At 41.7% G+C, this 47,517-nt stretch carries 49 protein-coding genes (1 of these 49 cut by a window edge); 6 read left to right on the forward strand and 43 right to left on the reverse strand.

The features are described 5' to 3' along the window. From G4D54_22850 to G4D54_22895, 10 genes are all read right to left on the reverse strand, one after another. Positions 1-2,698: the 5' portion of an amidohydrolase family protein gene (locus tag G4D54_22850; GenBank protein ID QJA05077.1), read on the reverse strand. Its footprint begins 464 nt before the window's first position; the window shows 2,698 of its 3,162 coding nt (coding positions 1-2,698); the start codon lies at positions 2,696-2,698; the stop codon falls past the left edge of the window. A 2-nt stretch (positions 2,699-2,700) separates the two neighbouring features. Further along, the gene (locus G4D54_22855) at positions 2,701-3,996 is read right to left on the reverse strand and encodes a PTS sugar transporter subunit IIC (protein QJA05078.1); all 1,296 of its coding nucleotides are present in this window, start codon (positions 3,994-3,996) and stop codon (positions 2,701-2,703) included. 2 nt (positions 3,997-3,998) lie between these two features. After that, a complete protein-coding gene (locus G4D54_22860) occupies positions 3,999-4,301 on the reverse strand; it encodes a PTS sugar transporter subunit IIB (protein QJA05079.1) in 303 nt (100 codons plus the stop codon). Positions 4,302-4,307: 6 nt separating this feature from the next. Continuing rightward, the gene (locus G4D54_22865; protein ID QJA05080.1) at positions 4,308-4,619 is read right to left on the reverse strand and encodes a PTS lactose/cellobiose transporter subunit IIA; all 312 of its coding nucleotides are present in this window, start codon (positions 4,617-4,619) and stop codon (positions 4,308-4,310) included. Between the two features lie 240 nt (positions 4,620-4,859). Then, complete coding sequence (locus G4D54_22870) at positions 4,860-5,507, reverse strand: HAD family phosphatase (protein ID QJA05081.1); 648 nt, start codon at positions 5,505-5,507, stop codon at positions 4,860-4,862. 45 nt (positions 5,508-5,552) lie between these two features. Next, the gene (locus G4D54_22875; protein QJA05082.1) at positions 5,553-5,867 is read right to left on the reverse strand and encodes a septum formation initiator family protein; all 315 of its coding nucleotides are present in this window, start codon (positions 5,865-5,867) and stop codon (positions 5,553-5,555) included. A 397-nt stretch (positions 5,868-6,264) separates the two neighbouring features. Then, on the reverse strand, positions 6,265-6,858 hold the full coding sequence (locus G4D54_22880) for an SIS domain-containing protein (protein QJA05083.1): 594 nt from the start codon (positions 6,856-6,858) through the stop codon (positions 6,265-6,267). Next, on the reverse strand, positions 6,855-8,030 hold the full coding sequence (locus tag G4D54_22885; protein QJA05084.1) for a pyridoxal phosphate-dependent aminotransferase: 1,176 nt from the start codon (positions 8,028-8,030) through the stop codon (positions 6,855-6,857). Before G4D54_22885 ends, G4D54_22880 begins: the two co-directional genes overlap by 4 nt. Continuing rightward, positions 8,027-9,601, reverse strand: coding sequence for a PTS transporter subunit EIIC (locus G4D54_22890; protein QJA05085.1), 1,575 nt, complete (start codon positions 9,599-9,601; stop codon positions 8,027-8,029). Before G4D54_22890 ends, G4D54_22885 begins: the two co-directional genes overlap by 4 nt. A gap of 157 nt (positions 9,602-9,758) precedes the next feature. After that, entirely contained in the window at positions 9,759-10,592 is an 834-nt protein-coding gene (locus tag G4D54_22895) for a PRD domain-containing protein (GenBank protein QJA05086.1), read from the reverse strand. Positions 10,593-11,093: 501 nt separating this feature from the next. Between G4D54_22895 and G4D54_22900 the strand changes: the two genes are divergently transcribed. Beyond that, a complete protein-coding gene (locus G4D54_22900) occupies positions 11,094-11,564 on the forward strand; it encodes a PTS glucose transporter subunit IIA (protein ID QJA05087.1) in 471 nt (156 codons plus the stop codon). A 79-nt stretch (positions 11,565-11,643) separates the two neighbouring features. Here G4D54_22900 and G4D54_22905 read toward each other — a convergent pair whose 3' ends face one another. The 5 genes from G4D54_22905 to G4D54_22925 form a co-directional block, all read right to left on the reverse strand. Then, positions 11,644-11,931 (reverse strand): septum formation initiator family protein, encoded by a 288-nt coding sequence (locus tag G4D54_22905; protein QJA05088.1) that lies wholly within the window; start codon positions 11,929-11,931, stop codon positions 11,644-11,646. Further along, the gene (locus G4D54_22910; protein QJA05089.1) at positions 11,915-12,379 is read right to left on the reverse strand and encodes a spore cortex biosynthesis protein YabQ; all 465 of its coding nucleotides are present in this window, start codon (positions 12,377-12,379) and stop codon (positions 11,915-11,917) included. The genes G4D54_22905 and G4D54_22910 overlap by 17 nt, the downstream gene beginning before the upstream one ends. Then, positions 12,379-12,681 (reverse strand): sporulation protein YabP, encoded by a 303-nt coding sequence (yabP, locus tag G4D54_22915; protein QJA05090.1) that lies wholly within the window; start codon positions 12,679-12,681, stop codon positions 12,379-12,381. The genes G4D54_22910 and yabP overlap by 1 nt, the downstream gene beginning before the upstream one ends. 89 nt (positions 12,682-12,770) lie before the next feature. Further along, positions 12,771-13,061 (reverse strand): RNA-binding S4 domain-containing protein, encoded by a 291-nt coding sequence (locus G4D54_22920; protein QJA05091.1) that lies wholly within the window; start codon positions 13,059-13,061, stop codon positions 12,771-12,773. A gap of 29 nt (positions 13,062-13,090) precedes the next feature. After that, the gene (locus G4D54_22925; GenBank protein QJA05092.1) at positions 13,091-13,585 is read right to left on the reverse strand and encodes an AbrB/MazE/SpoVT family DNA-binding domain-containing protein; all 495 of its coding nucleotides are present in this window, start codon (positions 13,583-13,585) and stop codon (positions 13,091-13,093) included. A 252-nt stretch (positions 13,586-13,837) separates the two neighbouring features. Here G4D54_22925 and G4D54_22930 point away from each other — a divergent pair, with 252 nt between their 5' ends. Further along, a complete protein-coding gene (locus G4D54_22930) occupies positions 13,838-14,080 on the forward strand; it encodes a helix-turn-helix transcriptional regulator (protein ID QJA05093.1) in 243 nt (80 codons plus the stop codon). Between the two features lie 77 nt (positions 14,081-14,157). Here G4D54_22930 and G4D54_22935 read toward each other — a convergent pair whose 3' ends face one another. The 18 genes from G4D54_22935 to G4D54_23020 form a co-directional block, all read right to left on the reverse strand. Continuing rightward, the gene (locus G4D54_22935) at positions 14,158-15,333 is read right to left on the reverse strand and encodes a methionine adenosyltransferase (protein QJA05094.1); all 1,176 of its coding nucleotides are present in this window, start codon (positions 15,331-15,333) and stop codon (positions 14,158-14,160) included. Positions 15,334-15,536: 203 nt separating this feature from the next. Further along, positions 15,537-15,920: a hypothetical protein gene (locus tag G4D54_22940; GenBank protein QJA05095.1), complete on the reverse strand. Its 384-nt coding sequence runs from the start codon at positions 15,918-15,920 to the stop codon at positions 15,537-15,539. Positions 15,921-15,929: 9 nt separating this feature from the next. After that, positions 15,930-16,331: a hypothetical protein gene (locus G4D54_22945; GenBank protein ID QJA05096.1), complete on the reverse strand. Its 402-nt coding sequence runs from the start codon at positions 16,329-16,331 to the stop codon at positions 15,930-15,932. A 14-nt stretch (positions 16,332-16,345) separates the two neighbouring features. Further along, a complete protein-coding gene (gene mfd, locus G4D54_22950) occupies positions 16,346-19,801 on the reverse strand; it encodes a transcription-repair coupling factor (GenBank protein QJA05097.1) in 3,456 nt (1,151 codons plus the stop codon). 10 nt (positions 19,802-19,811) lie between these two features. Next, complete coding sequence (locus tag G4D54_22955) at positions 19,812-20,372, reverse strand: aminoacyl-tRNA hydrolase (GenBank protein ID QJA05098.1); 561 nt, start codon at positions 20,370-20,372, stop codon at positions 19,812-19,814. Positions 20,373-20,567: 195 nt separating this feature from the next. After that, positions 20,568-20,732, reverse strand: a complete 165-nt coding sequence (locus tag G4D54_22960) for a hypothetical protein (protein ID QJA05099.1) — start codon at positions 20,730-20,732, stop codon at positions 20,568-20,570. Between the two features lie 40 nt (positions 20,733-20,772). Next, complete coding sequence (locus G4D54_22965) at positions 20,773-22,128, reverse strand: hypothetical protein (GenBank protein QJA05100.1); 1,356 nt, start codon at positions 22,126-22,128, stop codon at positions 20,773-20,775. 404 nt (positions 22,129-22,532) lie between these two features. Next, a complete protein-coding gene (locus G4D54_22970) occupies positions 22,533-23,339 on the reverse strand; it encodes an HAD-IIA family hydrolase (GenBank protein ID QJA05101.1) in 807 nt (268 codons plus the stop codon). Between the two features lie 16 nt (positions 23,340-23,355). Beyond that, positions 23,356-24,717 (reverse strand): sn-glycerol-1-phosphate dehydrogenase, encoded by a 1,362-nt coding sequence (locus G4D54_22975; GenBank protein QJA05102.1) that lies wholly within the window; start codon positions 24,715-24,717, stop codon positions 23,356-23,358. Positions 24,718-24,726: 9 nt separating this feature from the next. Further along, positions 24,727-25,581: a class II fructose-bisphosphate aldolase gene (locus G4D54_22980; GenBank protein QJA05103.1), complete on the reverse strand. Its 855-nt coding sequence runs from the start codon at positions 25,579-25,581 to the stop codon at positions 24,727-24,729. Between the two features lie 102 nt (positions 25,582-25,683). Continuing rightward, positions 25,684-26,727 carry an alcohol dehydrogenase catalytic domain-containing protein gene (locus G4D54_22985; GenBank protein ID QJA05104.1) on the reverse strand — a complete coding sequence of 348 codons (1,044 nt, stop codon included), beginning with the start codon at positions 26,725-26,727 and terminating at the stop codon, positions 25,684-25,686. Between the two features lie 127 nt (positions 26,728-26,854). Further along, entirely contained in the window at positions 26,855-27,694 is an 840-nt protein-coding gene (locus G4D54_22990) for a PTS system mannose/fructose/sorbose family transporter subunit IID (GenBank protein ID QJA05105.1), read from the reverse strand. A gap of 1 nt (position 27,695) precedes the next feature. Then, positions 27,696-28,481: a PTS sugar transporter subunit IIC gene (locus tag G4D54_22995; protein ID QJA05106.1), complete on the reverse strand. Its 786-nt coding sequence runs from the start codon at positions 28,479-28,481 to the stop codon at positions 27,696-27,698. Between the two features lie 46 nt (positions 28,482-28,527). Continuing rightward, positions 28,528-29,007: a PTS sugar transporter subunit IIB gene (locus G4D54_23000; protein ID QJA05107.1), complete on the reverse strand. Its 480-nt coding sequence runs from the start codon at positions 29,005-29,007 to the stop codon at positions 28,528-28,530. Next, positions 28,989-29,429 carry a PTS sugar transporter subunit IIA gene (locus G4D54_23005; protein QJA05108.1) on the reverse strand — a complete coding sequence of 147 codons (441 nt, stop codon included), beginning with the start codon at positions 29,427-29,429 and terminating at the stop codon, positions 28,989-28,991. Before G4D54_23005 ends, G4D54_23000 begins: the two co-directional genes overlap by 19 nt. Positions 29,430-29,610: 181 nt before the next feature. Beyond that, the gene (locus G4D54_23010; protein ID QJA05109.1) at positions 29,611-31,068 is read right to left on the reverse strand and encodes a carbohydrate kinase; all 1,458 of its coding nucleotides are present in this window, start codon (positions 31,066-31,068) and stop codon (positions 29,611-29,613) included. A 15-nt stretch (positions 31,069-31,083) separates the two neighbouring features. Further along, positions 31,084-31,929 (reverse strand): class II aldolase, encoded by an 846-nt coding sequence (locus tag G4D54_23015; protein ID QJA05110.1) that lies wholly within the window; start codon positions 31,927-31,929, stop codon positions 31,084-31,086. A 13-nt stretch (positions 31,930-31,942) separates the two neighbouring features. Beyond that, positions 31,943-32,986 carry a zinc-binding dehydrogenase gene (locus G4D54_23020; protein ID QJA05111.1) on the reverse strand — a complete coding sequence of 348 codons (1,044 nt, stop codon included), beginning with the start codon at positions 32,984-32,986 and terminating at the stop codon, positions 31,943-31,945. Between the two features lie 300 nt (positions 32,987-33,286). On the opposite strand from G4D54_23020, the gene G4D54_23025 reads away from it, so the two are divergent. The 4 genes from G4D54_23025 to G4D54_23040 are packed head-to-tail and all read left to right on the forward strand — an operon-like array spanning position 33,287 to position 37,048. Next, positions 33,287-35,203, forward strand: coding sequence for a PRD domain-containing protein (locus G4D54_23025; GenBank protein ID QJA05112.1), 1,917 nt, complete (start codon positions 33,287-33,289; stop codon positions 35,201-35,203). Positions 35,204-35,215: 12 nt separating this feature from the next. Continuing rightward, complete coding sequence (locus G4D54_23030; protein ID QJA05113.1) at positions 35,216-35,884, forward strand: hypothetical protein; 669 nt, start codon at positions 35,216-35,218, stop codon at positions 35,882-35,884. Then, positions 35,881-36,600 carry a ribulose-phosphate 3-epimerase gene (locus G4D54_23035; protein QJA05114.1) on the forward strand — a complete coding sequence of 240 codons (720 nt, stop codon included), beginning with the start codon at positions 35,881-35,883 and terminating at the stop codon, positions 36,598-36,600. The genes G4D54_23030 and G4D54_23035 overlap by 4 nt, the downstream gene beginning before the upstream one ends. Further along, entirely contained in the window at positions 36,581-37,048 is a 468-nt protein-coding gene (locus tag G4D54_23040; protein ID QJA05115.1) for a hypothetical protein, read from the forward strand. The genes G4D54_23035 and G4D54_23040 overlap by 20 nt, the downstream gene beginning before the upstream one ends. A 451-nt stretch (positions 37,049-37,499) precedes the next feature. Here G4D54_23040 and hydF read toward each other — a convergent pair whose 3' ends face one another. From hydF to G4D54_23090, 10 genes are all read right to left on the reverse strand, one after another. Next, positions 37,500-38,690, reverse strand: coding sequence for a [FeFe] hydrogenase H-cluster maturation GTPase HydF (hydF, locus tag G4D54_23045; GenBank protein QJA05116.1), 1,191 nt, complete (start codon positions 38,688-38,690; stop codon positions 37,500-37,502). Position 38,691: 1 nt separating this feature from the next. Continuing rightward, on the reverse strand, positions 38,692-40,110 hold the full coding sequence (gene hydG, locus G4D54_23050) for a [FeFe] hydrogenase H-cluster radical SAM maturase HydG (protein ID QJA05117.1): 1,419 nt from the start codon (positions 40,108-40,110) through the stop codon (positions 38,692-38,694). Beyond that, entirely contained in the window at positions 40,089-41,177 is a 1,089-nt protein-coding gene (hydE, locus tag G4D54_23055) for a [FeFe] hydrogenase H-cluster radical SAM maturase HydE (GenBank protein QJA05118.1), read from the reverse strand. The genes hydG and hydE overlap by 22 nt, the downstream gene beginning before the upstream one ends. Next, positions 41,170-41,433, reverse strand: a complete 264-nt coding sequence (locus G4D54_23060; GenBank protein ID QJA05119.1) for an iron-only hydrogenase system regulator — start codon at positions 41,431-41,433, stop codon at positions 41,170-41,172. The genes hydE and G4D54_23060 overlap by 8 nt, the downstream gene beginning before the upstream one ends. Before the next feature lie 386 nt (positions 41,434-41,819). Then, positions 41,820-43,922, reverse strand: a complete 2,103-nt coding sequence (locus G4D54_23065; protein QJA05120.1) for a diguanylate cyclase — start codon at positions 43,920-43,922, stop codon at positions 41,820-41,822. A 93-nt stretch (positions 43,923-44,015) separates the two neighbouring features. Further along, complete coding sequence (locus G4D54_23070; protein QJA05121.1) at positions 44,016-44,630, reverse strand: KH domain-containing protein; 615 nt, start codon at positions 44,628-44,630, stop codon at positions 44,016-44,018. 12 nt (positions 44,631-44,642) lie between these two features. Further along, positions 44,643-45,638: a YidC/Oxa1 family membrane protein insertase gene (locus G4D54_23075; protein QJA05122.1), complete on the reverse strand. Its 996-nt coding sequence runs from the start codon at positions 45,636-45,638 to the stop codon at positions 44,643-44,645. A 31-nt stretch (positions 45,639-45,669) separates the two neighbouring features. Continuing rightward, complete coding sequence (gene rnpA, locus G4D54_23080) at positions 45,670-45,996, reverse strand: ribonuclease P protein component (protein QJA05123.1); 327 nt, start codon at positions 45,994-45,996, stop codon at positions 45,670-45,672. 188 nt (positions 45,997-46,184) lie between these two features. Further along, positions 46,185-46,319 (reverse strand): 50S ribosomal protein L34, encoded by a 135-nt coding sequence (gene rpmH / locus G4D54_23085; protein ID QJA05124.1) that lies wholly within the window; start codon positions 46,317-46,319, stop codon positions 46,185-46,187. 114 nt (positions 46,320-46,433) lie between these two features. Then, positions 46,434-46,817, reverse strand: coding sequence for a hypothetical protein (locus G4D54_23090; protein QJA05125.1), 384 nt, complete (start codon positions 46,815-46,817; stop codon positions 46,434-46,436). Positions 46,818-47,517: the final 700 nt, after the last annotated feature.

Consider the following 47,517-nt stretch of genomic DNA (forward strand, 5'->3'; position numbering starts at 1 on the left):
ATGGTTTTGCGATTTTCTCTTCATAATCTCTTACTGCGGAATCAAGGTCTTCTCTTTCATAAGCGGCAAATGCTGCTCTGCTGGCAAGACCGCCCTTGTACCCGACGGTTAGTGATATTCTCTCTCCTGTCTGTATCGGCTTGTTCATAGGATACAGATTGGCTTTTTCAAAGCGTGTCCCGCTGGAACAGATGGTCACAACATTGTGTATCTGACCTTCGGATTCCAGCAATCCTCCGATTTCAGCTTCTGTTTTTCCCGGCTCCAGAGCAAGCATCGCCCGCTGAAGACCTCTTGCTGCAAGGATTTGTCCATACTCATAATGTGCAATTTCATTTGCATTATTGACCGTTCTTGCACCATCCTTTGGAGAGATGAATATATCCGTTGCATTGCTTATCTTCACTTCACAAGCTTTCAATGCTTCAAGAATGTAATAGGGTATGTCAAACAGCTCTTTCTGTAAACGGTAGAAGCCTTTCCATCCAACCACACCGAGATGCATACCGTTCTTAACGCCTGCCTTAGCTAACACACTTTTTAGATCCTCTTCCTCCTGAAGCGGCTGGTCAGGCAGTGAGAAATAAGACATATGCAGACCCTTTGCAGGTATTCTTGCATGCTTGGATAATGAAAGGACCTCATTCCCCAGTAGAAGATATGCATCTTCATTTTTATGAAGAATCAGTAAGGCTTCTTCAAAACGCGGTATAAAACCAGTAAGGTATTCAAAATTGCCACCGTGCTCCACATCTGCATATACGGCAATACAGTCCAGTTTTTTCTCCTGCATTCGGTGAAGAATCTTTTGCCGTCTTTCCTGCATGGTTTCATCACTGAGCAATACCGGTTCTCCTGTCTCCTCCTTCGGAAACGGAATTTTATCTAAAACTACGTTTTCATAACGCTGATCCATGGTGATTCCCTCCTTTTTCACGACTGGTATTATTTTTTTCTCTTCTGTCATAACAAGTCCGTGGTCAGAAAGCTTCACGTACGGACATACAAGCAAATTCAATATTGTGATTCTGGATACCGGATTTTCCAAATAGCTGTTCCCCAGCTTATGAAAGGCCTCTGCCATTAGATCCACGTTTTGTGATACTGTTTCCATGCATTCCGTGCTCATCAGTCCGGCAACAGAAAGAGCCAGAGATGCAAGAATATTTCCCTGTGAAACTGCACAGAAGCCTCCATGCATATTCATAACCTCCTGTACGGCCAGATACCCGTTTTCAGGTGTATCATAAACCACACATACATTATGACTGTCATGAGAGATACTACTGGCAACAGCACCATGATCAATACCGAAATTCTCGACGATACAAACCTTCCTTTGTGCGCGTCCATAGCGGTTGAATACTGCGGCATACATTTGTTTTTTATCCTTTTGAAGCAAAACCCTTCCATCCTGTATCGGGCATATACGTGTTTTCAGATGGGATGTAGCTATATATTCAGATGCAAAGCTTAGGATATTCAGCTGTGCATACGGACCCTTTGCTTTGATAAGGAAATCCTCCTGCTTCAGGACCTGCATTTGGATAGTATTTCTGCTGTTCAACTCGCGGGTATAAGAGGATAAAACAATTGGCGATGTCAGCTGTTCCTTCTTGCTGACAAGCTTCCCTTCAAAGAATACTGCATGCACCTGCAGATCCTCCACATTATTCAACAGCACCAGATCGGCTGCATATCCCGGAGCAATCGCACCGAGATGCTTACATCCGCTTTCCTGTGCCACACGGTAGCTCGTTGATAACAGGGCTTCCTCCACAGGCATTCCAAGAGATACGGCTTTTCTTACCACATGATCCAGATGTCCGTATTTTCCGGTGACATTACAGCGTCGGTCATCCGTACAGAAGCATATGCGGCTGTAATCATTAAATTCTTTGCAGACATCCAGAATCTCTTTCATACGCCCCTGTGTGTTAGCCTCTCTGATATCGATCCACATACCCTTTCTGTATTTATCAAGAGCCTCCTGTTTCGTTTTCACCTCATGATCGGATTGCGGTCCTGCATTTACATACGCACTGAGACGGTTCCCCTCCATAAGAGGTGCATGTCCCTGCAGATAGCCTGCATGCTTTTTAGCAGCAAGCAGCAAATCATGTATACGCTGTTCTCCCTGCAAAACTCCCTCATAATCCATCACCTCACCCAGTCCGGCTACACGCGGATGCTGAAAGAGTGCTGTATAATCCTTTGCGAACAGTTCAGCATTAGAAGATTCAAACCCCGGAAGGCTTGGAACACAGGATGGAAGTGTCAGCAGCATACGCATAGGGAGATCCTGTGAAGCAGCAAGCATATACTGAATACCTTCCACTCCCATTACATTTGCTATTTCATGGGCATCCTCCAGTACAGTCGTTGTCCCGTGCGGCAGAACCATAGCAGCATAATGTTCCGGTACAAGGAGCGAGCTTTCAATATGTGTATGTGCATCAATGAAACCCGGGCACAAAATTCCGTTCAGCTGTAATCGCTGCTTTGAAGGCAGTGCCAAATTCTTTTTGTTATATTCCACATGGGATATAAACCCGTCGCAGATGTAGACAGTTGCTTCCAGGAATTCTTTTGTAAATACGTTGAAGATGCGGCACCCCTCAATAGCCAGATCATTCTCTACATTTCCCAAAGCCGCTGCAATAAGCCGTTTTGTATCCTTTGGTTGAAACGCAAGCATGGTTATTCCTGCATTTCGTCCTGCTGTTCAATCAGCAGCTGCTGTTTTTCATACATTTTCATAAACGGAAAATATAACAGCATATCTATGACAATCAGAACAGCTACAAGAAAGACAGCCTTGAAATCCCCGGTGGAGAAATAGGCGCCGAAGATACTTGGCATATTGAAAGAAAGCATCGCATAGGTTTTTCCAATCAATCCTGTATTCAGACAAAGGAATGCTATAACTGCATTAACAACAGATACCAGAGAACATGGTATGAAGAAGATAGGATTCAGCATAATCGGAAGACCAAATGTAATTGGCTCAGATATTCCAAAGAATGCCGGTATGATTCCCACCTTACCAACGACTTTTAAAAGCTTCGATTTGGAGAAACACAGGATAATAGCAAGCGAGAGACAGGAACCGACACCTCCAATGCAGATGAAATATACCCAGAAGGCTTCGGTCAATATTGCTGTAGGCGCTATTCCTGCCGCAAGCTGTGCAGCATTCTCTGATATGTTCATCATCATAATCGGTCCCATCAGTCCCCAGAAGGTTGCATTATGGATTCCAAAGAACCATGCTGCATTGATAATAAAGGTCATAAGGAGAATAAACCACAAGCTGTCAGTCGCTTTGATTTGCGGCGCTATAACAGAGCTGAGCCACATGGCAAAGGTGGTATCCATGTTATGGAAGATGATAAACATTACCAGAAACAACGACATGATCAGGATTGCGATGGATAAGGAGGCAAAGGTTTCGGATAGGGATGCAGGAACACTGTCCGGCAGCTTGATGCGCCCAAAGTTTTTTGATTTAAGAAATCTGTAAATTTCAACCGTCACAATGGAAACAAAGATTCCTACCAGAAGACCTTTTCCATCCAGAAAGTTCAAATCGGTAAGAGATAGCCCATACTGCAGTTTTTCAATTCTCACTGCCAGCATGAATACTCCGAATACAGTGATAAAGTTTGGAATCAATTCCTCAATTTTATAATTCTTACACAGATAATGTGTAATACCAAGTGCAACATACAGTGTGATAAAACCAAGACTTAAAACTGAAATCCATGAGAACACATAGCTGTAATCTGCCACAAAGCCAGCCCATGCGAGCAGAAAACCGTTCGTTGTCTCTTTTGTGACAGGTGCTGCGGAAATAACAGCTGACAAGCCGCCGAACACCATGATTGGAAGGATTGTCATAAACGTATTACGCAATGCAAGCAAATGTATCTGTGTGCTTAGCTTACCAGAGAATTCAAGTACTTTCGCCTCTATTCTGTCCTTCATACTTTCCATTTTTATTTTCTCTCTTTCATAATTTTTTTAACATCATCAATTACACCCTTTGCATTCATCAATCCGTAATGTGACGGATTCATGCTTACAACCGGAACCGACGCATCAACAAACTTTTTGATTCGCGGGATTTCATGACGTATTTGCGGTCCAACCAGAATCAGATCACACCCCTCCAGGTAGTTCATGAAATCGCCATCACCGTATGCCTCAACATAACAGTAACCATCGGATTTCTCATTCATTTTTTTTGCCATCATTGCTGTGGACATGCCATTGTTACAAACCAGAATAATCTTTAACATGAAGTATCATCCTTTCGTTTCACTCATACAGTGAAATAACTCTCTTGTCATCTGATAAATGATTTCACTCGCCATCATCTGATCCTCCGCATGAACCATTAACAGACTGATCTGATCGAATTCCCCATTTGCAGATTGCTTCAGAATCCTGCTGTGTGCCCGCTTTGCTGTATAGAGATTTTCCTCGGCATCCTTGTACTGCTTTCTGCCAGCTTCTTTATCACCATCACGATAGCTTTGCAATGCTTCAAAGCACAGCGATCTTGCTTCCCCGCTATAGGAAATGATCTGCATCAGGGAAATTTCCAATTCTTCCATTGCTATGCCTCCTTTCATGTTCAGTATAGCACCGCCGGAATTTCTTTGTTTTCTTTTACTTCAGCTGCAAGAGGAAATAATGTAAAACTATGTATAATTATGCATAGAAGGCTGCGACTGCATGCTGATAATCAATACACAGAAAGAAACAAAAAAGCAGCCCGCCCCTGTATATCGGCTGCCGCTGCTTCTTCCCTGTCCGTATTCGTTTTTATTGCGTTTCTCTGTACATCTTTATATTTATACGATTTCTTTCAAATCGTCAAGACTTTTCAGTATATAATTGCACATTGCCTTTATTTCCTTAGTAGGCTGTACTTTATCCGGAATCATAACCACTGTGGTACCTGCACCAAACGCTGCCCGAACACCGTTTAGGCTGTCCTCCACTACAAGGCATTCCTGCGGTGAAAGATTCAGCTGCTGTGCAGTCTTTAGATATACATCAGGAGCCGGTTTTCCGTGTGTAATCATTTCATCACTGATGATAGCTTCAAAATAATGCTGAATATCCGCATTGTTCAAATTAAATTCCACATCCTCCGCTGAAGCACTGGTTGCCATTGCAATCGTATAGCCTTTTGCCTTCACGGTATCCAGAAGTCCCTTTACATCCCCCATGAGTGGTACACCATTTTTCAGCTTCTCTTCTTTTTTGAACTGTGTATGAAGACTACATGCTTCTTCCTGCGGCCAGTCCTTTGGCATATAGGAATCAAATACAACCTGCTGATCCTTTCTTGTTCTTCCAATTAGAGATAAAATAAATTCATCGCTTGTAGGAAGCTGAAGGGTTTCTCCCACCCTTTTCCATGCCTTCATGGAAATAGTTTCTGTATCAAAGAGTGTACCATCCATATCAAAAATTATCGCTTTCCAGTGTCTCATAGCTTTTCCTCCACATCAAAAAGCCCTATAGCTGTCTATAGGGACTTAATCATCATCGTCATTATTTTTAGCCGGCAGCTTAAACACCTGTTCTCCAGGCTTGCTGACCATGTACTTACCTCTGGCAAACCGCTTCACATATTCAGGATTTTCCAGATTCTGCTTTTCCTTGGAAAGATCATCCTTTTGATTTTCCAGAGAGTTAATCATCTCTTCAGAAGAAGTGATTTCATCCTTCAGCTTCATTGTCATCATCAAATCGGAGCTTGCGGCATAAATCAGGAAGCATGCAATGAAGATGGCAGCAAGACTCAAAAACGTCTTAAGCTTATTTCTTTTTTTCTTTTTATCCTTTGCCATGCACATCCTCCTTATTCGCTGTAACCATATTATAAGCAGAGAACAGAATTTTGACAAGGCTTTTTTCCTGCTTTATAATCTGGGTTTAAATAGTTTTATATAAAGTTTCATAAAGACTGCATTTTGAGATATACTATCTGCAGCAGATGGCTTTCATACCTTATTCAGCATGATTTTTTGCATAAGCTTTAGATGAGCAGAAATTTACCCCTTTCATGCGGAAAGCTTATCTATTTGTTCACCCTTATTTTTAACAAGAAATTTACCCCTTTCATAACGTTTTACATACTCCTGGTCCTTCAGCTTTCCTTTTTTTCGACAGCTCTTTTTCCGATGCTGCTCGTCTTGATTTACCATTGCTTATCAGGGTATCCTGATGTAAATCCATATGTATAGTTTATATGCAAGATTTGTCATCAAGCCGTTTTCCAAGACTTCCGCCGGGATGAAATTTATGAAAATCCGATGGATTGAATCCGCGTTTTTTGGAAATGGCACAGGCAATTGCATCACCAAGTACCAAAACCAGAGTTGTGGATGAAGTTGGTGCAAGATTGTATGCATCTGCCTCCGTCACCTTTGGATAAATCAGAGTTAGGTCACATGCTTTTGCCAGTATAGAATCCCTATTCGCACAGCAGGCCACTGTCATACAGCCTATGCTGTGCAGCGGCGTTAAAACCTGTATGACCTCCTGTGTAGTTCCACTGTTAGATATGAGAATTACGATATCCTTTTCCTCTATCATTCCAAGATCCCCATGAACACTCTCTGTAGCATGAACAAAGAATGAAGGTATACCAAGCGAAGCAAATGTTGCGGCAAGTTTTGCCCCTATATGTGCTGATTTTCCAACACCGCAGAATACCACCTTTCCCTTACATTCCTCTATTGCGTCCATTACTCTTTCACATTCCTGCAGAGACATAGCTGATAATGCATCCAGTGCTGTTTTTTCCTTTTCTATTGCTTCTATAAGATATTTTTTCATTTTAACCTCTCAATAGCGTCATATGTCTTTTTCAAACGACACAGACCATCCTCTACCTTGCTTCTCGAACAACCTACATGAAATCGAAGATGCTGTTTAGCTCCGTAGACAGTCCCGGACATGATAGCAACTTTCCCTTCATGAATGAGAAACTGCTGCATTTGAGCATCCGAAATACCAAGTTCATGAAAATCAATCCATGCGAAATAGCAGCCTTCGGGTATCTGAAATTTCAGCTTCGGCATATGCTTCTGTATATAGCTCTCTGTGTACTTAAGATTATCATATAAATAAGAGCATAAATCATCTACCCATTCCGCACAGTGTCGATATGCTTCTATGGTAGAAAGCACCCCCAGTATAGCTGGGGAATTAACAAACTCCGTATACCTCGTCATTGTTTCAAATGCCTCATAAATTTTGAAATCCGGAAGTATCACATAGGAACCTTGCAGGGAAGGTATATTGAATGTCTTGGATGGAGAGGAACAAATGAAACAACGACAGTCAGAAGCAAGCTTCAGTACAGGAATCCCTTTTTCCTTATACGTGATATCCATATGAATATCATCGCTGATTACTGTAATATCATATTTCTCGCAAAGCTGTAAAAGCTTTTGCAGTTCCTGTTTTTTCCATACTCTGCCTACAGGATTATGCGGGTTGCAAAGCAATAGAATGCGTGCTTCCTTGCATTTTTCTTCCACATCCTCAAAATCAATTTGATAATACCCTGCATTCTCCAGCAGTTCACTGCTGATCAGTCTGCGCTGATTATTTTCAATAACCTTATAGAAGGAATCATAGGCCGGTGTGAATACTAAAACACCGTCCCGAGGCTCACTGCATAGCTGTAGCAGCTTTGCTATGGAATACATAACGCTGGGACTGTAACAAATCCAGTCCTTGCTAATCATACAGTCATAGCGGCTCGCATACCAGTGAACAATTGCGGATAGATAGTCCTCATTTTTCCAGCGGCTGTAGCCGTATATCGGATGCTCAATCCGCTTTTTCAACGTATATACAAGGCTCTTTGGACATGCAATATCCATATCCGATATGGTGAACGGGAGAAGATTGTCTGTTCCGAAACGATCTTCGATATAATCCCATTGTGTACAAAAGGTTCCTCTTCGATCTATGACCGTATCAAATTCTGAGCCGCTCATGCCTGCTGCATCTCCATCGCTTTGTTTATTTGCTTACGTAAAGCATAAACCTGTGTACCCACAATCACCTGAATTGTATGCTCATCCAAATGCACAACAGCAATACCGCCTGCATTCTTAATTGCATCTTCATCAATCAGATTAACATCGTTTAATTCCAGACGCAGTCTTGTAACACAGTTATCAATGGAAACAATATTGTCCTTTCCACCCAGTGCTTTCAGCATCTGAATACCTTTATAGGATGAAAGTGCCGCAAAGTCATCCATATCCTTTGTATCCTCTTCACTGATAGCCATAACCTCTTCTCTCCCGGGTGTTTTGATATCGAATCGCTGGATAGACCATTTGAATATAAAGTAATACAGTGCAAAATAGAATGCCGCAAACGCAATAGCAATCGGCCAGCCAGTTCTGGTTCCACGCAAGACACCAAATGTTATAAACTGAATCAAATCACCGGTATAACCCATGAGCACGCCAAGATACGGCAGAACCATATTGGCAATACCATTTAATACAGTATGAACAAAAAATAGCGGAGGACACGCGAACAGGAATAAGAATTCAATAGGCTCTGAGATACCGCCAATCACGACAGTTAAAGCACCGGTTATCAGCAGACCTTTGATTTTCTTTCTATTCTGCGGCTTTGCGCAGCGATACATTGCCAACGCCGCACCACACAGTCCGTATTGAATCATCAGCTTGCCTTGTTCCATTTTGCCTGCCAAATCTAATGGAATATCCATATTATTAGCTACATAAGCAAGAAACATATTAACCGTTCCCATATATTCCTGACCATTGATAATAGCAGTTCCGCCAATTGGTGTAAAGCGGAAGGTACTCGTTACCAGATGATTCAAACCAAACGGAATTGTTACACGTTCAGCTACCGCATAGGAGAAATAACCAATCGGTCCGGAGGTGGATATCCATTCCCCAATCATCTTAAAGAAATTGTAAAACGGTTGCCAGAATAAAGGTACCGCTACCATGCCGAAAATTCCCATGATCACCAACATGGCAATCGGTGCCAGACGTGGCCCGCTGTAAAAACCTAGCGCCTCCGGTATTTTTACCTTTGATATTTTCGGATATAGCCAGAATACCATAAGTCCAGCAATAATACCGCCAAGAACGCTTGTATTATACGTCTGAATTCCCAGAATCATCCCCTGCCCTGCTTCTGTCATTTTATCTGCAGCAGCCAGTTGATCCGTAATTATCAGATAGAAGTTTGTACCGATATGCATAGCCATAAAACTAACAAGACCGGTAAATGCACCAAACTCTTTTTCCTCCTTGAGTAGTCCTAAAGGAATCGCCATCGCAAACAATACCCCCAGATTATTAAAGGCAAACAAGCCCATTGTTGTCATAAAGCTGAAAATTTTCTGCAGCACAGGATTACCTAGCAATGGAACCGCCTCTATCAGACTTGAATTTGTGAATGCCGATCCGATTCCCAGCAGCATACCGCACACACTCAGTAAAGCAATTGGAAACATAAAGGTTTTTCCCAGCATTTGAAAGAACTGCCAAAGACTTTTTTTCTTATTTTCCATACATTTTCTCCTTTTTATACATAACTATTTTTCTAATTCGTGTAGCTGATTCGCCTATATCATAAGTAGGATTTTATTCTTCCTGCTTACTGCACGAAAAAAAGACCCATATCTGCACCCTCGTCCAGATGATCAGGTCTTGCCTTTCGTAACAATCCTAATTTAATATTTTCAGTATATGTACCATGATGTAGAACAACTCCTGTCTGCCCAGCTCATAGTCATAATTATGCTTCACAAAACTTTTTATTCTTTCTAAACATGATTTCATTTCAGGATTCATTTCCAGCATCATACGATACATTTTATCATTGAAATCCTGTTTTATATGCGTGCGGTCAACTGTAAAAATCCGCTGTCCCAGATACTTCAGATGCATTGCAAGACGTGTTTGATCGAAGTCCTTCTCCTTCCAGTCAATATGCATCGTAACCTCAATAATATGTAGAATCTGTTTACTGAAGGTCAATATTTCTTCCGCACTGTTTTTGTGATCCTGACTTCTGGAATTGATGATATGCATGGCGATGAAGCCTGCTTCATCGAGAGGAAGGTGAACCCCCGTCTTCAAGGCGATATATTTCAATGCCCACACACCGATCTGATACTCCTTATGATACAGTGTTTTGATTTCCGGCAGCAACAGATTAGGAAGATGTATCCCCTGTTTTTCACGTTCAATAGCAAATGCTATATGATCCGTCAATAACAGCACCATCTGATTGTTTAAACCACCCTTGAATTCCTTAGATGCTTTTTTGAAGATGATTTCAGAAAATTCGAAGTATTCAACCGGTATATTTTCCAGCATCTGATAAAATCTTGTTCTTTGTGTATTCTCAATCAGATACCTCTTTTCGATTTTTCTTTCATCAATCTGATCTCCAACCGCCTTGTGAAATCCGATACCCGGACCGGTTACTATCATTTCAGTTTTATCCTGGGAAATCGTGGCCACGGTGTTGTTATTAAAAATTTTTGCAATTTTCATACTACTCTCCCTTTCGATAAAAAAAGGCCATCCCTGTCAGTCCCCCGACATCAATGGTCTTGCCTTTGCAGTAACAATCCTGTATCTGTCTTCATTATAAAGCGTTTTCAATATTTGTCAATACGTATTTTTTATTTCCATATTTTTCTATATACTCGACTATATGAATAAGCAGTTTGCTATTGCAACGCAGAAAGCATAGGAAAACAAGCTTAATTTATAAAGTGTTACTTCGTGTATTACAGTATATTTTTAGTATCATGATGACTATATGTGCTTACAGAAGAATAAGAAGTTTTTACATAGCAAGCATAAGGTTACTTATCCCTTGATTAAACAAGTGTCACATATACTATTTAAGATACCTTTTTCAAAAGATAGTTGACAAAAGGGCTGCTTGCTTTTATGATGAATATGTATTATTTAACATGTGACTGTTAAATCAGGCATGGGTCTCTGCGTGAGCTCATGTCTTTTTTTAGCAGCAGGAGGTAAATGAAAATGTTCACATTTAGAAGAAAAAAACAAAGGGAGCTTTACGCTCCTTTAAATGGATGCGGTATTGCTCTGGATGATGTCAGGGATGAAGTGTTTTCAAAAAGACTTATGGGGGATGGCTGTGCATTCCTTCCAGAGACAACGAGCGTATGTTCACCGATAGACGGTGATTTAATTCTTGTCGCAGATACGCTTCATGCTTTTGGTGTGAGAAGCAGAGAAGGAATTGAACTGCTGATTCATATCGGTCTGGATACCGTGAAGCTTCAGGGAAAAGGATTTCAGGCATTACAGTCTGTCGGTACAAGCATAAAGGCAGGTACACCGGTGATATCATTTGATTCTTCCTATCTTCATGATGCTACCCTCGATATGACAACGATGCTGATAGTTACGGATTGTGCAAATCTGAAAATCAAAGAGATTACAAAGGGGTATGTCAATACAACTGATCCCGTAATCATTATGGAATGATAATCATATATCGTTTTACCGATTCTTTTCTACTGGCATAAAAAAACTCTGCTTGTTCTTCAGAAAGAATTAAGCAGAGTTATTCGCCATTTGTATCTTCGCTGCTGCCACCGGGAAGTTTAAAAACCTGTTCACCCTTTTTTATGACAAGAAATTTACCCCTTGCATAACGTTTTACATACTCCGGGTCCTTCAGCTTTTCCTTCTGTGCAGACAGCTCTTTTTTCTGTGAAGACAGCTTATTGATTTCACTGTTGTTTGCCGAGATTTCCTGCTTCAGATTCAGCATGACAATAACATCCGTGCTTGCTGCATAAATCAGATAACATGAAACCCCTATTGCGAGAAGACTAATCAGGATTTTCATCGGATGCTTTTTTCTTTTTCTTTTTTTTACGGCTGCTTTTTTTTCGTTTTGCATTCGCTTTCCTCCTCTTCCTGATTTTGCCTGGTAATCTAATTATAGCAATAATTTTCGATTTGGCAACGAGAAGTTTCACTTTAAACGGATGCAGCAGCCTGCGGATGGCTGTGAAAAGCTGCAGAAACACGCTGAGATACCATGTAAAATAGATAAAAGCACCTAGAATAAAAAAACAGATGAGATAGATATTCGTTATACCGCCATTGATCTTATACAATCCAATAAACATAAGGGATGTAAACAGAATATGATACAGGATCTCTACGATTCCTTTTAAAATCGGAAAACGGAGATACTTTACAAAGCTAATTAAAAAACTGAAGCCGAAAGCATATACCCATCCCATCAGAAAATGATAGAGTATTGCCTGAATCTGTGTAGGCAGCAGCATTATTTAAAGATTTTTGAAATCACTGATTCCTTTCCGTTTCCCTTTTTACTGGATACATAGGATAGAGCTTCAATGACACCGCGTATTACAACATCCCCGCGTTCTGTATCCAGCTTGCCCAAGGTCAGATCCTTTCCCTGAATCACCATCCATCCCTGTGCGGTCTCCAGCAAAAACTCACTGGAATCAAAGCTGTCAATCTGTTTGACGCCGGTCAGCTCCATCACCTTGCGGTCCTTAATAATTACGTTATGATATGGGTTCGTTTCAAAACGAAGCGGATTGCTAATGTTATCTTCCATACAAACTCCTCCTTATTTCTAGTTCATTACAATCTATGTCTGGAGAGCGGGGAATAGAACAGCAGCACAAAACAAAAAATATCCCGGCCTCAGTCTTCTGCCAGAATATCTTTTACTTCTTCTTTCTTAATCAGCTTTTCTTCCACAACCTCAAACATCAGGGAAGCATCATTTTTATTTGCCTGCTTCTGTATCATGGTTACATTAACAGTCAGCTCACGGTATCCGAAAATAACCTTGATGGTATCTCCCACTTTTACATCTGTAGAAGGCTTTGCAATTTTTCCGTTTACATAGACACGTTCCTGATCCGCCAGCTCCTTTGATACGGTACGACGTTTCAGAATACGCGCTGTTTTCAGATATTTATCAAGACGCATATACTCACCTCTACAAATAAGTTTACCATTTATTGCTGCTGTTGGCGAGATAAAAGTTGTACAAATGCCTCTACTGCATAAAGCTCGGACTTTTCCAGCTCCTTCTTATCAAATACGATAATAAAGGAACCATACCAGTCTCCAAATGCGGTGACCGGATAAATCAGACCCTTGTAACGCTGTGCACTGTCCTCATAGATACGCTCATTATCAAAATCCTTCAAACGATGTGTTTGTGCGATCATAAGAAAATGGTCATGTATCTTATGATCTGTTTTCACCATACATTCATCCTTCACAAAAAATACAGTATTCTGATATATGGCACGCAGGGTATCGCACATAATCATGATTTCTTCCATATGCTTGGACATGACATCAAATTTCTGAATTACAATTCTGTCATTATCGATAAAGAATTCAATGGAATCTCCTTCTTTCATGCGGTACTGCTTTCTAATTTCTTTTGGTATAACCAGTCTTCCAAGGTCGTCAAGACGTCTTACAATTCCTGTTGCTTTCATTTATAGACACTCCTTTTCTTTCAATAGTATGGACATATGACAATCGCTTTATACCTGACGGCAAAGAGGAAAGACATTTCCTCTGATTGAAATTTCATTCAAATTCAGACATAAATTGCATATAAATTATCATAAATGAAGGTATTTTTTTACAAAACTAATTGTTATAACAAATATAACTATATTAAATTAACCTTTTATACATAAAAACATTTAGAATGTAGTTGTCAATAGAAATAGGAGTGATCTGACATGACAATGGGACAAGTATGTTGTGAGCGGATTCATGATCTGTGCGACGAGAGAAAAATTTCTCTGAACAAACTCAGTATCATGTGCGGAATGACGCAGTCAACGCTGAGCAACATCACATCAGGCAGAAGCAAGAATCCAACCGTTTCCACGATCAAAAAAATCTGTGACGGTCTGGATATCACGCTTGTGGAATTTTTTGATACAGACGTATTCAAAAATCTGGATCAGGAAATTAAATAAGCTGTTTGTCAGCCTGAAAAAAACTGTTATGGGAACTATTCATGCAATCCCAAAACAGTTTTTTTATTTACCTGTTTTTATTTTACATATGCCTTCAGGCGTTCAGCCGGTTCAGTGCTTTCCCACTTCACCTGCAGATCATCACGGCCAAAGTGACCATAGGCTGCCAGATTTCTGTAAATCGGCTTGCGAAGCTCCAGTGTCCTGATAATTGCAGTAGGACGCAGATCGAATTCCTTCCTTACGATTTCTGCGATTTCTTCATCCGGAAGAACTCCGGTTCCAAAGGTATCCGCAAGAACGCTGACCGGCTGTGCCACACCGATGGCATAGGCAAGCTGTATTTCACATTTGCGAGCAAGACCTGCCGCAACAATATTCTTGGCAACATAGCGTGCCGCATATGCCGCACTGCGGTCAACCTTGGTAGGATCCTTTCCGGAGAAAGCTCCTCCGCCATGACGGGCCATACCGCCGTATGTATCGACAATTATCTTTCTTCCTGTCAGACCGCTGTCTCCCTGCGGCCCGCCGATTACAAAGCGTCCTGTCGGATTTATGTATACTTTTGTTTCAGCATCCATCATATCCGCATCTACAATCACATCAATGACATGCTTCTTTAAATCCTCGCGAATCGTGTCCAGAGAAACCGTATCGGAATGCTGTGTGGAGATAACAATCGTATCGACACGCTTTGGACGGTCATTCTCATATTCAATAGTTACCTGTGTCTTCCCATCCGGACGAAGATAGTCCAGTGTGCCGTCTTTTCTTACCTCTGTCAAACGGCGTGCTAGACGGTGTGCAAGGGATATTGGCATCGGCATATATTCCGGTGTTTCATCACAGGCGTAGCCAAACATCATTCCCTGATCTCCTGCACCATTGTTTTCCTCCCCACCCTCTTTGGTTTCCAGCGAGTGATCAACACCAAGTGCAATATCCTTGGACTGCTCATCAATGGAGGTCAGAACCGAACAGGTGGTTCCGTCAAAGCCGTATTTTGCTCTGTCATATCCGATTTCCAGAACTACATTTCGTGCAATGCTTGGGATATCGACATAACAGCTGGTAGAAATTTCTCCCATGATCATGACCATACCGGTTGTACAGCAGGTTTCACAGGCAACTCTCGCATCCGGATCCTGTGCCAGAATCGCATCCAGAACAGCATCACTGATTTGATCACAGATTTTATCAGGATGTCCTTCCGTCACAGATTCGGAAGTAAAAAACTGTTTATTTAACATAATCGTTTCCTTTCTTTTCACTAATTACCATCATTCTTATTTTACATCTTTCCCTATTGCTAAACAAGCATAACATGGGGAAGTTACTTTTCGCATTTGTACAATGCCTGATACGACAGCCCTTTTAAAGGTGTAGCACGAAAGAGTCTGCATGGATATGGAAGCAGGTATCCTTCTATATCTTCTTATAGCCTTTCAGCAATTTACTTCAGCTTTAGAAATTCAGGTGATTGCTTTGATGCAGCTATACGCTGTGTTTTATGCAGTGTTGTCTCTGTCGATAACCGGTTATATTCCTGCTCCTGAATATCCTGAGATGTACGATAGCGCTGTTTCATGTCTGTTTTCAAAATTGTTTTTCCATCTATTGTATAAGACAGCTTCAGCTCTTCAAAATGGATATCCTCCCGCTTGTTATCTGTTTTATTTATATACTCACTGAATTTCTCATTATTCGTCAGCTCTACTGTATATACCGTGGTTGCATCCTGCTCCTGCTTCTGATAGCGGAAGTAATCCTTCGCCTCTTTTCTATATTTCTGAAAAAGCAGAGAGGATAGAAAATTTTCTTCATCCTTGGATGTCACAGGTGTTTCCTACATTTTCTCATAGGTATTGTCAACGTTCACAATATATACATGCAGCACGTCATTCTTCAACTGCAAAACAGTATCTATCCTGCCAGATTCACCGGTATCCGGGTGGATGCGCACCTGATACTGCTTCAGCTCTTTATTATGAAATGCAATATTCATCTGTATGGTATCTGTATCATGATTGCGTTTTTCATCCATTATTATTTCATCTTTAAAGTATTGCTGTGTACTGCTTATACTTTGGCTATCTTCGATATGTAAACCGTTTGTATCTTTCAGCATATCAATTTTCGCAAGAATTTCCAATCGTATATTTTCTTCCTTTGCATGATCCTTCTGCATACTGCAGCCGCAAAGGACAGCGGCAGCACATAGTAAAATTCCTATACCTCTACAGTTCATATCCTACCTTATTTTCAGGAAGCTGTTTGTTCCTCCCCCATTGGCTCTGTGCGTTCCAGCACCTCAATCACGGTATAGAGCCAATCCTTAAGCTTTGGCAGCTTCATGGTAATCTTGCCGTTCATATAGCGTATCGTTATATTTTTTGATATGGTTGTCATCATTTCGAATAATGCAACACCGTCAATGCTGTTTGACCATGCACTAGTAAACGTCAGCTCAACCGCCTTTGGCAGTTCACGGAAGGCATCCACATGCGGCTCATTGATACAGATATCCAGCCGCTTCTTTTCAAATAACAGCTGTACAGCCTTCGGCAGTTTTCCGTAATTATCCTTGATTTCATCCATCATGGCAAGCAGTTCCTTTTTAGTATGAATATCCTCCATACGCTGGTACAATGTGATTTTTTCATAATCCTCGGTCGCAAAGCTGCTTGGAATGTATGCGTCAACCTTGACATTCGCCTTCGTCATTTCCGGTTTCACCTCCGGCTTGATGCCTTTTTTCTCCATGATGGCACTGTTTAGCATTTCGATATACATATCAATACCGACCGTATCAATAAAGCCGGCCTGCTGCGGCCCCAGCATATCTCCGGCACCACGTATGGTCAGATCGCGCATGGCAATTTTATAACCGCTGCCCAGCTGCGTGAATTCCTTGATGGATTTTAAGCGCTTCATGGCAATCTCACTTAATTGCTTTTGCGGGGAATACATCAGATACGCATAGGCAAGACGATCGCTTCTGCCGACTCTTCCCTTAATCTGATACAGCTGACTCAATCCGAAGTGGTCAGCATCTTCAATCAAAATCGTGTTGGCATTGGGAATATCAATACCGGTTTCAATGATGGTCGTACAGACAAGCACCTGATATTTATTATCTGTAAACTGCAGCATGACATCCTCGATATCCTCCCGTGTCATCTGTCCGTGCGCAACACCGATTTCCACCTCCGGCATGGCATCCCGAAGCTTTCTGGCCACATTATAAATTTCCTTTACATTATTGTACAGATAGAACACCTGTCCGTTTCTGGCAAGCTCACGCTGTATGATTTCCTTCACCATCTGAAAGTTCTTTTCAATGACATAGGTCTGTACCGGCATACGGTTCATCGGCGGGGTTTCCAGCTGCGACAGGGAACGGATACCAATCAGCGACATCTGCAGGGTACGCGGAATCGGTGTTGCACTTAACGATAAGACATCCACACTGTTTTTCAGCTCCTTGATTTTTTCCTTATGCTCCACACCAAAGCGCTGTTCCTCGTCAATGACAAGCAGTCCCAAATCCTTAAATACGATATCCTTGGAAAGCAGACGGTGTGTTCCTATCAGGATATCCACGTTTCCTTCCTTCAGATCATGGATGATATGCTTTTGATCCGAGGGCTTGATAAACCGATTTACAACGGCAATATTCACAGGAAAATTGCGGAACCTCTTCATAAAGGTTTTATAATGCTGAAGGGATAAGATCGTCGTCGGACACAGGAATGCCACCTGCCGGCCATCCGCAACTGCCTTAAATGCCGCACGGGCCGCAACCTCTGTCTTACCAAAGCCTACATCTCCGCATAGCAGACGATCCATCGGCTTCGCAGATTCCATGTCCTGCTTGATTTCCTGTACCGCTCTTGCCTGATCCGGGGTCAGCTCATATTCAAAATCCTCTTCAAACTGCTTCTGCAAAGGGGTGTCCTTTGCGAATGCATGTCCGATATTCTCATCTCTGGATGCATACAGCTTCACCAGACGATCCGCCAGCTCTGCAATCTTTGCGCTGACCTTTTTCTTTGTCTTCTCCCATTCTCCGCTGCCCAGCTTATTCAGCTTTGGACTTGCACCTTCCTTGGATACAAATTTCCGGATAAGCTTAAACTGTTCAAGCGGTACAAGCAGAACATCATCTCCCTTATAGGCGATATGCAGAAAATCCTTATGTACACCATCTATTTTCTTATTCACAATTCCCAGATATTTACCGATACCATGCTGGTTGTGTACTACATAATCTCCGACATTCAGCTCCTGATAATCATGCAGAACCTCCGCCTCTTTGAATTTATTGCTGTAGCGGGCTGCTTTTTTGACACTGTGAAACAGTTCCTTTCCGGTATAGACACAGATTTGTTCCTTCAGGCAGGTAAAGCCTTCGGGAAGACTGGCATTCAGAAACTGGATTCCCGGTTCCAGTGTATCCGTGGATGTTACATTGCGCCAGGATATATTTGCTTCCTCCAGCAGCCCTTTCACCTGTTCCTGCTCCTTGTGGTTCAAGCAGAGCAGAACCCTTCGTTCTCTTGCCTGATGCTGTACCTCCTGCATGGTACGCTCCAGGTTGATATCTCCCAGTGACATGGTCATGATCTGTGAGGTTATCGGTTTTTTATAATCGACAAACTGATGAAATTCCATATAGCTGTGCTGTTTGATGGAGCTGTACAAATCTGTGAACACATCAAAGCTGTGCAGACTGATTCCCTCCTGAAAAAGTTCCTGAAGATAGGAAACCATTTCCTCGTGCATATGCTTGACGCTGTCCTGCACTTCCTCTGTGCTGGACAGAATGATCTGTGCGTCCGGGGCATATTCAAAGACCGTGCTTCTGTTTTTCAAAAAGGCATAATATTTATAGAACCGGCTTTCCATCATGTGATTGCTGATGAGATCCAGATCTTCATTCACATGCTCCTGCAGCAGCTTCTGCATAGCGGTATCGTGCTGGGACAGCTGATTTTTCAGCGCCTTATTCGCCTGCTCCACCAGTTCGGCAACCTGTGCATCTGTAAACAGCAGATCACTGGCCGGGATAATCATGGCTTCCTGTACGATTTCAATTGTCCGCTGTGTCGCAATATCAAAGAAGCGGATGCTTTCCACGATATTATCGAAAAACTCTATACGCAGCGGATGGTCATAATTCATGGAATACACATCAATGATTCCACCGCGTGCCGCATAGCACAGTGGCTGATCAACACGGCTGACATGCGTATAGCCTGCTTCAAAGAGAAGCTGCTTCAAATCCTCATATTCAATTTCCTGATCCTGCTTTAACGTAATACAGTGATTTTTGAATACCTCAGGAGAGGGTAGAAAGCGAATGGCTGCAGCTGTATTTAAAACCGCCACAAAAGCATCCTGCTGCTGCAGCTTTGCCATTGCCTCCATCTGTATCGCTTTGTTTTCCGGTGAAGCTGCGATTGCTTCTACGCGTAGTGATTCCTCCAATGAGAAAAGCAGCACTTCATCCCCAAGGAGGGCCTGCAGGCGCTCGTAAAGCTTCTGTGCTGTATAGGCGTTATTCTTGATAATCAACAGCTTCTGCGGTTTTTGGCGGTAATCTGCCGCAAGTAGAAGAGCCTCCTCCATATACGACAGATTACCCAGAACACTCTCTTTTTTCTGAATACTCAAAACCGCTTCATTCTGCTGAAGCTCCTTCAATAGAATATCCATATGTATTTCCCTATTTCCTGTTGAAGTGGCTCATGGTATCCATAAAGGAATGAGAACAGCTGTAAATAGCTGCATCTCTGGCCAGTTCAACTGCCTGTCTGTAATCTTCCAGTTCTTCCCTGCGTATTCTGCCGAGCACCCAGTCAATTACCGAAATACGTGCGTCCTTGCCTATACCGACACGAATTCTGTCAAATTCCTGTGTTCCGATATGGCGGATGATATTTTTCATTCCATTTTGTCCGCCGGCACTTCCCTGTGCTCGCAGACGTATTTTTCCTACGGGCAAATCAAGATCATCATAGATCACAAGCAAATCCTGTGCTGACAGCTTATAAAAATCCATAGCTGCACGAACCGCTTCCCCCGATAGATTCATAAAGGTCTGCGGCTTCATTAAAACAACCGCCTCACCACTGATTCTCGTATTTGCAATCAGTGCCTTAAACTTTTTCTGTGTAATATCAACACGGCATTCCTCTGCAATGGCATCCAATACGCAGAAGCCGGAGTTATGACGCGTCATTTCATATTCCTTACCGGGATTTCCCAGTCCTACAATCAGTTTCATGCAATCACCTCAGTTTCGCTTTCTATATTATACCAAAAAAGCAGAGAATTACATCCTAAAAAGCCTGTTTTCGTACAGGCTTGCTTTTTGCTTGTATTCATTCGGATATGTGCGTCTGTATGGATGCTGTTTTTTTATATACCTGCTTGAAAAGATCAGTCAAAATGCAGTATATATGCGCTGTGATGTTCTGCTTTATATTTTATTATTTTCCTTACAGCCTGCTTCCGTCTCTTGATTTCTTTTTGAGCTCTTCTGCTTTTGTTTTTTTGGACCTGTTTCCTGCTCGTTCGCATCATTCTTTACAAAAAAATCCTTTTGTAATATAAAATCCGGCCGCTTTAATTTTTTATCTGCCATGAAAATCTCCTTTCTCTTACTACTTTAACAAAATCCACCCTTAAATTTGAAGCTCATACAGCTTTTCTGATATCCCTGTTTTTAAATTCTTTCTGTAGTAAACAGAGGACTGCAGCCTGTATCCTGTTCTCCACCCTATGGATACAGATTCATCGGGTACACTGTAATTCACACTGAAATAAACGACATCTTTTTGCACATCTACATTGCGGATATCAACATGTTCATCTACAGTAGAACGCCTGTAATAGTCCTCACCATGGACGATTAGCTTCTCTCTGGCATTGTTTCTATAAATCCAGATATTCCCGTTATCATCCTGAAAGGGCTGATTTATTCTTCCATACTTCATGATTTCCCCGGATTCATATACCGTAAAGTTAATGGGAGCTTCCCCCAAGACCTTGAAATTTGAACCATCTTTTTTTACCTTGGCAAGCACGCCGCCCTGGTATACAGACGCTGAACCTCCATATGTCCCGCAGGAGAAATAAACCGTATCCTGTACAGCCTGTACACAGTTAATATATAAATTTGCACTTGTCTGTATTATCTGGTTTACATCTTCTTTCCTTACATCTGCCAGTCTGCAACGCTCTGTAGCATCAAGTTTTACGCTTGCAAGCACTATATGCTCGTCTGTATCCTTCGGATGCTCTGTGAAATAAACGGTATCATCATCTGTATATAAATATTGTGCGTCCGCCTCCAGCAACTGTATATCCTCAGTTTCTGTATCCATAACATGAATTTCAGTTTCTTCACTGTTGGTGAAAACAAGATATTTATCATACACTGCATGTACTTCGTAGTCACCATAGGCGTGCTCGTCTTTTCCCTGCATATTTAATGAAAACAGTTCCCGTTCCTTATTCTCTTTGCTGTTATTTCGATACAGATACATACGCTCATTCACAATCCAGATGTTACCATAGCCGTTTCCCTGATATATCACAGTTCTTTTACCATTTGCATCCGTTTTTACCAGCTGATTGGCATCACATGTTACATAGTCGTAATTTGCAAATAGAGCAGCTGTTTTCAGACTATTCGTTGTATACTCCCACGCATATGTTTCATTCGCATATGTTGGATGTGCAGAACCAGAATCATCAAATCCCGTCAGTATTTTTTTGTGCATTTGAAAGGTCTGCATGCGAACTGTGCCTTCCCCGTTATAAAAATAGCTGTATTCCTTTGGTACATATTTACATAGCGCTTCACCTATATGATAAAGCCGTTTATAAATCGATTCCTTGCCATCTTCCTGTATTTTCCTGTCCGTTACGGAGCCATTGCCTATCTGTTTTGTACAACCGATAACATTAGCTGTAAAAAGAATTACTAACATAAAATAAAAATACTTTTTTACTTTGTTCCCTTGGTATCGTATCATACTGGCATCTTCTTTCTATCTTATTCTGTCACAAACAGTGTTTCAACCTCATCCGGACATAGTTCAGGATTATGCCTGTGCTTATTGAAAAAAATCTAACTTATCTCATAAGGTATTGATGTTTTGTTAGCTTCTCACGACTTTACTCACGACTTTACTCACGACTTTATTATACTTCTATATCAAAGATAATCAATCAAAGAAACAGATATTTATAAAAAAGGTTCTATCTCGATTACGGGGGACTTAAAACAGGGAGAATTCAACACTGATATATTTATCAATAAAAGTCGAATTCTCCCTTTTGCATACACCCTAAAGTGAGAAAGAACCATAAAAAAAGAGCAAAGCCTTTTTCATTTTACATTTCTGTGCTTTACTCTTTATTACTTTTTAAGATATTCCTACAGCAGCTTTGCCAGCTCTCCGATATGTTCAATAACGATATCCGGCTTTACATCACTTGTATCAATGTCCTCAGCCTTTGTTTCTCCACTCAATACAAGAATACTGGTAACCTCGCTGCCATCCGCTACCTTGATATCCGTATACAGACGATCACCGATAATAGCAATCTGATCGGGTGAACATCCGGTTTCCTCGACGATATAGTCCAGTGTCTTCCCACTTGGTTTTCCGAAGAACTCAGGATATTTTCCGGTACTTGCTTCTATCAGCTTTGCCATACTTCCGCAATCAGGTATAAAGGTATCATGCTCCATTGGACAGTTTAAATCCGGATTGATTCCGTAATACAATGCGCCTTCTCTGATAAAAGTGCATGCCTTGGAGAGTTTTTCATAGGTCAGTGTTGTATCAAAGCCCAGAATCACGATATCCGGTTTTTCTTCATCCAGTATCCAGCCGTGAGCTTCAAACTCTTTGCGCAATGCAGGTGTCCCTACCACATACACACGCCTGCCGTCATGATGTTTTTTTAACCAGCGAAGAATTACATGGGTTGATACCATCATCTGTTTTTTATCGATATCAATTCCCATACCATGCAGCTTATCTATATACGCAGCTAAATCTCTGGAGGAATTGTTGGTAAAGAAATAATACTCTCTTTCGGTAGCCTTCACCGTATTGAGAAAATCATGTGTGTATGGAAATAAATTCTTCCCCAGATAGATCGTTCCATCCATATCCAGAATAAAGACGCGGATTGCTTCCATCTTCTTCTGAATCATTTTTTTATCTGTTATCATATAACTCCCCTTACCTCTAATAATTCCGATAATACGCTACAAATGCGGTACTATAATCTTCCAGCAGCCCAAGGTCCCACAGCAGCTGTAAAAGACCGTAACGCACACGTACTTCCTTTGCCAGTATCACACCATCCCTAGTCATTGTTTCATCAATACCAACCTGCATTGGACGATATGCTGCCTCTACCGATTTCAGAATCGCTGTCACCTCTTCCGGCTGCGGCAGCTCCTGTTCAATGACTGCCTGAATATCCGGCCATTTTTCTTCCATGATATCAATACGTTTCAAAGCTGCTTCTATATCATTCTTACCGGCTTTTTCCTCCAAAGCAAGAACTCCGGGTGCGGCTGCTTCAAAGCGGTCAAGCACCATTGCTTCCCAGGCAGCTTTATCAAATGCCTTTACACGCTTCCTACATGCCGCAAAATCGATACCGTCCCGGGCAAGCTTCTTCCACATGGCGATTACTCCCGGTGTTGCCAGCCCCACCTTAGTTCCATGGAATACCGGTGCATGATGAGCAAATAAAAATTTCATTTCCCAATAATGCGAAACATGATGCTCACTGCCGGATGCCGGACGTGAATTGCCGACGAATCCCATAGCCATACCGGTTTCAATCAATGCCTCTGTAATTGCCTTTACCGCCGCTTTATCGCGTGTCATTACTCCATCTGCGTGCGCTACAACCTCCTTGATAGATTTATAAACCATATCAACAATTGTCTGACAGTAATATTCCCCGTTGATCATATGTGCAATTTTCCAGTCAACCAGACAGTTATACTTTCCTACAATATCGCCAAGACCTGCCTTAATCATATCCAGCGGTGCATTTGCCAGTACGTCCAGATCACCAAAAATTGCAGTCGGCACATGACAGTCATAGGTTGTTTTAAGATTATCAGTAATCAGTGCGGCGCCAACAGAAGCAAAGCCGTCCATACTCGGAGCGGTTGCCGCAATTCCATAGTTCAGTGAAAGCTTATAGGAAATGAATTTGCACAAGTCGTTTAAAGTTCCAGACCCGACGCCTAAAATGTAATCATATTGACGCTTCATATTCACCAGAATACGAAATACAGAGGCTTCATTCGGAACAACATCCGCTTCAAGGATGACACGATCGCTGGCGATTCCATTAGCGTTTAAATAAGCCTCAAGCTCTTCCCCATATACACGGCAGGTATTTTCGTCCTCAATCATATAGACTGTATGATATGCATGCTCCTGCAAATACTTCAGGATATCCTCCTTCACATGATCACAAACACGGACATGCTCCAGACGGGTGGTATGCTGCTTTCCGCAATCACATGTAAACGCATGACCAAGGTAATCATTGATTTCAAATGTTGCTACCTTCATTTTCATAAGATCACCCTAATCCATATTCACAAAACAGCGCATTGCAGACTCTATATCCTTCTGCATAGCATCCTGTCCTGCTTTGGCGGCATCATGAAAATATTTCACGGGAGATGCAGCATTTACGCCTTCTCCACCTGCTTTGTCCATATACGTAAAGTAATTGATTTTACGAACACCGTTTGCGATAACCTTCTTGTAATCCGCATGACTTACACCGCTTCCTCCATGCATAACAATGGGCACACCGGCTGCCTCCTTTAATTCCTTTACCAGTTCAAAGTCAAGCTTCGGCTCTGAAAAATATTCGCCGTGCACCGTTCCGAATGAACATGCCAGACAGTCCACTCCCGTCTTCTCGACAAAATCCTTCGCCTCTGCAGGATCTGTGTAATTCCTGCGATCTGATGCACGGTTTTCTGTAACACCTTCATTATTTAAGGTAATCCCTGCCATTTTACCGATTTCAGCCTCTATGGACACTCCATATTTACGAGCTAAGGCAACAGCTTCCTTTGTCTGCCTGATATTCTCTTCATAGGTCAGTGCGGAACCGTCAAACATGACAGAGGTGAATCCCATTTTCAGAGATTTTTTAATGTAATCCAGATTTACACCATGATCCAGATGAACGACCACAGGCACCTTTGCGCGCTGTGCCATCAGTACCATAACAGGTCCGATCGTATCCAGATTCATGACATTATTCTCCTCATGCGTCTGTGCAAACGCAAGAATTACCGGCATATTCAGTTTCTCTGCTGTATCCAGTACAGCCAGTATATTTTCAAAATTCACGATATTGAAAGCACCGATGGCGATTTTCTTCTCATCGGCAAGCTTCCATACCTCATTCAGATTTGCTAACATAAATTTTCTCCTCCTTTATGATTCAGCTGCTTTTTCATCAAGCTTATACAATACGCATCCTTACGGTCTGTAAAAGAGATATTCTCAGGGTGTTTGACGCTATTATTCTGAGAAACGCAGCATAACTTTATAGGTATCCGGACGGCTTGCACATTCCATTGCTTCCACAACATCCTCATAATCGTACACAGCCTCAATCAACGGCTTCACATCAATGATTCCTTTGGAAATACAGTCAATTGCCTGTGCAAAGGTCTCAATGGTTCCATTCTGGGTACCGGTTACCACAATCTCCTGAGAGTGAAGACGTCCCGCATCCACAAGAATCGGCTCGTTGGGATGAATGGAGCTGAACATATTGCACAACCCGCTTTTTGCAGTCATCTGAATTGCCTGTGCTGCTACAGAAGGAATTGCTGTCGTATTCTCAACAACATTTGCCCCTCGGCCGTTTGTCAGCTTTTTAACCTGCTCAACAGGATCGGATTCCAGCGGATCAATTACAATATCAGCACCCAGCTTCAATCCAAATGCGCGCCGCTTTGCATCCGTTTCACTCAGGATAACGCGTGCCCCCTGTCGCTTCGCACACAGTACATGCAGCAGTCCCATAACACCGCCTCCGATGACGACAACATCATCTCCCATGTTGATATGGGAACGATTGATACTGTTAATAACACATGCCAGCGGTTCTGTGAATGCGGCTTCATCATCCGGTGTTTCCTTAGGATACACATACAGATGGCGTGCCTTTACCACTGCATATTCTGAAAAGCCATAAAAGCCCGAAAAGCCGTTTTCATTGAAATAAGCAGTTCCCTTTGTGAAATTACTGCATATATTTTCATGATGATGCTTACAGTCCGGACAGACCCCGCAATCATCAATAATATAGTTGATAACCTTATCACCTATATGAAACAGACTGGGATCCACACCTGTTCCTATATGTTCTATTACCGCACTGTATTCATGTCCGCCAATACGCGGATATGACCATTTACACCCCTGATAATCTCTGACATCATTTACGCAGATTCCGGATGTCAAAATACGAACCAGTACCTCATCCTCTTTCATTTCCGGTACCGGTATGTCCTTGATTTGATAATTTTTAGGTCCTTCTAGTACACAGGCTTTCATAATTGTCAGTCCTCCTATTTTCGCTTACCGATTATAAAGTTACATATCGCACACAGAAACAATTCCCGTCTGCTTTTTATAAAAGCAGGGACCAGTAATCAAGAACTGGTCCCTTTCATGTTGGTTACTAAGCTAAGATTCCAGTTAATCCGCCAATGATACCGATGATTACAATCAGAATAATAATCTTGATGGAAGTCCATCTTTTCTTCATCAGCCAGTAAACTAACATCGTGAATCCAAATGGCAGAATGCCTGGCATGACAGCATCAAACAGCTGCGTCTGCACATTGAATTTTGACCCCGATGTGACAAGCTCCAGACCACAGGAAACTTTTACATAATTGGCAATCAGGCCACCCATAACCATACAGCCCATGACCTGTGCTCCCAGCAGCAGCTTGTCGAGCAGACCCTTTTCCAGAAAATCCATGATAGCCTCGGAGCCCTGCTGGTAACCGAAGAAGAAGTTTGCGAAGCTGAAGATATAACTGATGGCAAGCATCAGAATCAGATATACGATTGCCCCCCAGACGGTACCGGTCAGCGTGATATCAATACAGATTGCCAAAAGGATCGGAATCAGTACCCCCTGATAAATCGTATCTCCAATACCTGCCAGAGGTCCCATCAGGGATGTTTTTAAGGATGTGATAAATTCACCCGGAATCGGTTCTCCCAGTGATTTCTGTTCCTCCAGTGCGATTGCCATACCCAGAATACAGGAACCGAATTCGATATGGACATTGAAGAATTCCATTTCACGCTCCATGACCTCTTTCCGTTTTGCGGCTCCGTCCGGATCATCCTTATATAAATCATCAATCACAGGTACAAAGGTGTGCCCGCAGGCCATACCCATCATTCGTTCATAGTTATAGCAGCACTGAACCCAGGTTTCCCAGTTAAAGGCTGCACGGTATAAGTGTTTCTTCGGGATAACGTGTCTTGCTTTTTGTTCTGCCATTTTAGAAATCCTCCTCTAACTCAGATTCTTCAGCGATGTTACCTTTTCCGCTGCCCTCTCTGTAACGAACCTGTACATAAACCAATGCGCATAATAAGGACAATACACCAAGCGGCAGCAGTGCAAGTCCGGAATAGACAGCGACAACAAATCCGATGAACAGAAATACACGGCTTTCCCCTTTAAAGATATACTGCAGTGTGATTGCGATACCCAAGGCAGGCATCAGACCGCCGATGATCTGGAAAATTTTCAAAGGTGTTCCGGCAAGCATCGTGATGAAGCCCTGAATATAGGTGGCTCCGAAATATGCAGCCAGAGAGCAAGGAACGATACAGATAACCGCAGCCATGATCTGCGGCAGCAGTACGTTGGCAATCCAGATTTTATTGTATTGTTCTTTTTCAACAAATCTGTCACCGATGTGAACGAAGATGGAGTCAAAGGTCATACGGCAATACCATACCAGTGTACCCAGAAGACCGATTGGAACAGCCAGTGCAAGAGCTGTATCGGCATCCAGATTACCGGTTATGGCAAATGCAGCCCCCAGTGTTCCTGCCAGTGCCATATCGGCAGGCATGGACCCTCCGGCTGAAATGAATCCTAAATAAACGAGGTTGATGGATGCTCCAACCATAGCTCCCGTTAATGCGTCCCCAAGGATGATGCCCGCAATCCATCCGCAGACCAGCGGTCTTTGTACCGTCCATAATCCGACAAACGGCAGGTTTGCTTCACCAATCCAATACAGGACCCCCAATAGAATCGCTTGTACTATTGACATAAATTTCTCTCCTCTCTGTTAGTTTTTATGTCCAGCAGAATCTGTCTCATAACAGGTTTGATATATCGACTACCTTCTGCTCAGGTACTAACTGATAATATACATTTACACCCTTCTCGTTTTTCATGCGGCGAATGGAATCCACCTCATCCGGACTCGCAGAAACATTGTTGATGAACGGCTTGCGGTCTCCACGGATACCCATACCGCCAAGGCATACCTCTTTGATTTCCACGCCGCCATCCAGCAGCTGTTCAAAAACGATCGGTGTTTTTGTCAGAACGATAACGCGTTCATTTCCCGGATCCGGCTTCTGAAGTGCCTTAGTTGCGCCTTCAACAGATAATACGGCAACCTTGGTCCCCTGTGGTGCCAGAGCCATCAGTACCCGTTTGTTGAATTTATCCGCAGCAACAGTATCGTCTACAATGACAATTCTGTTTGCACTCAGACTCGGTGTCCAGGCTGTTACGACCTCACCATGAATCAAACGATCATCCACACGTGCTAAAACGATGTTTCGCATTTTTCATCCTCCTCATTATCAAGCATGTCTGCTAAGTATTTTTTTACATCCTGTACGGTACTGCCTGCCAGCTTCATAGCCTCGTCACATATTTCCGCAGCGCTTTTTCCGTTTCCTCTCATCAGTAGGATTTCCATCAGCAGGGGAACATTGATTCCTGTTAAATGGTATACATCATATGTGTTCATCAACTGTACAACCGCATTGAACGGACTTCCGTAGAACAAATCGGTAAGAACCAGAATTTCTTCTCCCTCATCTGCTTTTGTAAATTCCTTCTCAATATTTTCTTTCAGGATATCCACTCCCTGATGAGGATACAGACCGACATATGACAGATTCTGCTGTTCGCCTAATACCATTTCCATTGTCTCAAATAATCCCTTGGAAAAAGAACCATGAGATACTAAGATAACCTTCATAATACCCTCCTTTCTCTATTCATTTCCAACAGGTGAAAGCACTGCTCTGGAAGCGGTTCCACCATCTGGTTATATTCTATACGATTTCCTGCAACGTTTTTTATTATGTTATGCGTAATCATTACGTAACCGATTTTTTTACGGAGTTCATATTGATTATGCAATTTTATAATTTTTTAATTCACTCCTGCATAATATTCTTCAGTGCACTGTACATACGCTTATATTTTTTATATTGCCGATCGTATGCGTCAGTGAGTACTTTTTTCGCAGCATACACCTTCCCCTGTCCGATACAGGCTTCCTTTTCCGATACACCGTCTGCCAGCGCAGCCAGAAGTGCCGCTCCATATCCCGGGGTTGCACTTTCGGTAACGACCTTTAGCTCTGTATGGAGAATATTCGCCATAATCTGCATCCAGACAGGACTTCTTGTACCCCCGCCATTGATTTGTATGCGGGAAGGCCATTGTGCAAGCTTCATACTTTCAAGAACCTCGCGGATAGCGTAGCTTACCCCCTCGAAAACAGCCTGTGTCATATCCTCCCGTCTTGTTTCAAAACTCAGCCCGACAAATGCTCCCCTTACGCAAAGATCATGATACATAAGTTTATCCCCTGTGATGTGCGGGAAAAACAATACACTGTTTTTTCCGAAGCGATCAGATGAAATAAGCTGCTGATCCACAGCCATATCATCTGTCTTCACGATATTTTCCACCCACCATTTATGAGTTCCCCCTGCTGAACGAACCGTTCCCTGTACGATATTGACAAACTGTGTATGATCCGCATTGAATAGAACATTCTTACCTTTTCCTTCGAAGTCCATATCCCTTTTCGGCATAATTACAACTCCGGATGTTCCCAGCGAAATAACCGGTTCCTTCCGGTTCAGTATCCCCATAGCCACTGCATTTGCCGGATTATCTCCCGTTCCGGCAATGACACGGATGTCATGATTCACCTTCAGCTGTTCACAGAGTGTCTGTTGAAGTGTTCCGACCACATCGCAGCTGGCATACAGCGGTCCCAGACAGCTTTCTTCAATACCAAGCCTATCCAGCATATACACTGACCATTTCTTTGTGGCAATATCATATAATGAGCTTGTGGATGCTTCACAGTAATCCATACTGTACTGCCCCGTTAATTTATATACGATATATGCATACGGTGTCATGATTTTATGAATACGCGCAAAGCTTTGTGGCTCATGCTCTTTGATCCAGAGTGTATTCACTGCCGGACTTCCCGGTGACAATATTTCAGCGATATGGCGTGTTTCCTCCCTTTGTGTGCATTCCGTACGCAGTTCCTCAACCAAACCGGCCGTTCGTAAATCTGTCCACATGATGGCATTGCGCACAGCTTCTCCGTTTTTATCCAGAAATACAGTCGTATGCATCTGTCCCGTAACACCGATTACGGAAACCTCCTGCGGATTACATCTGGCAAAGATATCATGCAGTCCCTTCATTACAGCCTGCATCCATACGTCTGGATCAATTTCCCGCCAGCCCTCCTGCGGCTGCAGGATTGTATAACCATAGCTGTTTTCGTATACGATTGACCGACGGGTATCCATCAGTGTAGTTTTTAATGCGGATGTACCTATATCAAGTCCTATATAATACACAGAATCAATCCCTTCCTATGATTCCTTCAGCCCGTTGATGATCAAAACGAGATCAGCAGCTGTTTTGCTGACATTCTCCACTGCCTTTGCACTGAGACCATACAGATTAGCTTCGTTATGATTCTTTTCATAAGCCTCTCCAAATGTCTGAATGAATGCCCTGCGCAGATCCGAACCGTAATTCACCTTGATCATGTTATAGTCCCGCATCTGTTTTACCTGATCAAACGGAATACCGGAGCCGCCATGCAGCACAAGCGGAACAGGTGAAACTTCCGCAATCCTTTTCAGCAGTGCAAGATCAATCTTCGCCACAGCATCAAGACCATGTACATTTCCGATGGAAACGGCCAGAATATCACACCCGGAGCGCTCCACAAATTCTTTTACCAGTGCAGGATCCGTTTTACAGTCTGCCTCATTTACATCATCATCCTCTTTTCCCATGATAGCTCCCAGCTCTGCTTCCACCGGAACATGATAGAAATGACAGTATTCCACTGTTTTCTGTACCTCTTTTATATTTTCTTCGAAATTCAGATGGGAAGCATCCACCATGATGGAGGTAAAGCCCGCATCCACACATGCCTTAACATCATCAAAGCTTTTTCCATGATCCAGATGCAGCCCGACTGGTGTATCTGTCCCCTTTAAAAACTCTCTCATCATATAAGCAATCACTTCCGGATTTGATAAATGCAGGTTGTTGGAGGATATCTGTACCATACCCGGGAGGTGAACAGCATTCAATCCCTTTATAATCGCCTTTGTCATTTCCAGATTCGTCGTGTTGAATGCCGGCAGAAGAAGCTTTTTTTCCTTTGCGTATGCTAGCAGATCAAAACCATTTACAATTTTCATATTCGTTCCTCCCTTATTCTGAAAATTTCACTAATACCTTAAAGGTTTCCGGACGCATGGCAGCTTCCAGCGCTTCCTTAATGTCAGTATAGTCATACACCTTTTCAATCAGCGGTTTTACATCTATGATTCCTTTGGCAATGCAGTCTACCGCCTGTGCAAAGGAGCGTACCGTCGGACTGACCGTACCGGTAATCCGGATTTCCTGAGAATGCAGACGCCCCGCATCCACAAGAATCGGTTCATTGGGATGAATCGAGCTGAACATGTTAACAAGACCGCTCTTGGCACACATATCGATTGCCTGTTTGGCTACTGCGGGTATCGCCGTAGTATTGTATACAACATTTACACCGCGTCCGTTTGTCAGCTGCTTTATCTTCTCCACAGGATCACTTTCCACAGGGTCAATCACTGCATCTGCCCCAAGTTCAAGTGCAAGCTTTCGGCGATCTGCACTTGTCTCGCTGACAATGACGCTTGCGCCCTGCCGCTTTGCACACAGAACATGAAGCAGTCCCATGACTCCGCCACCGATAATCACAACATCATCCCCCATGCGTATTCCGGTTTTATTGATGCTGTTGATCACACAGGCAAGCGGTTCTGTAAATGCTGCCAGTTCATCCGGCGTATCATTTGGTACCATATGCAGATGACGTGCTTTTACCGCAATGTATTCGGCAAACCCGAAGTATCCGGAAATACCTCCTTCGTTATAAAAGGTTTTTCCGCTTTCCGCTGAATCACAGATATTTTCATGTTCATGCTTACAGTTGTAGCAGACACCGCATTCGTCTATAATGTAATTCACCACTTTTTGACCAATATGGAATATTCCGTTATCAACATCTTTTCCAAGCTTTTCAATCACCCCGGCATATTCATGCCCGCCGATACGCGGATACGTATATCTGGAGCCTTTGTAATCCCGGACATCATTTGTACAAATTCCAGCGACAGTAACTCTCAGTAACACTTCATCGTCTTTTGGTTCAGGAATGGGAAGTTCTTTGATACGAACATCATACGGTTTCTCTAACACACAAGCTTTCATATTTCCTCCTTTTTCTCGGCAGGCATTTTTTATAATTCAAAAAGCCTTACCGTCTGTCTTACAATTCCATTATAAATAAATTCAAATGCGTAGGTTTCGGATAATTGCGGAGTAATTATGAAGTCATCCACAGGGTATTCTTGCGTATCAATTACGCAAAAGACAATTTTTTTCGTAATTGATAATACGGTATGATGTACTTGCTTGCATAGGGTGGGGACTATGTTTCAATTTGTTTTGAATACACAAGGAAAGGAGAAGTGAAATCCTTTAGACAGTTTGGGTTTCATAGTGATAAGAATGCTAACAAAAAGACAATCCAGTATTTTTTTAGAGCTTTGCGAAAAAGTTGGTGAATACTATAAAGCAAACTATTTTTCGGATAAATTTAACATCAGTCTGCGTACCATCCAAAATGATATCAAGGCAATAAAAGAGGACACTGCTTCTTTATCTGATATATTCATAATTGATTCCAGAGTACCCTTCGGTACCAGAATTAAGATTCTGGACCGAGAGCGTTTTGCTCACTATCTCAATGATCTGAAAATGCAGTCGGATAAATACAATATCAATTACAGAGATGATCGTATTTATAAGCTGTTAAACTTTCTGCTGAGCCAGAGAAAAAGCATTTCCCTGACAAAATGTGCAGATTATATCTATGTGTCAAAATCCACACTGACCAGTGATTTAAAAGAGCTGGAAAAAACATTGTCCAAATTCTCCTTACGTCTGATTCAGACAAAGGGTTATATATGGATAGACGGGCTGGAACGGGATAAGCGCATCTGTCTGATGGATGTCAGCTATGCATACCATCCCATGATACCAAGCAAGCTGATATCCGATACGGAGGCTGTTCATGTGGAATTCATAAGAAAGACTTTGATGAAGGAGCTGCTGGAGAAACAGTATCCGATTTCCGATGTTGAGTTTCAGAATATTATTATCTGGCTGAATATATCCATACGGAGAATCACCAACTTCTTTTATCTGAATGATGAGGATATTGACGGTGAGGGTACCTATGACACGGAAATTAAAATCGCAGGGAATATCTTTGAGCGGATTGAAACAAAATATCTGATCCGTGTACCACAGACAGAAATCAATTTTCTGGCAATGTATATTAACAATCACAGTAATTTCAGCAATACTGATTATATATCAGAGGATCTGAATACATTTATTCTGCATGCGCTGCAGAGAATACATGAATCCTATCCGACGGATTTCACACATGATGTAAACCTGCGTATTTCACTGGCTTTGCATTGTGTTCCCCTGATATCCAGAGCACGCAACAATGTACAGATCAAGAATGAAATGCTGGATTATATCAAGCAGAGCTTTCCCTATGCATTTGATATTGCCACATATTTCTCCTACCTGTTATCAGAGCGCTATACATGTAAAATCAAAGAAAGCGAAACCGCCTTTCTTGCCATCTATTTCAATAAAAGCATCAATGAGTATTCTGTCTTAAAGGGCAACAAACGAGTATGTATCATAACGAACCTGAAGCGTTCTGAATATTTCCTTCTGGAACAGTTTCTGTATGATAAATTTCAGAAATATATCGTATCCATCACCTTCGTTTCCTCGAATGAATTGGATGATCTCGATTTGGATGCATACGATTTGTTCTTCTCAACCGAGGATAACAGGGCGACTGAATCCGGACTGGCGACAAAAATTGCATTCTTTCCCGATTCCAATGAGCTGGAGAAAATCAAGGTACGTATAGAAGGCTTTAAAAATGTTGAGGATATCATGAAGCTGTTTGATCCAAAGCTGTTTTTTGTAAAAGATTTCACAGAAAAGGAAGAAATTCAAACGTGTCTTGTCCATGCGGCATCTGACTTGTATAAGCTGGACAATCTCGCCGAGGAAATCGAACTGCGGGAGGAATTTGGTTCCACCTACTTCGGCAATGGAATCGCAATCCTTCATCCCATGCATCTGCTGACGGATGATTCCTTTATCGGCGAAATCATCCTCAAAAAGCCGGCAGTCTGGGATACTGAAGGGAATCATGTGAATCTGATTTTTCTGGTATGTATTCAGAAAAATAATCTGGAAGCCTTTCGTGCCTGGGATTATCTTTCTCCCTTACTGTTCAATAATGAATTCAAACAGGAAATTCTGTCTGTTGAGGATTACGATGATTTCAAACGGATATGTGAAGAAAATCTGAAATCGCATATATTATAGGAGGAGCATCATATGACATTTACATTTCTGATTACCGCTGCTGTTCTTATCATACTGCTGATTATTCCGCAGATAATGAAACGAGTCGTATATAAAAAATTGACAGGATATCTGTCAGAAAGAGATTATGAACGATTTGAAAAGCTGCTGGACGGATTCGCCTGTATATTTTCCTTCAAGCCCTACAATCGGGAGTACATGCGGTTAAATTCCTATTTCATGCAGGGTGATAAAAGGAAAATTGAGGCACAGCTCGATACTATTTTCAGTAAAATGAAAATGAGAGATCAGCAAAAGGCAGCCGCTGCCAGACAGGGATTTTATTTCTATATGGAAAATCAGAAGTTTAAGAAAGCAGAAAGCATGCTGCATATCTGTCGAAAGGCTGATAAAAATACCGCAGAGCTTCATACGATGGAAATGATGTACAGTATTCTCGCACTGAAAAAGAGTGAGTATATAGAGGAAATCAGAGAGAGGCTGGAACCGATGAAGAAAATGCCGGATGCTTTTACCAATGATGCAAAGCGTGTACGTATCGGTATTTTTGAATATCTGCTCGGTCTGCAGTATACGTATCTCTGTAATAAAAAATTAAGCAAAACCTATTTGACCTCCGCACTGAAAAACTGCCGGAATACACCCTATGAGTATGAGATCAAAAAGCTGTTGAAGGCATGACCATGAAGCTGACGACAACAGAATTCAGTTTTAATGCATCCTTGTCCTGTATTGATCTTGGACATATTGCTGAGAGTATGGAGGAAATCAATCAATCTCGTATTAAAAGTCTTCACTATGACATGGTGGATGGTCAGTTTAATGAATGCTTCATTTTCGGTGATCTCATGCTGAAGGTATTTCGCAGCTATACTAAATTGCCGATTACGGTGCATCTGGCCTGTAGAAACCCGATTCCATATATTAAGCCCTGTATAGCAAACGGAGCAGATTATATTGCGATTCATTATGAGGCGGATATCGATATAGAAAAAGCTTTTCAAACAGTACGTGATTTTGGAGCAAAGCCTGTCCTTGCCTTTCGCTGTGATACACCGGTACCAGAAGATTTCATTAAAGTCTCTGAGCATGCGGAGTGGATTTTGAAACTAAGTGTCCAACCCGGTTTTTCAGGACAGACCTTTCAAGAGGAGGCAGTTCGCCATATAGAAAAAATGCATCAGCTGCTTATGACAGCAGAGCTTGACAGGGTGATCGAAGTTGATGGAAATATTCATACAGGGACCATACAGAAATGTGCAAAGGCGGGGGCAACGATGTTTACAGGAGGAACCTCCGGCTTATGTAATCATAAGCATTCCATTGATGAAAGCATCGTGCTTCTCGAACAGGCCATCGTTGCAGGAGGAAATTCAAATGGCATTGACTATGAATGAGGAAAGCAAAAATACGGAATTAAAAAAGCTGCTTTGTGAGCAGGAGAAGTACAGGGCAACAACTTGGGGAAATATCGTATCCACAACACCGAGGCTGTTATCATATGCTGTTGATGCAGATAAACGTCCGAATATCGGATTCCGTAATATATACTGCTATGTGGGTTTAACGAAAACGAGTCTTCATATTGTTACACTGCATTCTCTGGATGTGACAAGGGCTACCGGATATTTCCGTATTCCATTACAGGATATACAAGGAGCCACTGTGAGAAAGGGTGTATTGAAAAGCAGTGTTATTCTGAGCTTCGGAAACGAAAAATTCAAAATTTTATGGTTTAATGAAGCCACCGGTACCGATATGAAGAAGCAGAGGGCAGCTGTACGAAGAATCTGTGATTATTTCATTGATATTTCGAAACATGAAAACATCAGGGGTTCTGTATAGGTTCTAACTCATATCGGAATACACAAAGAAATGAAAAAATTCCAATTGCAGGTAAATACAAGGTACAGAGAATTCAGCACGATTGTATAGATCAATAATTTGAATTCTCTTTTTTGTAATCACCCCATCAATTCCACGATTCAGACTTTCTTTCCTCTTTGCTTTTTTTAGCTTTTTCTATAACCGAAAAAGAGCCTTTGCATACTGCTGTATTTATCTTCTCCTATGTGGTATCTTTCATCTATGAAAACTCTATAATATTTGTTATTTTCTAAGTCCTGCAAATTCGGTTTCAATTATAAAAAGGAAGGCATGCGCCATATGATGTTTTTAAAAAGGAACATATAACAAAAGGCTGCTCCATAAGTCTGTACTTATGAAACAGCTGTGTTACTCTTTCATTGTAATGAATCAAGTAAATGAGTTGAGCATTCACTTTTTATTTTGCTTATCAATATATAATATGCTCCAGTATCCCTTTCATATATGCGATAGCAATTCCGTAATTCGTCATCGGTATTCCTTCCTTTTTTGCCTGTTCCACTCTGAATTGAACATATTTTTTATTAAACATGCAGGCACCGCAATGAATGATGAAATCATAGTCCTGCAGTTCTTTCGGAAAGTCCGTACCGCTGACAATATTCACCTGCAAGCCGTCTCCATATTTTTTCTTCAGCATAGCAGGAATCTTAACCCTGCCGATATCCTCCGCAAGTGGGGCATGTGTACAGGCTTCGGCAATTAGAACTCTGCTGTTTACAGTCAGCTGATCAATAGCCTTTGCACTTTTTATGAAATATTGGATATCCCCTTTGTATTTTGCGAATAGTACGGAGAATGAGGTCAACAAACTTTCCTCCGGCTTTTTTTCATATACAAGAGGAAACACCTGTGAGTCTGTGATTATCAGCTTCGGCGGCTTTGACAAAGCTGAAAGAGCCGCATCTATCGTATCGCTTGTACAGCTTTGAATAATACATTTGTGATCCAGCAGATCGCGAATTGTCTGTACCTGCGGCAGGATCAATCTTCCCTTTGGAGCCTGTATATCCTGCGGCATAACAAGCAGAACAAGATCATTTTCCTGTACCAGATGTCCGGTGATCGTTTCTTCCGTAAAATCAGAGGGAAGCAGACGAATCAAAGCCTGACGAACATCATCCGTCACCAGCTCCTTCACATTTGCAATAAGTACGTCACTACCTGTTTTCTTCTCAATCTGTGTAACCACATCCGCATATGCTTTCTCATCTTCAGCATCCTGATTCCATATGCAAAGAACAGGAATCTGTTTTTCTTTTAACTTCTTATACCATGTCATTTCCCAGGAAATATCCATGTCACGGAATACCAGAATTGCCATATCTGTTTTCTGAGTGACTTCCACTGTTTTTTCAACACGCAGATTCCCCAGTTCCCCTTCATCATCAAAGCCTGCAGTGTCATAAAATACCACCGGTCCAAGACCATGAAGCTCCATCGCTTTTACTACAGGATCCGTGGTTGTCCCCGCCACAGGAGAAACGGTAGAGACCTTCTGCTTCGTAATGGCATTTAACAGTGTGGACTTCCCGCTGTTTCGTTTTCCAAATATGCCAATATGCAGACGTACTGCATTGGGTGTGTCCTGAAGACTCATATTAAAACCGGAAATCCCGTTTTCCATTATCAATGGAATGCAGATAGGAGGCACAGGTTTCTCTTGCTTTCTCATTTGGAATATGTAACAGCTCCCGATCTATTATGGCACTGCCAAGCTTTTTTGTATCCTCTTTTGCATAATCATCCAGATACTCCCGCAGTGTCAATAATGCGTTTGGATGACAGCAGTTCGCAATCTGTCCGGATTTTACCAGACTCATAAAGCGGTCCCCTGTTCTTCCTTCCCGATAGCATGCCGTACAGAAGCTCGGTATATAGCCCAGCTTCAACAACCAGTTAACCACCTCATCCAGGGTACGGTTATCACTCACATCAAACTGCGCACTGTTTTCCTCTTCCTTTTCCGGTACTGCATAGCCGCCGACACTGGTGGAAGAAGCTCCGGATATCTGAGAAATACCGAGATCAAGAACCTTTTCTCTTGTTTTCTGTGATTCTCTTGTAGAGATAATCATACCGGTATATGGTACAGCAATTCGCAATACAGCAACAATTTTTGTAAATATCTCATCACTGATGGCATTTGAAAATTCATTCGGATTTATATCGTCAGCAGGACAGATACGTGGAACACTGATTGTATGCGGACCAACGCCGTGAACCGCCTCCAGATGCTCAGCATGCATTAAAAGTCCTACAAAGTCATAACGATACATATTCAATCCAAACAATACCCCACAGCCGACATCATCAATACCGCCCTCCATGGCACGATCCATTGCCTCCGTGTGGTAGGCATAGTTTGATTTCGGTCCGTTCGGATGCAGCTGTTCATATGATTGTTTGTTGTAGGTTTCCTGAAACAGGATATACGTACCGATTCCTGCTTCCTTCAGCTTTCGGTAATTATCCACAGTTGTTGCCGCGATATTTACATTCACTCGGCGAATAGCTCCATTCTTATGCTTGATGCCGTAAATCGTTTTAATACTCTCAAGTACATATTCAATCGGTGAGTGAACAGGATCCTCTCCTGTTTCCAGAGCAAGTCGCTTGTGTCCCATATCCTGCAGGGCAATAACCTCCTGCCTTATTTCTTCCTGCGTCAGCTTTTTTCTTCGAATATGCTTGTTCTTATAATGATAGGGACAGTATACACAGCCGTTAACACAGTAGTTGGAAAGATACAGCGGAGCAAACATAACAATGCGATTGCCATACAGCTTCTGCTTGATCTGTTTTGCCAGCGTAAACATCTTTTCATTTTCCTCAGGAAGATCACATTCCAATAACACCGCAGCCTCTCTGTGTGTAAGCCCCTTACAATCTGCGGCTCGCTCAATCAGGGAGCTGATCAATTCCTTATTGTGTTTGTTTTCCTGTGCAAAGCGCAGTGTTTCTTTGATTTCCTCATCGTCAATAAATTCCGTTGCTTTCAGTGAATGTTTATTGTACATATACGTTTTTCCTCTAACTTTCTTATACTGTCGCCGCGATCTGTTACGAGTTCATATCCAATACGCTTCATACGATTGGAAAGACATACTCTGCATTCGGCTGCTTCATCACCGGTACAGATTTTATCATCATACAGCATGTATTTCTTTCTCACAGCTACCGGACTGAGATTGGGCATCACAACGTTGGCACCTGCTAAAATCCCCTGTTCTCTTCCCTGTGGATCAATCGTACCCAGAGCTGTAGTCGCCGGAAGAAGTACATCCGGCAGGATCAGACGGATAATGGAAAGCAGTGTCAGTGTCAGCGTGAAGCTGCCGGCCGGTTCATTGTAAAACGGTGTATCATGATGCGGAAGAAAAGGCCCGATTCCCACCATTTCCGGCTGAAGCTCCTTCATGAAATGCAAATCCTCTACAATATGCCTCAGCGTCTGTGAGGGAGAGCCGACCATGATTCCGCAGCCGGTCTGAAAACCGATCGCCTTCAAATCTCTTAAGCACTGCTTGCGATGCTCACTGGTAAGCTCTTTTGGATGCAGACAACGATAATGCTGTGCATTGCTTGTTTCATGACGCAGCAGGTAACGATCTGCACCTGCATCATAATAGCACTGATAGCTCTCCTTCTCTTTTTCTCCAAGTGATAATGTGATAGCACAATCCGGATACCGCCGTTTTATATCAGTTATGATTTCAATCAGAAGCTCATCCGTATAATATCCATCCTCCCCGGACTGCAGGACAAAGGTACGAAATCCAAGATTATAGCCTTCATCACAGCAGGTAAGGATATCCTCTTTTTTCAGACGGTATCTTTGCGCATGGGAATTGCTGCGGCGGATACCGCAGTAATAGCAGTCATTGCGACAGTAGTTGCTAAACTCTATCAATCCACGGGTATACACCTTATTTCCATAGTATCTGTGCGCTGTTTTTCTTGCATACTCCGCAAGCAGATTTCTTATTTCATTCTCACCATGATGTATAAGTACCTCAAGAAATTCTTCATCTCTTAGCCAGCCTTCCATATACAGCTTTTCGATCAGAAAAGAAACATTATCCATCTATATTCTCCATCACATTGGAATACAGTGCCTTTGTACTGACACCCTCTAATTTCCCCAGTTTACCGGATAATGCAGAAATGACAGGCTGAGGTGCATCTATGATAATACTGATAACAGAAATCCCTCTTTTCTGATACGGCACTCCCATACGACCAAGAATATATTGTGCATATTCATGAAGTATGGAATTGATTTTTTCAGCAGACTCCGTATTTTCGACAATGATACCGATAACAGCAACTCTAGTTTCCATAACATCCTCCTCCATTAAAAAAATTCTTGTCCTATAAAAAAACAAGAATACAGTAAAAACTATTTGCATTCCCGTCTTTTTCCTCAGGCTGTTCCTTTAGAAGCAGATCGTCAGCGATCGATGTTTGATGTTTACGGTCAGTACCACTTTCCGCTCACTTCAACATCTTGATTATAACACCTTGTTTATTTGTTCACAAGCAATATAGTACTATGTACTTAAAAAACTAAAATAATTCCAATACATAAAGAAAAGAAGAAGACATTGCTGCGTACTTCCTCTTCCTATTCTTACATTGGATGAAATGCGTCTGTTTTTCGTTCAATCAGAACTGCAAATTGTTTAGACTCCATGTTTTTATTATATTTCTCAGATTCACCTTATCCCTATTTTTCAATTGCAATCAGGTAGGTCGCAAATGCATAGGAAAGATTACGAATCAGCGATAGATCATCTTCATTCCATTCATGAATTCTTCGATCATTCATACCAAGTACACCTATCATTCTATGATCGTACAAAATCTGATGCTGCAGTGTTGCCTGAATTTGATATTGTTCATACGCATTTATATAACGGATATCATTTACGTTAATCTGATTCTGATAGTAAAGGTGTCTGTCATCAAAAGCCTTTAGGTATGCTGGATCCGTCTGAATATGAACATGCTTGGATGCCTTATTCCTTTCCAGGTCATATATATAAACTCTGCCCATGGAATATGCTTCATTTTCAAAGCGAAGCAGAAATATATTTTTCACATTCATGGAACGGCAGATAAATTCCATCGTCTGTGCCAGCAGCTCATCCCGTTTATCGAATACATTCAGCATTTCAAATACCTTTGGTAGAATATCATTGACGGTGACCTCATGGCGGTCCTTGCGCTTTTCTTTTTTCTGCATGATCTGACTGAAATAGTCATTTTTATAGACAACAAACTGGTCACGCCCATTTGCCTTAGCTTCATAAAGAGCATGATCCGCTTTCATAAAGATATCTTCAAAATCCTTTTCTGTATCCACAATACAAATTCCCATACTGACAGTAAGCTGCTTCTGCAGCTTACTGATATTCAGATTGCGTATATTATCTATAATACGTAAAGCATTCTTTTCAATATCCTCAATACATGAGATATGATTCAGATACATACAAAATTCATCACCGCCGATTCTGCCGACTAGATCTTCCTCTCTTAGATTATTCTGAAGATTAGCTGCGACCTTCATGATTACCTGATCACCCACAAGATGTCCACAGGTATCATTGATAATTTTGAAATTATCAATATCCAGTATAAAGAAAGCACCCTTTTCGTCTGCTCTTTTACCACGAATCGCCTCCAGCACATGGTTGCGAAAGGCAGTTTTATTCAATACCTCGGTAAAGGGATCCAGTTTGTTGCTGCGAAGAAGCTCTTCATTTCGCTGCAGGATAATATGCTGTTCGTAGAGTGCGTTTTCCAAATCCATTTTATTCATCATACTTTGCAGATTATTGCGTTTTTCCTGCTCTCTTGCCTTTCGATTGAGACGATAGGCTTCCAGCAGATGGAGAAATAGTTCCTCTTTGGAGCAAAATTGCATTGCCAGCTCCACCTTGATATCTGCTAGTCTTGCGGAATTGATAGAGTTTGGATGATGAGATTCCATTTTTTCAAGATTGCGATATAGCAGATATGCCTGATCCTTTAATTTTAATGAAATGCAGATGTGAATACAATCCATATAGTTTCTCACTGTATTTTTATAATCAGATGTATGGGGAGCAGCCTCCAGAAAATCATATAATCTTTGCTTTAATTTCGCTATATCCTTTCTGTGCCACAATTCGAATATGCTGATCATAATTCTATTCTCTGTCAGTACCACATGGTCATTGTCTTTGAAATAGCGTAAGAATGTTTCATACCAGGGAGCTGCCTCTGCTGCGCGGTTCATTTTCATATATACCATCAGAATATTCGTTAATATAATACCGTCATTCAGTGAAAATTCAAGATGCATTTTTCTTCGTTCCTGAAATGCCCGTATGAAGTATTCAATTCCTCTTTGTTCACAATCGATATCATGAAACAAAGTTCCCAGATTGTTAATAATCGCATAATGATATTCGAATTCCGGATGATCCATTGTGAGATAATAAGCCTTTAGAAGAAAATGCAGGGAGGTGAGAAAATCCCCCAGATCAGAATAAACGATTCCCTGTAGATTATGTATGTATGCAAGAATTTTCAGATATTCATTTTTTTCACAGTATTCCTCACTTTGAAAGCAGTGCTGAAGACATTCTTTGTAATTTCCTCTTGAAAATTCATAATATGCCTGAAAATACAATGCAGCTGCAATGTAGTAGGGATCCTGATGAAGCTGCGCAATTTCCAGTAATCGGGAAGCCTTTTGAAGAATCTCCTCCGGTCTCCCCTGTTTGCGCAGTATAAGAAGCTGTTCTTCAAGCTCTGTAGCTTCTTTTTTATAAACTTCCATGCTCATCCTCTTTTCTATAATTAAAAAAACTCACATTCGACAAATTTCGCATATGGAAAGGGAGCCATGCTGTCTTGCATGACTCCCTGTTTTTTATGCATTATCTTCGCTGTAAACGATTTTCAGACGCCGCTGATTACCTTCACCTTCACTGACGGTAGCAATATGCTTCATATTGGCTAAATAGTTGTGAATAGCCTTTCTTTCATCGGCCGGCATAGGATCCAGTGTTGCATCAGTTTTTGTCCTCTGTACGCTTTTCGCAACTCGAAGAGCCAATGAACAAACTTTCTGATATTTCTCTTCCTTATATCCGTTGATATCAATCAGTACACCAATCCGGCGCTTAAACTCACTGGAAGAAGCAGATTTCAGAACAGTATTGACTGCCTGTAATGTCTGTCCGTTCTTTCCAATCAGAATAGCGTTGTTCTCAGCGTCCAGATTAACACGGAAATATTCACCGTCATCCACCACATCAATGGACACTTCCATATGAATACCTTCGAAATAGGTCTGCAGATATGCTTTCATGAATTCACGAATATCATTTCTACAGTAAGCCGTTATGGTTGTTTTGCTGCCAAGACCCAGAAAGCCTGAGGTTTCTTCTGTAACATTATAAGTGAGCTCTTCTACGCTTACTCCCTTATCCTCGGCAGCCTGCTTCAATACATCTTCCAGATTTTTGCCAGTATACGATTTCATCCTGTTATCCTCCTAATCTTTGATAAAGAATTTGTGGATTACAATATTTTGGATAACTCTTGCAAGAGAGTTTACCAGCCAGTAGAAGGACATACCCAGCGGCCAGTTGATTGCAAAGATGGCAATCATACCGGTACTCATGTACATCATCATGTTCATGGAGCCCATCATACCATTTCCGCCCTTTTTCTTAGGCTCTGCATATTTTTTCTCTTTGACATGCATCTTTTTCTTTCTGTGTTCCTGCAGCCACTGCGGCATTTTGAAGGACAACAGCTGGAAGGCTACCATCAGAACAAAGATGACAACATACCAGTAATTACCTAAGTTAAACCCTTCGATCGGCGTCTTAGCCAGGTTGATTCCCTGGAAGGAACCGGTTACCACGCTGTACGCGCGCATCGTCGCCTGATACATACCCAGAATTACCGGGAACTGTATAAACGTTACCAGCAGTGTTCCAAACGGATTGATTTTGTATTTGCTGTAGAGCGCCTGCATTTCCTGCGCCTGCTGCATCTTGGAGCGGTCATCGGTTTTGCCTGCATATTTCGCCTGAATCTTATTCATTTCCGGCTGAATGGACTGCATACGCTGTGATGCTACCTGTGATTTGATTGAGAACAGGAAGATCAGCAGCTGAATCAGGAAGGTCGCTGCAATGATACCGATACCTGCATCACTGAAATCTGCTACAAAGTTAATCAGGAATGCAATCGGCCATACGATCAGCCCGTTGAACCATCCCTCGTCCATTGCATCCGAGAATGTTGTTTTTTCGATTGTAATCAAATCATCTGCTTTATAATCCTTATACTTCTTTTGAAGTTCTTTGTCGTCTGGAATGTCAACATCTCCGCGTTTCACCTGAACGTCATTGTTCGTGTAAATGGAATTGACATATGTCTTACCATTCTGCCCACGCGGAACACTACATCCGGTCAGTGTCACGACCATCAGCATAACGACCAGAAGAAACTTCTTTTTGTTTCTAAAAAAATCTTTCATCTTTTTGTCTCCTCGCTAAGTTTGCCTACCTTTATATTTTAACTTTTTTAACCAATCTTTCCAAGAGTTTTTTGTTGTTTATATAATTTTCTTCATGATATTTTACGCGAACGAGTATAATCGTATCAAATTTCTCTTCAAAACTGTAAATATCCTGTACCATCATGCGTACCTGACGCTTGATTTTATTACGTACAACTGCTTTTCCCATTTTCTTACCAACGGAAATTCCTACTCTTGCATGATCTTCTTTTCGCGGCTTCACATAAATAGCAAAGGAAGGACAGGTGTAAAATTTTTTGTAATTCATAATCTCGGCGAATTCCTGGCTTTTTTTCACACGATATTCCTTTTTCATGCAGTTCTTCCTTTCTGTCTTCCGCTTCCCTGATGCCGTTTTCTGCCTGCTATACGCTTTCACAGCATCATACGCTTAATCATAGCCTAAATCAGGGGAAAAAGCAATAACGTACGGCAGGAAAGCACCTGAAACAGAGGAATCCTTCACTTTGACAAGGCGAAAAAAAATCACCACAGGGTGATTTTTTATGCTGATAACACTTTTCTACCTTTGGCACGACGACGCGCTAATACTTTACGTCCTCCTACTGTAGCCATACGGGCTCTGAATCCATGAGTTTTCTGGTGTTTTCTTTTGCTCGGTTGATATGTTCTTTTCACAAGAGCCACCTCCACTTCTTCTTTATCATTTTATACAAATTGAGCATTGCTTTAAAATTATACATAAAAACTCTGTCAAAGTCAATAATTCATTAAAAATATTTGAAAATACGTTTATTTGTCAATCCATGCCATTTTTCGACAGAAGGCATGTGTAAAAATAGGGAACAGCAGCACGATAAAAGCAGAAACCACTATAAATATAAAGATACTTGCATAAAAAAATAAAACGGTGGAAATCAGTGCCTGAAGCAGCAGCATGATGCCGTAAACAATTCTGGTTTCCACACGCAGACTCATGACTGCGTACAGGAAGATAATTCTTGCCGCTACAACCACAGCGAGAATTCCGAAGAAGACGGATAGGGAGGAAAGCTTATCCGCAATCAAAACAAACGAAAGCAGTGCCAGAAACAGCTCCAGCAGCAGACTCATCTGATAGGTAGAGGCAAGACGGTGCTGAATCATGCGTTTTGTACTTTTTTCAAACCAGTTCATATCATCACATCCTATATAATCATCTCATCTATTATATAGGAAGTTGGAAAAGAACACAATTCACTTCGCAAATTGTCCTGTATATTATCATTCAGAGGGTTTTCAACAAAACACTCCGTTTACGGTGGAAAACTTGGCTTTCAACTCCAATTCATAATATGAAGCAGAGGATATCAGCTGTTTATCCCGATGCAAGAGATTTTCCACGATTCTTCCACAAGAATACATATCATAGTTTTCCACCATATGTGGAAACTGTAGAAAAGCTTCTCATAACCTTTATTTATCATACTTTTCATGTGTATACAATGATGGAAAAGCATCTGTTGATATCCATTGTTTTCCACTTTTCCACAAAATACAGGATTCCACACTTCCTGTTTCCCCATTTTTTCCATATGGAAAGCTGTGGAAAGTGGAGAAACTCCTTTATTTATCCTTTTTAAAGCATGTTTTCCTGTGGATAACCTATGTGTGTAAACGGAATCCACCGGAAATCCTTCAGAAAACGTGTCCTGTCCGGTGGAAAACTGAATCAGTATTCTCCTTCACTTTCCATAAACAAATTATTTCCATTTTTTCTACATGACAGCAGCACTTTTTTACATATGCTGTGATTCCCTTTATCTTAATCAGAATAGCCGTGGTATTTTTCCACAATCTATAGTAAAATATAAGGTGCATGAAAAAGGAGTCGTTT

The sequence above is a fragment of the [Clostridium] innocuum genome (genome assembly GCA_012317185.1).
GTDB lineage: Bacteria > Bacillota_I > Bacilli_A > Erysipelotrichales > Erysipelotrichaceae > Clostridium_AQ > Clostridium_AQ innocuum.

Excerpts from the sequence above, each read along its gene's own strand:
- G4D54_22900 (QJA05087.1), top strand. The coding sequence starts at position 11,094 with ATGTTCACATTTAGAAGAAAAAAACAAAGGGAGCTTTACGCTCCTTTA.
- G4D54_23065 (QJA05120.1), bottom strand. The coding sequence starts at position 43,922 with ATGGAAGTTTATAAAAAAGAAGCTACAGAGCTTGAAGAACAGCTTCTT.
- G4D54_22895 (QJA05086.1), bottom strand. The coding sequence starts at position 10,592 with ATGAAAATTGCAAAAATTTTTAATAACAACACCGTGGCCACGATTTCC.
- G4D54_23075 (QJA05122.1), bottom strand. The coding sequence starts at position 45,638 with ATGAAAGATTTTTTTAGAAACAAAAAGAAGTTTCTTCTGGTCGTTATG.
- hydF (QJA05116.1), bottom strand. The coding sequence starts at position 38,690 with ATGAGTCTTCAGGACACACCCAATGCAGTACGTCTGCATATTGGCATA.
- G4D54_22870 (QJA05081.1), bottom strand. The coding sequence starts at position 5,507 with ATGAGACACTGGAAAGCGATAATTTTTGATATGGATGGTACACTCTTT.
- G4D54_22890 (QJA05085.1), bottom strand. The coding sequence starts at position 9,601 with ATGGAAAATAAGAAAAAAAGTCTTTGGCAGTTCTTTCAAATGCTGGGA.
- hydE (QJA05118.1), bottom strand. The coding sequence starts at position 41,177 with ATGGATAATGTTTCTTTTCTGATCGAAAAGCTGTATATGGAAGGCTGG.
- G4D54_22975 (QJA05102.1), bottom strand. The coding sequence starts at position 24,717 with ATGAAAATGAAGGTAGCAACATTTGAAATCAATGATTACCTTGGTCAT.
- G4D54_22965 (QJA05100.1), bottom strand. The coding sequence starts at position 22,128 with ATGATACGATACCAAGGGAACAAAGTAAAAAAGTATTTTTATTTTATG.
- G4D54_22995 (QJA05106.1), bottom strand. The coding sequence starts at position 28,481 with ATGTCAATAGTACAAGCGATTCTATTGGGGGTCCTGTATTGGATTGGT.
- G4D54_22935 (QJA05094.1), bottom strand. The coding sequence starts at position 15,333 with ATGTTAAATAAACAGTTTTTTACTTCCGAATCTGTGACGGAAGGACAT.
- G4D54_22945 (QJA05096.1), bottom strand. The coding sequence starts at position 16,331 with ATGAACTGTAGAGGTATAGGAATTTTACTATGTGCTGCCGCTGTCCTT.
- G4D54_23030 (QJA05113.1), top strand. The coding sequence starts at position 35,216 with ATGACATTTACATTTCTGATTACCGCTGCTGTTCTTATCATACTGCTG.
- G4D54_22970 (QJA05101.1), bottom strand. The coding sequence starts at position 23,339 with ATGATAACAGATAAAAAAATGATTCAGAAGAAGATGGAAGCAATCCGC.
- G4D54_23000 (QJA05107.1), bottom strand. The coding sequence starts at position 29,007 with ATGCGAAACATCGTTTTAGCACGTGTGGATGATCGTTTGATTCATGGT.
- hydG (QJA05117.1), bottom strand. The coding sequence starts at position 40,110 with ATGTACAATAAACATTCACTGAAAGCAACGGAATTTATTGACGATGAG.
- G4D54_22875 (QJA05082.1), bottom strand. The coding sequence starts at position 5,867 with ATGGCAAAGGATAAAAAGAAAAAAAGAAATAAGCTTAAGACGTTTTTG.
- G4D54_22985 (QJA05104.1), bottom strand. The coding sequence starts at position 26,727 with ATGAAAGCCTGTGTACTAGAAGGACCTAAAAATTATCAAATCAAGGAC.
- G4D54_22865 (QJA05080.1), bottom strand. The coding sequence starts at position 4,619 with ATGGAAGAATTGGAAATTTCCCTGATGCAGATCATTTCCTATAGCGGG.
- G4D54_23005 (QJA05108.1), bottom strand. The coding sequence starts at position 29,429 with ATGAAGGTTATCTTAGTATCTCATGGTTCTTTTTCCAAGGGATTATTT.
- G4D54_22860 (QJA05079.1), bottom strand. The coding sequence starts at position 4,301 with ATGTTAAAGATTATTCTGGTTTGTAACAATGGCATGTCCACAGCAATG.
- G4D54_22960 (QJA05099.1), bottom strand. The coding sequence starts at position 20,732 with ATGGCAGATAAAAAATTAAAGCGGCCGGATTTTATATTACAAAAGGAT.
- G4D54_22930 (QJA05093.1), top strand. The coding sequence starts at position 13,838 with ATGACAATGGGACAAGTATGTTGTGAGCGGATTCATGATCTGTGCGAC.
- G4D54_23035 (QJA05114.1), top strand. The coding sequence starts at position 35,881 with ATGACCATGAAGCTGACGACAACAGAATTCAGTTTTAATGCATCCTTG.
- G4D54_22980 (QJA05103.1), bottom strand. The coding sequence starts at position 25,581 with ATGTTAGCAAATCTGAATGAGGTATGGAAGCTTGCCGATGAGAAGAAA.
- G4D54_22880 (QJA05083.1), bottom strand. The coding sequence starts at position 6,858 with ATGAAAAAATATCTTATAGAAGCAATAGAAAAGGAAAAAACAGCACTG.
- G4D54_22920 (QJA05091.1), bottom strand. The coding sequence starts at position 13,061 with ATGCGTCTTGATAAATATCTGAAAACAGCGCGTATTCTGAAACGTCGT.
- G4D54_23015 (QJA05110.1), bottom strand. The coding sequence starts at position 31,929 with ATGAAAATTGTAAATGGTTTTGATCTGCTAGCATACGCAAAGGAAAAA.
- G4D54_22855 (QJA05078.1), bottom strand. The coding sequence starts at position 3,996 with ATGGAAAGTATGAAGGACAGAATAGAGGCGAAAGTACTTGAATTCTCT.
- G4D54_22885 (QJA05084.1), bottom strand. The coding sequence starts at position 8,030 with ATGAGCGGCTCAGAATTTGATACGGTCATAGATCGAAGAGGAACCTTT.
- G4D54_22955 (QJA05098.1), bottom strand. The coding sequence starts at position 20,372 with ATGAAACTGATTGTAGGACTGGGAAATCCCGGTAAGGAATATGAAATG.
- G4D54_23090 (QJA05125.1), bottom strand. The coding sequence starts at position 46,817 with ATGAACTGGTTTGAAAAAAGTACAAAACGCATGATTCAGCACCGTCTT.
- rnpA (QJA05123.1), bottom strand. The coding sequence starts at position 45,996 with ATGAAAAAGGAATATCGTGTGAAAAAAAGCCAGGAATTCGCCGAGATT.
- yabP (QJA05090.1), bottom strand. The coding sequence starts at position 12,681 with ATGGAAGATAACATTAGCAATCCGCTTCGTTTTGAAACGAACCCATAT.
- G4D54_22990 (QJA05105.1), bottom strand. The coding sequence starts at position 27,694 with ATGGCAGAACAAAAAGCAAGACACGTTATCCCGAAGAAACACTTATAC.
- G4D54_23070 (QJA05121.1), bottom strand. The coding sequence starts at position 44,630 with ATGAAATCGTATACTGGCAAAAATCTGGAAGATGTATTGAAGCAGGCT.
- mfd (QJA05097.1), bottom strand. The coding sequence starts at position 19,801 with ATGGATATTCTATTGAAGGAGCTTCAGCAGAATGAAGCGGTTTTGAGT.
- G4D54_23060 (QJA05119.1), bottom strand. The coding sequence starts at position 41,433 with ATGGAAACTAGAGTTGCTGTTATCGGTATCATTGTCGAAAATACGGAG.
- G4D54_22905 (QJA05088.1), bottom strand. The coding sequence starts at position 11,931 with ATGAAAATCCTGATTAGTCTTCTCGCAATAGGGGTTTCATGTTATCTG.
- G4D54_23020 (QJA05111.1), bottom strand. The coding sequence starts at position 32,986 with ATGAAAGCTTGTGTGTTAGAGAAACCGTATGATGTTCGTATCAAAGAA.
- G4D54_23040 (QJA05115.1), top strand. The coding sequence starts at position 36,581 with ATGGCATTGACTATGAATGAGGAAAGCAAAAATACGGAATTAAAAAAG.
- G4D54_22925 (QJA05092.1), bottom strand. The coding sequence starts at position 13,585 with ATGAAAGCAACAGGAATTGTAAGACGTCTTGACGACCTTGGAAGACTG.
- G4D54_22910 (QJA05089.1), bottom strand. The coding sequence starts at position 12,379 with ATGCTGCTGCCTACACAGATTCAGGCAATACTCTATCATTTTCTGATG.
- G4D54_23025 (QJA05112.1), top strand. The coding sequence starts at position 33,287 with ATGCTAACAAAAAGACAATCCAGTATTTTTTTAGAGCTTTGCGAAAAA.